The sequence below is a fragment of the Vibrio sp. 1401 genome (genome assembly GCF_033340295.1).
In genome coordinates, this window is the sequence record NZ_JAWOWF010000038.1 from 1 (window position 1) to 51754 (window position 51754).

A 51754-nucleotide genomic window follows, 5' to 3' on the forward strand; every position below is an offset into this window, starting at 1 on the left:
ATCGCACCAATCGCAATGGACGAAGGTCTACGTTTCGCGATCCGTGAAGGTGGCCGTACAGTAGGTGCTGGTGTTGTAGCTAAGATCTTCGACTAATTCATAACGAATTAAACGAAATCTTGCACTGTTCTTCTTTTTGAAGAAAGCGCATCGAAAAGGGAAGCTTAGGCTTCCCTTTTTCATTTCTAGATTACATTTAGTTATAAGTGTTGAAATAAAAGACGTCACTTTTTCGATTTAAAAACAGAGTTTTACCGGCTTTGTTTCTTAACGCTTTTACTCACCCCTCTTAACCCTTTGATCTTTTCCTGCAGCGGTAAAATCGTTATAACCAAATATTCTGAGCGGACACCATAATGCGACTGGTAACAAGAACTATTCTTGTTTATATTGTTTGTCACAGATTAGTTTTATAGGTTTTTTGAGTATGTACGTTTGTCTTTGCCATGGTGTCTCCGACAAAAAAATTAGGAAGTTGGCGATAGATGAAGGCGTAACAGATATTAAAGGAATCAAAAAGTGCACGGCATTGGGCAGCCAATGTGGTAAGTGCATCAGACAGGCCAAGGAAATTTTAGCGGAAACTAGTTACACGGAATTTAAACAAGCCAGCTAATTGCTGTAAGTATGCAGTAATTATTTGCCTTACATTTTGACACCTTCTCATTTGCTTCTACATTTAAATGAAGCCAAAGAGGAGGGTTTTGTCATGAAAGGCGATCCAATCATCATTCAACATCTCAATAAAGTGCTCGGTAACGAGCTCGTCGCTATTAATCAGTATTTTCTTCACGCCAGAATGTATAAAGACTGGGGCTTAAAGCACCTAGCAGACAAGGAATATCACGAATCTATCGATGAGATGAAGCATGCCGATCATCTAATTGAGCGTATTTTGTTCCTTGAAGGCCTACCGAACCTACAAGATTTAGGTAAGTTGATGATTGGTGAAGATACCAAGGAAATGCTCGAGTGTGACTTAAAGCTTGAAATGGCGGCTATTCCAGATTTAAAAGATGCGATTGCCTACGCTGAAGACATTCGAGATTATGTGTCTCGAGATCTCTTCCAAGATATTCTTGAAGATGAAGAAGAACATGTTGATTGGCTAGAGACGCAACTTGGCTTGATTGAAATGTCTGGTATTGAGAATTATCTCCAAGCGCAATACGTGGACGAAGAGTAACGATACTTTCTAATTTTGCATACTCCAATAATAGTAAGAAGAAAGAGCACCTGACTCGAAAATCGGGTGCTTAACCCCGTTATCTGGTCTAATCTCTTTTATTATCGGCTTTTTAAGGATATTGCTCGCAATCTTGCCTATGAAGTTTGATTTCTATCCGATAGAATTTATGCCCCCTTACCTAAAAATAAAAAAGAGAAACGTCCATGTCTGAAGACAACCACCAAGCAGCCACTCCAGAAGAAGAACATCGCCAAAAAGCATTGGATTACCATGCTTATCCAACTCCAGGAAAGATTGCTGTCGAACTGACAAAGCCTGCGGAAACGGCGGGTGATCTTGCCCTTGCATATAGCCCTGGTGTTGCAGAGCCAGTGCGTGAAATCGCACAAAACCCGGATAACGTGTACAAGTACACTGCAAAAGGGAACATGGTTGCTGTTATTTCTAACGGTACCGCTATTCTAGGTCTAGGTAACCTAGGTCCACTTGCATCTAAGCCAGTGATGGAAGGTAAAGCGTTACTGTTTAAGCGTTTTGCAGGTCTTGACTCTATTGATATTGAAGTTAAGCACCGCACGATCGATGAATTTGTTGATACTGTTGCGAGCATTGCAGACACTTTTGGCGGTATCAACCTTGAAGATATTAAAGCACCAGACTGTTTTGAGATTGAAAAGCGTCTGATTGAACGTTGTGATGTACCAGTATTCCACGATGATCAACATGGTACTGCTATTGTAACGGCAGCGGGTATGCTGAATGCAATCGAACTTCAAGGTAAGAAACTTGAAGATTCAACAATTGTTTGTCTTGGCGCTGGCGCTGCCGCTGTAGCGTGTATGGAGCTTCTGATCAAATGCGGCGCAATGCGCGAAAAAATCTACATGCTAGATCGCAAAGGTGTGATTCACACTCGTCGTGATGATCTTAATGAATATAAGCAGCTATTTGCGAACAATACAGATAAGCGCACACTAGAAGACGTGATTGAAGGTGCAGATCTGTTCCTAGGTGTATCTGGTCCAAACCTATTGCCAGCGGAAGCGTTGAAGTTGATGGCAGATAAGCCAATCGTATTCGCATGTTCTAACCCGGATCCTGAAATCAAGCCGGAACTTGCTCACGCAGTTCGTGATGACTTGATCATGGGTACTGGCCGTAGTGATTATCCTAACCAAGTTAACAACGTATTGTGTTTCCCATTCATTTTCCGCGGTGCTCTTGATGTGCGTGCAAGTGAAATCAATGATGAAATGAAACTTGCAGCCGTTGAGGCGATTCGTGAGCTAGCAAAAGAGCCTGTACCTGAAGCCGTATTGAAGGCTGCAGGTGTTGATAAGCTAGAGTTTGGTGCGGACTATATTATTCCAAAACCAATGGATTCACGTTTGCTACCACGTGTTGCAAAAGCGGTTGCTCAGGCGGCGGTTAATTCAGGTGTAGCTCGTATCGAGATGCCTGAAAGCTACATGGCAGAGTAATATATCTTTCAGATGTGATACACAAAAATGGGACGCTATTGCGTCCCATTTTTTATGTCATTCATTTGGCTCGAGGCAAGAGTTATTACCTGAAACCTCTTATCAGGCTTTTTTATTCTTCGTCGAATGACTCAAATTCGATGCCCATTTCCGTCATCAGCGCTTTTACTTCTGTTGGAATATCATCAGGACGGTCTTTACGAAGGTCTTCATCTGTCGGAAGTGGCTGACCTGTGTACGCGTGCAAAAATGCCTCGCATAGCAATTCGCTATTGGTTGCATGGCGTAAGTTATTGATCTGACGGCGAGTACGCTCATCAGTTAGCACCTTTAAAACTTTTAGCGGGATAGAGACGGTAATTTTTTTTACTTGTTCGCTTTTTTTGCCGTGCTCTGCATATGGGCTAATGTATTCGCCATTCCAGTCAGCCATTGCACACCTTCATTTATGTAATCGGTTAAAAATAATTTAGGTGCTGATTTTAGCTGCATTTACCGCCATAAGCAAAGACATATAGACGTCTAGAAGTGTTGACGTCTCATTTTTTGACGAGTAAAGTGAACATAACAGCAAAGGAAGCGTGTTGATCACTTTATGTTACTCATTAGATATAGCGCATTCCTATTTAGAAGTCATTACCCGTGAAAGGATACACCCATGAGCACTCGCAAACCTGCGACCATTGCAGTACGCACTGGTATTGAATCAGACAGCCAATATCATGCTGTCGTTCCACCTATTTATCTTTCCACTAACTATGGTTTTCCTGCTTTTGGTGAAGTGCCCAAGTATGATTACACACGATCTGGTAATCCAAACCGCGGACTGTTGGAAAGTGCGCTATCTGAACTCGAGTCTGGAAAAGGAGCGGTTGTTACTAACTGCGGTACGTCGGCATTAAATTTATGGGTTTCCGCTTTTCTCGGCCCAGATGATCTCATTATTGCTCCTCACGATTGTTATGGTGGTACCTATCGTCTTTTTAATACCCGAGCTAATAAAGGCGATTTTAAGGTTCAGTTTGTCGATCAATCAGACGAACAGGCTTTAGATGCTGCATTGGCACAAAAACCAAAACTCATTTTGCTAGAAACTCCGTCAAACCCTCTGGTTCGCGTAGTGGATATTGCAGCTACTTGTGAAAAAGCGAAACAAGTCGGCGCGTTAGTTGCGGTGGACAATACCTTTTTGACACCCGTGTACCAAAAACCTTTAGAGCTAGGTGCGGATTTTGTTATCCACTCCACAACAAAGTACATCAACGGTCATTCGGACGTAATTGGTGGGGTAATCATCACCAACACAGAAGCGCATGCAGAAGAGCTTGCATGGTGGGGCAATTGTATTGGTGCAACGGGCACACCTTTCGATAGTTACATGACACTGCGAGGTATTCGTACGCTTGGTGCTCGTATGAAAGTACATGAAGAGAGCTCACAGCAGGTACTGGCTTACCTACAGAAACAAGCGTTAGTTAAAACTATCTATCATCCAAGCCTGCCGGAACATCCAGGTCACGACATTGCTAAAAAGCAGCAAACGGGCTTTGGCTCTATGTTGAGTTTTGAGTTTGCTGGTTCGTTTGAGCAGTTAAAGGTGTTTGTGAAAGAGCTCCAACTGTTTTCATTAGCTGAATCATTAGGTGGTGTAGAAAGTTTGATTTGCCACCCGGCATCCATGACTCACCGTGCAATGGGTGAGGAGGCACTGGCGGAGGCTGGGGTCTCTCATCAACTATTGCGTTTGTCTGTCGGTTTGGAAGATGCACAAGACCTCATCACAGATTTAGAACAAGCGTTCGCTAAAGCTACCCAGTAATAGGAGACGATAACAATGACTGTACAACGTCAGCTGCATAAGTTTGGTGGCAGTAGCTTAGCAAACCCAGAATGCTACTTACGCGTTGTGGGTATTCTCAAAGAGTATTCGACAGAAAATGATCTTGTGGTCGTCTCTGCTGCAGGAAAAACCACTAATCGCTTGATTGAGTTTTTGGAAGGGTTAAATAAAGATGGCCGAATTGCGCATGAAGCGCTTCAAAGCTTAAGACAGTTCCAAACTGAGCTAATAGAAAGCTTGTTGGAGAGTGAAGCAAAAGAAGAGCTGTTAGCTTTATTACATGATGAGTTCAGTACTCTCTCGGAGCTGACTGCACCACTCACTAATGCGCAAAAAGCTGCGGTACTGGGACACGGAGAAGTATGGTCTGCTCGCCTATTGGCCGCGTTATTATCTCAACGTTCTATCCCTGCGGTTGCACAAGATGCACGAGCGTTTTTACGTGCAGAAGCGGGAACTCAACCAGAGGTTGATCGCGCTCGTTCATACCCTTTAATTAAAGAGATCCTCGCGCAGCATAACCATAAACGTGTGGTAATTACTGGCTTTATGGCTCAGAACGAGGCAGGAGAAACCATTCTACTTGGTCGTAACGGCTCTGACTATTCTGCAACGGTCATAGGCGCGCTTGCTGAAGTCAGTACTGTCACGATTTGGAGTGATGTTGCTGGTGTTTATAGTGCCGATCCACGTTTGGTGTCTGACGCTTGTTTATTACCGTTACTTCGATTGGATGAAGCCAGTGAACTTGCTCGCTTAGCTGCCCCAGTGCTACACAGTCGTACGCTTCAGCCTGTGGCGCAAAGTACCATGGACCTTAATCTCAAGTGTAGCTATCTGCCAGAGTCGGGTTCTACTCGTATTGAGCGTGTATTGGCATCTGGTCGTGGCGCTAAAATTATTACTTCACTGGATGATGTTTTATTGGTGCAGTTGTCTTTCATGCATGGGCACGACTTCGAAAAAACACAGAGTGATGTATTACAAGCGTTGCAGCGCGCGCAATTAGAGCCACTGGCATTTGAAGCTCAATCCGATCAGCACACGCTACGCTTGGCTTACACCGCAGAAATCGCCGGTGGTGCATTGAAACACTTGCAAGAGCTTGCGGTAGAGGCTGAAATTAAGCTAAAAGAAGGTTACTCGCTCTTAGCTGCGGTAGGTGCAGGCGTTACGAAAAACGCCAATCATTGCTTTGGCTTTTATCAGAAGCTAAAGCACTCTCCGGTAGAATTTATCTCTGAAACAGACTCAGGGCTGAGCCTAGTCGCTGTTTTGCGCCGTACTGATACTGAGGCGTTGGTTCAAACGATTCATAGCCAGTTGTTCCAAGCGCAAAAACGCGTGGCAGTGGCTTTATGTGGCAAGGGTAATATTGGTTCTAGTTGGTTAAATTTATTTGCGACGCAAAAAAGTGAGCTCGAAAAACGTCATGGTATGAGCTTTGATCTTGTCGCGGTTGTGGATAGCCAAACCTATTGGTTCGATGAGCAAGGTATTGAGGCGGCGAGTGTTGCTGAACGATTTGATGATGAAAGCATAGCAAACAATGGGGATTGGCTGGCACGTTTGGGAGCGCTTAAAAGCTACGATGAAGCCGTCGTGCTTGATGTTACCGCGAGTAAAGAGTTGGCTCAGCGCTACGTAGAAATCGCACAGCAAGGCATTCATTTGATTTCCGCTAACAAAGTTGCCGGTTCCGCAGATAGCCAGTACTACCATCAGGTTCAAGATGCATTCGCTAAAATTGGTCGTCATTGGCTATACAACGCAACGGTGGGTGCTGGGTTACCGATAAACCATACCGTGCGAGATCTTCGTGAAAGTGGGGATGAAATCGTCGCTCTATCGGGTATTTTCTCGGGGACGCTATCATGGCTGTTCCAACAGTTTGATGGTTCTGTGCCATTTAATGATTTAGTCGATCTTGCTTGGCAGCAAGGGTTAACCGAACCTGACCCTCGTTCTGATTTAGATGGCTCCGATGTAATGCGTAAGTTAGTCATCTTGGCTCGAGAGTCGGGCCTAGATATAGAACCAGACAGCGTTAAAGTTGAGTCTTTGGTTCCAGAAGAATTAAGAGAACTGAGCTTAGATGATTTCTTCGATAATGGAGCGTTGTTGAGTGAAATACTTCAAGAGCGTCTGACAAAAGCACAGAGAAACGATCAAGTGCTTCGCTATGTGGCGCGTTTAGAAAAAAATGGTAAAGCAACGGTGGGAGTCGAAGCGTTATCTCGTGAGCACGCGCTCGCCAACTTATTGCCATGCGATAACATTTTTGCCATAGAGAGCAAGTGGTACAAAGATAACCCTCTGGTCATTCGAGGACCAGGCGCAGGCAGAGAAGTGACAGCTGGCGCTATTCAATCCGACCTCAACCGATTGGCTGGTTTATTTTAAAGTTGCGATTGACCTAAAACCCTGGAATTAATCCAGGGTTTTTTATTCCCCTATCAGTGCCATACTGAAGTCATAACCCGTGCAAAATGGTGAGATGATGCTCAAGTAGAAACTTGAACTATCTTCATTATTAACGTGAGAAAAATTCATAATTACAAGGTTGACATTAAATCGTATTCAATACATTCTGTAGACATATAGACGTCTAAACGTCGATTTTAAGGATTTGTTTTCGTGGCGGAGTGCCGCAGGGAGAGTAAGATGGGATATACGCACGCAGGCCATATCGACGCCTTGAACCAGAATATTGCTGAGTTATCAGATAACATCAATGTATCGTTTGAGTTTTTTCCGCCAAGCAGCGCTAAGATGGAAGAAACACTTTGGAATTCAGTGCACCGTCTTAAAACGCTTCAACCTAAATTTGTTTCTGTGACTTACGGTGCGAACTCCGGCGAGCGTGACAGAACACACTCCATCATTAAAGAAATTAAAGCAACAACCGGATTGGTTGCCGCTCCCCATCTCACTTGTATTGATGCGACTCGTGAAGAGTTGATTAATATTGCCGATGATTATTGGAACAATGGTATTGAAAATATCGTCGCTTTGCGTGGTGATATTCCTCCAGGTGGCGGTGCGCCTGATATGTATGCCTCGGATTTGGTTGAGCTGCTGAAATCACGCCACGATTTCGATATCTCCGTTGCTGCATTCCCTGAGGTTCACCCTGAAGCTAAAAGCGCTCAGTCTGACTTATTGAACCTAAAACGTAAGGTAGATGCAGGTGCAAACCGTGCTATTACTCAGTTCTTTTTTGACGTTGAGTCTTACCTGCGATTCCGTGACCGTTGTGTCGCAGCAGGAATTGACGTAGAAATTGTGCCAGGAATTTTGCCTGTATCGAACTTTAAGCAAGCTTCTCGCTTTGCGGCACAGAACAATGTGAAAGTACCAGGATGGATGAGCAAACAATTCGATGGCTTGGATGATGATCCGGTGACTCGCCAGCTTGTAGGAGCTAGCCAAGCTATTGATATGGTGCGTGTACTGAGTCGTGAAGGGGTTAAGGATTTTCACTTCTACACACTAAACCGTGCAGAGATGACTTACGCGTTATGCCATACGTTGGGTGTTCGTCCTCGCGCAGTAGTCGGTGCGTAAACCTAGTTTCAAAAAGATAAAAGGCTTGCCAAGTGGCAAGCCTTTTTCGTTTTATCAAAGCAAAAGGAGTTTAACCAATCACTTCAAGTTCAGTTAGAACTTCTTCTGCCCAAGTGATCCAAGTTTCACGTAACAGTAGGTTACGGCGAAGCGTTAGACGTTCTAGGCGAGCTTGTTTATCTAAAGTTGACGGCGTTGCGTAGTAAGCCGCTTCAATTTCTTTGTAGTGAGAAACCAGTTTGCGAGACTCTTCAACTAGCTCGGCGAGTTGGTCACGGAATGGAGCCGCTGGTTGAACGGCACATGCCATCAATTTCGCTGAAAACTCATCACGAACTGTTGGGTGTGCAGTTGGTTGATCAAACCACTCTCCTAAAGCGCTGCGACCAGCGTCTGTAATGGAGTAAACCTTGCGGTCTGGTTTGCCTTCTTGGGGTTCTAATACGCAAGTAACCAGTTCTTTCTCAGCCATTTTGTTGAGTTCACGGTACACCTGTTGGTGGCTTGCTTTCCAGAAGTAACCGATGCTAGCAGAGAATTCTTTAGTGATATCGTAACCGGTTGCGTCGCGAGTGCTAAGAACAGTTAAGATTACGTGTGGTAATGACATGTCTTCAATCCAAATGGTCAATAAACTTGTAAACAAGCTACTTATACTTTCAGCTGCGCTCTTACTGGCACTTGAGTTTTTTAATGTATAAGTAGCACCAACAATGTTGGTCCTGTCACCTTAAAGCCGTTTATCACCTAGAGAGATGGGGAGTCCCATCAAGGCTGGAGCAGGTATGATTGGATTTATGAGCTCTCAGCAGGCAAGTAGTATATAAATAATAAGCATGAAGTGGAATAGTAGGACAAAATTACCCTAAAAAACTAACATAATAATCAATAGTGTTAACTTGTGGTTTTTTATTCTTTTATTTTGGTATTTTTTGGGTCTCTAGTGGTATATTTAACTGCCTTTGTTTTGGTGCGATTATCCTGTGATAAAAAAAAGCTGAGCATTTGCCCAGCTTTCTATTAAAAATGAAACGATTAGCCTGTGTTGCGCATACCTGCAGCAATACCAGCAATCGTCACCATCAACGCTTCTTCCAAGTTTGCAGAAGCTTCTTCGGTTTGACGCGTGCGGTATAGCAGCTCTGCTTGTAGCATATTCAATGGCTCAACGTAGATATTGCGTAAGCGAATAGACTCGAGTCCCCAAGGGTCATGCTGCATCAAGTTTTCATTGTTCTCTACATTCAGTACCGCTTTGATGTCTTCTTGAAGCTGAGCACGAAGCTTTTCACCGAGTGGACGGAGCGACTCATCCACCAATCGCTCATCGTAGTAGCGAGAGATATCAATATTACACTTAGAGTACACCATTTCCAGCATGCCGAGACGAGTTGAGAAAAATGGCCATTCGCGGCACATCTCTTCGAGCAATGCTTGGTGGCCTTTATCGATCGAGTATTGAATCGCTTCACCTGCGCCTAGCCATGCAGGAAGTACCAAACGGTTTTGACTCCATGAGAAGATCCACGGGATTGCACGTAAGCTTTCTACTCCGCCCTTAGGGTTGCGTTTTGCAGGACGAGAACCAAGTGGCAACTTGCCGAGTTCGAGTTCTGGTGTTGCTTGGCGGAAGTAAGGCACGAAATCTGGCTCGCCACGAACCACATTTCGGTAAGACTCACAGCTTACTTCTGATAGCACTTCCATCAAGTCGCGCCATTCTTGTTTTGGCTCCGGTGGCGGTAACAAGTTGGCTTCCAGAATCGCACTTGCATATAGGTTAAAGCTGTTTACTGCGACATCTGGGAGTCCCAGTTTAAAGCGGATCATTTCGCCTTGCTCTGTTACACGTAAACCGCCTTTCAAGCTTTTTGGTGGTTGCGACAAAAGCGCAGCATGCGCAGGTGCGCCACCGCGACCGACTGTGCCCCCACGACCATGGAATAGAGTTAGCTCAACGCCTTCTTCTTCAGCCACTTTAACTAACGATTCCATCGCATGATACTGAGCCCAACCAGCAGACATAACACCTGCATCTTTCGCTGAGTCAGAGTAACCAATCATGACCATCTGGTGGTTTTGGATAAAACCACGGTAAAGGTCAATCCCCATAAGCTGCTTGATGACCGATTCTGCGTTGTTCAAATCGTCTAGCGTTTCGAACAGAGGACACACATCCATGCGGTAAGGGCAACCTGCTTCTTGTAGCAGTAGATGAACGGCTAGTACATCAGAAGCGGTACGTGCCATTGAAATAACGTAAGCGCCAAACGCTTCACGCGGTTGTGCTGCAACAATCTTACAGGTATCCAAAACCTCTTTGACGGGTTCAGACGGTTCCCAATCACGAGGGAGAAGCGGACGTTTAGATGCCAGCTCGTTAGTTAGAAAAGCAATCTTATCTTGCTCACTCCATTGTTCGTAATCACCAATACCTAAGTAGCGAGTTAGTTCAGACAAGACGTTTGAGTGACGCGTGCTCTCTTGGCGGATATCAAGACGTACAAGATGGATACCAAATGCTTTTACGCGGCGTAGTGTATCCAGTAGTGAGCCGTTGGCTATTACACCCATGCCACATTCGTTTAGTGACTGGTAGCAGGCATATAGCGGTTCCCAAAGTTGCTCGACTTTTTGCAGTGGGGCTTTAACGGCCAGTTTTTGACCGTGGATCTTAGCATCGAGAATATCTTTGGTTTCATTGAGCAGAGTGCGTAATTGCTTCAGGATCGCACGGTATGGTTCGTGCTGATCTTCGCCAGCAAGTTCACGGACTTGATCGTTTGAAACTGTCATAGACAGCTCGCTGATCAACTCGTTGATGTCATTGAGATAAAGATCGGCGGCTTTCCAACGAGACAATAGTAAGACTTCACGCGTAACGTTGTGAGTAACAAACGGGTTACCGTCACGGTCACCGCCCATCCAAGAGGAGAAGTGCACTGGGCGAGCATCAATGGGTAAACCTTCTCCAAGGTAAGATTTTAGACGGTCATTCATCTCACGTAGGAAGTCCGGTACTGCTTCCCATAGCGAGTTTTCAACGACCGCAAAGCCCCATTTTGCTTCATCCAACGGAGTTGGGCGTTGTTGTCGAATCACGTCTGAATGCCAGCCTTGGGCAATCAGTTGCTCTAGGCGGCGTTCGGTTTTTCTGCGCTCTTTAGAAGAAAGATCGCTTAGCTCCAACTTTGATAAGCACTCGTTTATCTTGACCAGTTTGTTGATCATCGTGCGGCGCGTAATTTCTGTTGGGTGAGCCGTCAATACCAATTCAATATTTAGATCACGAACCGCTTGGGCAGTGTCCAGTTTGCTCACATCGTTTTGTACCAGTTTAGAAAACAGCGAGTTAATCGCGTCTGGTTCGCAAATGTGCTCTTCACAATGGCGTGAAATCGTGTGGTATTGCTCAGCGATATTGGTGAGGTTTAGAAATTGGTTAAACGCGCGAGTAACGGGCGTTAGCTGCTCATCAGGTAGATGTTTGATTTCTTCGATCAAGCTGTCCCTGTCTGCTTGATTCCCTGCTTGAGCTGATTTGGATAATTTACGAATGGTTTCCACTTTCTCGAAGATTTCTTCGCCATGGGCATCGCGAATGGTGTTACCCAATAAGTGGCCTAACATGCGCACATTACTTTTGAGTGCGGCGTATTTCTCGTTCATTGTCGTCCTGCCTCGTAAAAAAACTACATCCATTGTCCTTGTTAAGACTCCAATCTAGCGAAAAGCACCAGTTATAGTCAAATAAAGCAGACTAAGTTTGCAATTATTCCGCTGTCTCCTGATTTAGAGCAAATTTACGGCAGCCATAGAGTAAGAAGTGAAAATTAATTACAAAATAACAAGTTAAATAAGTGTTAAGACTAGCGCTAAATTGTGAAGATAAAAAGATGCAGCTCAATCGAGCTGCACAGACTTTCGAGCTTAAACGCGTATTAACAGCAGTACTTGACCATCGCCTTTGAAAGCACATCAATTGTGGGGTCGATAAAGTCGAAGGATAGAAACTCATCCGGTTGATGGGCTTGGTCGATTGACCCAGGGCCGAGCACCAAGGTTGGACACAACTGCTGTAGAAATGGTGCTTCAGTACAGTAGTTCACGGTTTCTGAACTAGTTTGGCAAATCTCTTCAACACCACCAATAAATGGGTGGTCATGTTGGCATTCGTAACCCGGAATAGGCTCATGCAATGGAATAATCTCCAGTCTCCCTGGCCATTTCGCTTCGACTTCTTTTAATGCTCCGCGCAACATGTTCTCTAAACCATCAAGGCTAATGCCAGGAAGAGGACGCACGTCGTAATGCAGCTCACAGCAACCACAAATACGGTTAGCGCTGTCACCACCGTGAATGTGTCCAAGGTTTAGGGTAGGGCTTGGAATGGCAAAACCCGGATGGTGATATTCTTTAATCAATTTGTCACGCAGTTGCATCATGGCGAACATGACTTCATGCATGATCTCAATAGCGTTAACGCCAAGCGCTGGGTCCGATGAGTGACCGGACTTGCCTGTTACGCGAATGGCATTTGCCACATGCCCTTTATGACCTCGAATTGGCACAAGGCTGGTGGGTTCACCAATGATGCAGTAATCCGGCTTAAATGGGGCGTTTGCTGTGAAATGTCGCGCGCCCAGCATGGTGGTCTCTTCGTCACAAGTGGCTAATACGTAAAGTGGTTTGCTCTGCTTGCTCCAATCGACTTTCTTCACTGCTTCATAAATAAAGGCGAAAAAGCCTTTCATGTCTGCTGTGCCTAAACCGTAGAAGCGGTTGTCTTTTTCCGTCAGTTTATGCGGATCAAAATTCCATCGCCCTTGATCGAATGGCACGGTATCGCTATGGCCAGCAAGTAAAAGGCCACCTTCACCCTCACCCATACGTGCGATCATATTGTGCTTGCCTGGCTCGACTTCGATCACTTCAACGCTAAAACCCAGATCTTTAAACCAAGATGCGAGTTTTTCGATGACTTTTGCATTGCCCTGATCCCAGCTCGGATCCGTGGAGCTGATAGAAGAGGTGCTGATGAGTCCTTCATAGACCTCTAGAAAAGTTGGTAATTGCATGGATTCTTCAAATCTCCTGTTGACAGACAGACCACAAAAATGTAAAACACATATTAAATCATATTTAATGAATAAAGAATCAAAATAAAGCAAAAATTAAATATGAATAGTCATTTGAGCCTTTAAGTATATGGATGTTACACAATGCTAAAAACCACGATTATTGGAGCCAGCGGTTACACCGGCGCAGAGTTAGCGTTAATGGTTAATAAACACCCACAACTCACGCTATCAGGTTTATACGTTTCCGCCAACAGTGTTGATGCGGGAAAGAGCATCGCGCAGCTGCACGGTAAGCTAGCGGGCATCATTGATATGCCAGTTTTACCACTAACGGATCCACTGCAAATCGCTCAAGAATCGGACGTGGTGTTTTTGGCAACGGCTCACGAAGTCAGCCATGATTTAGCCCCAACTTTCTTGGAGGCAGGCTGTCAGGTATTCGATTTATCGGGTGCATTCCGTGTGAAAAGTGAAGGCTTTTACGACACTTTTTATGGCTTCGAACATCAACATAACAACTGGCTAGATAAAGCAGCATACGGCTTAGCAGAGTGGAACCAAGAATCAATAAAAACCACTCCTTTGATTGCAGTAGCAGGTTGCTACCCAACCGCTTCTCAGCTTGCAATCAAACCTTTATTAGAACATGCGTTGCTCGATACCAACCAATGGCCAGTGATCAACGCAACCAGTGGTGTATCAGGTGCAGGGCGTAAAGCCTCCATGGTTAACAGCTTCTGTGAAGTGAGCTTGCAACCTTATGGTGTATTTAACCATCGTCACCAGCCAGAGATTGCTCAGCACTTGGGTTGCGATGTGATTTTTACTCCGCACCTCGGTAACTTTAAACGCGGCATTCTTGCCACTATCACCATGAAGCTTGCGCAAGGTGTGACAGAAGCACAAGTGGCACAGGCGTTTGAACAAGCTTATCAAGGCAAGCCTGCGGTGCGTCTTAAAGGCGACGGTATTCCACGTATTCAGGATGTCGAAAATACCCCTTTCTGTGATATCGGCTGGAAGGTACAAGGCGAACACATCATTGTGATTTCAGCTATCGACAACCTACTTAAAGGTGCATCGAGTCAAGCGATGCAATGTCTCAATATTCATTACGGTTACCCAGAACTGACAGCGTTGCTGTAGTCGTTGAAAGAGGGAAATGCGATGACGCAAACCAATCAAGCTCCTTTAGTCATTAAGCTAGGTGGTGCAGCTCTATCATGCACTCAAACCTTAAGCCAACTTTTTGGTGCCATTGCGGCTTACCAAAAATCGGCACAGCGACAAATCGCCATCGTTCATGGCGGTGGCTACCTAGTTGATGAGTTGATGGCAAAGCTTCAGCTTGAAACCGTTAAGAAAAACGGTTTACGCGTAACGCCTTACGATCAAATTCCTGTGATTGCAGGCGCGCTTGCAGGCACTGCGAATAAGTTACTTCAAGGTCAAGCGATTGCGGACGGTCTTAACGCTGTGGGCCTTAGCCTTGCGGATGGTGGTTTGTGTCTTGTTGAAGAACTTGACCCAGAACTCGGCGCGGTAGGCAAAGCATCACCGGGTGACTCAGCACTATTACAAGCGGTGCTAAACACAGGTGCACTGCCGATCATCAGTTCAATTGGTTTAACCAAAGATGGCCAGATGATGAATGTGAATGCTGATCAAGCAGCAGTCGCGGTTGCGGGCGCATTAGATGCGGAGTTAGTCCTGTTATCAGACGTGAGTGGTGTATTAGATGGAAAAGGCCATTTGATCAAAACCCTGTCAGAGCAGCAAGCTAACTCGTTGATCGATGGACATGTGATCACCGATGGCATGATCGTCAAAGTTAAAGCTGCTTTGGAGGCCGCCAATGATCTTGGCCGTCCAATTGAAGTCGCGACCTGGCGTTACCCAGAAAAATTAGCACAGTTATTCGCTGGTGAAAGTATTGGTACTCAATTCTTGCCTCAATAAGCATCAGCAAAAGAATTCAATATTAGGAAGTCGCAGTTGGCACTGACCGCCGAGCGCAGCGCCAGTTAAGTTTGGAGAAAAAACATGAGCAAAGTGAACGTAAATAAAGTGGTAGTCGCATACTCAGGCGGTCTAGATACTTCAGTAATTATCCCGTGGCTAAAAGAGAACTACGACTGTGAAGTAGTGGCTTTCGTTGCCGATGTTGGTCAAGGTGCCGAAGAGCTAGAAGGCATTGAAGCTAAAGCAAAAGCCTCTGGTGCTTCTGAGTGCTACATCGCTGACTTGAAAGAAGAAATGGTCGCAGACTACATTTACCCAACGCTAAAAACCGGCGCGTACTACGAAGGTAAGTACCTGCTAGGTACATCAATGGCGCGTCCAATCATTGCCAAAGCGCAGGTTGAAGTGGCACGTAAAGTGGGCGCGGACGCTCTGTGTCATGGCTGTACAGGTAAAGGTAACGACCAAGTACGTTTTGAAGGCGCATTCGCAGCACTAGCACCGGACTTACAAGTGATTGCACCTTGGCGTGAGTGGGACCTAGTGAGCCGTGAAGAGTGTTTGGATTACCTAGCTGAGCGTAATATTCCTTGCTCTGCGTCTCTTACTAAGATCTATTCACGTGATGCAAACGCATGGCACATTTCGACGGAAGGCGGCGTTTTAGAAGATACGTGGAACGCACCAAACGAAGACTGCTGGGTGTGGACTGTCGACCCAGAGCAAGCGCCAAATGAAGCGGAATACGTCACGCTGAAAGTAGAAAAAGGTGAAGTGGTCGAAGTTGATGGTGAAGTGATGACACCATACAACGCACTGGTTTACCTAAACGAGAAGGGCGCTAAGCACGGTGTTGGCCGTATCGATATCGTGGAAAACCGTCTTGTTGGGATGAAGTCTCGTGGTTGTTATGAAACACCGGGAGGCACCATCATGATGGAAGCGCTGCGTGCTGTAGAGCAGCTTGTGCTAGACAAATCATCATTCGAATTCCGTGAGGAGCTAGGTCTAAAAGCGTCTCACCTTGTATACGATGGCCGTTGGTTTACGCCACTATGTAAATCGATCCTTGCCGCTTCAGAAGAGCTAGCGCAAGACGTTAACGGTGAAGTGGTTGTTAAGCTCTACAAAGGTCAAGCGACAGTGACGCAAAAACGTTCTGACAACAGCTTGTATTCAGAAGAGTTCGCGACTTTTGGTGAAGATGAAGTTTACGACCAAAGCCATGCAGGTGGGTTTATCCGTCTTTACTCGCTATCAAGCCGTATTCGTGCATTGAACAGCCAGAAGAAATAATCCCTTAACATCCATCTCGGATTGAATAAAGACCCGCCATTTATAGGCGGGTCTTTTGGTTTCTAAAAGCGGGTATCTAAATTTGGCTTGAATATATATGTAAAAATATTGAATTTATACTTTATTTTTTATCGAAATTGCCGTAACGTTGACCCATAAGAAAAAGTGAGCAAATGACCATCAAATTGGTTACTACTCATTCGAGAACGTTAGAGTAAGCAATAGTCATCAGGAGAGACGCAATGGCATTATGGGGCGGAAGATTTACCCAAGCGGCAGACACCAGATTTAAAGAGTTCAATGATTCGTTGCGTTTTGACTACCGATTGGCTGAGCAAGACATCGTAGGTTCAATCGCATGGTCTAAAGCTCTGCTTTCTGTTGATGTGCTATCGGCAGAAGAACAGCAAAAACTGGAACTTGCTTTAAATGAGCTGAAGTTAGAAGTGATGGAAGACCCTCACCAAATTCTTCGCTCTGATGCAGAAGATATCCACTCTTGGGTTGAACAGCAGCTAATCAGTAAAGTGGGAGATTTAGGTAAAAAACTCCACACTGGGCGTTCTCGGAATGACCAAGTCGCCACAGACTTGAAACTTTGGTGTCGTCAGCAAGGTCAGCAATTATTGATTGCTTTAGATCGCCTACAAGCACAAATGGTCCACGTTGCTAAACAGCACCAAGGCACCGTATTGCCAGGCTATACTCATCTTCAGCGTGCTCAACCTGTAACCTTTGCTCACTGGTGCTTGGCTTATGTTGAAATGTTCGAGCGTGACTACTCTCGTCTGAATGATGCCTTACAGCGTCTCGACACTTGTCCACTTGGCTCGGGTGCTTTAGCGGGAACGGCTTATCCGATTGATCGCGAACAATTAGCACATAATCTCGGTTTCCACCGTGCTACGCGTAATTCACTCGATTCGGTTTCAGATCGTGATCATGTGATGGAACTGATGTCGGTGGCGTCGATTTCTATGCTTCACCTTTCTCGTCTTGCAGAAGATATGATCTTCTACAATTCAGGCGAGTCAAACTTCATTGAGTTAGCGGATACGGTGACATCTGGTTCGTCATTAATGCCACAGAAGAAAAACCCAGATGCACTTGAGTTGATCCGTGGTAAGACAGGGCGTGTCTATGGCGCATTATCGAGCATGATGATGACAGTTAAAGCCTTGCCATTGGCGTACAACAAAGACATGCAGGAAGATAAAGAAGGGTTGTTTGACGCTTTAGATACATGGAACGACTGCATGGAAATGGCAGCTCTGTGTTTTGACGGTATTAAAGTGAATGGCGAGCGCACACTAGAAGCGGCGAAACAAGGTTACGCAAACTCGACGGAGTTAGCTGATTACCTAGTGGCGAAAGGCATCCCATTCCGTGAAGCTCACCACATCGTCGGTGTCGCGGTCGTTGGTGCTATTGCTAAAGGTTGTGCGCTAGAAGAACTGTCTATCGAAGAGTTAAAAGCCTTCTCAGAGGTCATTGAAGCGGATGTGTATGACATCCTGACTATCGATTCGTGTTTGGAAAAGCGTTGTGCTTTGGGTGGTGTTTCGCCTCACCAGGTCGCTTACGCGGTAGAACAAGCGGATAAGCGCCTGAGCCAGCGTGACAGCTCGGCGGTGAAAGTGCGTCCTGCACGTTTGACGGACATTGAAACGTTGGAAGGTATGGTTGCTTACTGGGCGAACCTTGGTGAGAATCTTCCGCGCTCTCGTAATGAGCTCGTGAGAGATATTGGCTCTTTCGCGGTGGCTGAGCATCATGGTGAAGTGACGGGTTGCGCTTCTCTATATGTGTATGACTCAGGGTTGGCTGAAATACGCTCTCTTGGTATCGAAGCGGGCTGGCAAGGCCAAGGGCAGGGCAGTGCGATTGTGAACTATTTGGTTGAGAAAGCGCGCCAGATGGCGATCAAGAAAGTCTTTGTTCTAACGCGAACGCCTGAGTTCTTTATGAAGCAAAGCTTTTTACCGACATCGAAGTCATTACTGCCGGAGAAAGTTCTGAAAGATTGCGATCAGTGCCCACGTCAACATGCATGTGATGAGGTAGCGCTTGAGATCAATTTAATGGAGCAAGTGATCCAAAAAACGCATGTGGCATGAACTGAAGTTGTGGAGTGATTTTATTAGCATTCAATGACATAGTCATTTTCCTGCTTACTTACATCAGTATTCGCTAAAAAAATCGAAAAAATTTGGAACCTTTGAGAGGAAGCCCGGTCTATTAAAGTACCACTGCTTTTTCTTAGAAGAATCTAAGAGAGCCCCAGAACTGACATTGGTTTTGGGGCTTTTTTCTATCTGTCACTTTTCTCTTTTTTATTCGTCTTTTTTTGTCCCCGTCGACGCTGCCAAGGCAAGATGACAAAACGCATCCATAAGTGTAAAAACAACAAAACGTTGAAAGCGAAGCCGGCAAAGATCAAAGCGATCGACTCGATGCTTTGTGGATCATCTTTGAGCGTAAACCACCATACAATCCAACACAGTACAGAAAGTACCGTCAATTGATCCAAGCATCGTTGGCAACGTCCAAGTTTTTTCCAAAACCAATGTTCTTCGCAGCGGCGACAAGTCATAGTGTTTTCCAAACCATTAGTGTTGCTTCAGATTATATATCTAACTATATGGTGGAAAGCGTTTCTTGTACCGGACTTAGAGCGCTATGACACAACCAAAAATGGAAAGTTAGCTTTGTAAAAGCTTTGTGGCACGTAATTGATGTATGGTGCTCTGTCAGTCTTTAACAGGAAATATAATGATGTCGACAGAGTTGAAACTTGCGCTGAGTATCGCTGGTGGGTTCTTTATGATCGGTGTTGTCGCGATTTGTATGGTCAGCCGCTATGCAATGATGGCAGCGTAAGAGAGATTTCATTGCGCCGAAGTAGTAAAGCAAAGCCTCGTTGATGACGAGGCTTTGCTTTATATTTAGATAGAAGCCTGAAAGCGTTAGCAGCCAGGGCCGCAGTCAAGACAATGTTTCACCATTTCTGGCCCTAAGTGTAGTTTTGCATTCAAATCACGTAGAGCGGTGCGGACGCCTTCTTCAATCACTGGGTGATAGAAGGGCATATCTAACATCTCAGAAATCGTCATCCTATTTTGGTGCGCCCATGCTAAAAGGTGAGCAAGATGCTCTGCATTCGGGCCCATCATTTCTGCACCTAAAAAACGTCCAGTGCCTTGCTCTCCGTAGACATGCAGAATGCCTTTATTACGAAGCATGACGCGCGAACGTCCTTGATTTTCAAACGAGACTTCACCGGTTGCGAAACATCCACATGTGCCTAGACGTGTTTCTAGTTGTTTATATGTTTCGCCAACCATAGCAATTTGAGGGTCGGAGAACACGGCTGAAATTGGTGAGCGACGCAGACCCGCACGAATATCTGGGAAACGGCCTGCGTTGTCTCCAGCAATACGGCCTTGGTCAGCGGCTTCGTGCAGCAGTGGAATTTGGTTACTTGCATCACCTGCGATGAAGATGCTCTCTACCGAAGTTTGCAATGTATAGTGATCCGCCGTTGGTACGCCACGTTCATCGAGCGCCACATTGGTGTTCTCGATCGTCAGCTTATCTACGTTTGGACGACGACCCGTTGCAGCCAATACGTAATCGACAACGAAAGTTTCTAATTCGCCATCATGGTTGATGAATTGGATTTCGACCTTGTCTTCGCCGTCATTGTCTGACGAAGCAATGCGTTTCATGCTTTCGACTTTTACATCTGCATCAAGGTAGAACTCTTCCTTAAAGGCTTTATCTGCATACGCCATCACCTCTGGGTCTGTCAGTGGGCCCACTTGTCCTCCAATGCCAAAGAGCTTCACGTTTACTCCTAGGCGGTGTAAAGCCTGACCCAATTCAAGGCCGATGACTCCTGGGCCAAATACTGCCACGGACTCTGGTAAGTCATCCCAGTCAAATACATCATCGTTAATCACTAGGCGATCACCCAGTTCATTCCAAGCTGCCGGATATGCTGGACGAGATCCTGTCGCAATAACAATGCGCTGTGCGGTGACCTGAGTATGATCATCTATGATGAGAGTGTGGTCATCGGCAAACTTCGCGTAGCCCGATAGTTTGTCTTCAGCGGGAATATCATCGACACTTTCAAGCACAAAGCCAACAAAACGATCGCGTTCGCGCTTTACACGATCCATCACTTCTCGTCCGTTAATTCGTACTTCACCTTGCGGGTGTATCCCAAATCCAGGTGCTTTTTCGATTTGATGAACACTTTCTGCTGCCGCAATTAACAGCTTAGACGGCATGCATCCGACACGAGCACAGGTTGTTCCGTAGGGACCGCCCTCAATCATTACCACGCTGTTGGTATGAGCTTTTGCTGCTCGATAAGCACCAAGACCAGCCGTCCCGCCACCAATAACCGCTACGTCGACATTAACTTGTTTCATCGTGAACTCTCGCTTTTGTTTTAAGCCAAGCTAGCTACATTGAGCTTGGAGAGTGAATTGGATAGTTGAATCTGGATAAGTAGTCACCTTATTGGTAGATGACTACTTATCTAGACTAGTAGAAGAAGTGGTTTAGGGTTGGCCTCCGAGCCAAAAGGCACCGGAGACCGAGGGTGTAGGCTATGGACAGCTTAGCCTAGATACGCTTCTAGCTCTTCGCTACCGCCGATGTGCTTGCCACCGATAAAGACTTGTGGAACAGTCGTGCGACCAGATATAGCTCGTAGACTAACTGTTGTTGCGTCTTTACCCAGAATCACTTCTTCATATTGAAGACCGTGGTCAATCAGATTTTGTTTCGCTTTCATACAGAAAGGGCAGCCTGGTTTAGTGAACACAGTGATGGATTCTTGCGTTTTGTAGTCAGGCGCTATGTAGTTCAGCATCGTATCTGCGTCTGACACCTTGAATGGGTCGCCTGGTTCGTTTGGCTCAATGAACATTTTTTCCACTACGCCATCTTTTACTAGCATACTGTAACGCCATGAACGTTTGCCAAAGCCGATGTCGTTTTTATCCACTAACATACCCATGCCATCGGTGAATTCACCATTACCATCCGGGATGAAGGTAATGTTTTCTGCTTCTTGGTCTTGTTTCCATGCATTCATCACGAACGTATCATTGACCGAGACACAAATAATCTCATCCACTCCGTGCTCTTTAAATACAGGGAACAATTCGTTGTAACGAGGTAGATGGCTTGATGAACAGGTTGGAGTAAATGCACCCGGTAAGCTAAATACGATAACGGTCTTACCTTTAAATAGCTCATCGGTCGTTACATTCACCCAAGAGTCACCTTGACGAACTGGAAAAGTAACTTGAGGGACTTGTTGACCTTCTTTAGATACAAACATAATGATTTCCTTTAACTATTTTAAATTATGCGTATAGAGCTTAGCGTTTTTCGTCGCTCTGTTTCGTTTTGTTGAGCCCATTATTGTAAAAATCCTTTGATAGCTCTAATCGTTTGGTGTTATGGTTTTGATAGGTATTAGCTATTGTTAAAGAAGCGAAGCGTGAATTATGAATATTCGAGATTTTGAGTACTTAGTTGCACTTGCGGAACATAAGCACTTTCGCAAAGCGGCAGAGGCATGTTTTGTTAGTCAGCCAACACTGAGTGGGCAAATTCGTAAACTAGAGGATGAACTCGGGACCACGCTTTTAGAGCGAAGCAGCCGACGTGTTTTGTTTACCGATTCAGGGTTACAGCTGGTGGAGCAGGCTAAACGCATCTTAAGTGAAGTGAAAACCTTCAGAGATATGGCAAGCGGTCAAAGCGGAGCCATGACTGGACCGATGCATATTGGTTTCATCCCGACGGTTGGGCCTTATCTATTACCCAAAATTCTGCCGCAGATAAAAGAAGCATTTCCTGAGCTGGAGCTATTTCTGCACGAAGCTCAGACACATCAATTAGTGCGTCAATTGGAAGAAGGTAAACTAGATTGCTTAGTTTTAGCTTCGGTTGATGAAACTGCGCCATTTAAAGAGATCGAAGTGTATCAAGAGCCATTAAGTGTCGCAGTGCCATGTGACCACGAGTGGGCCTCTCTCGACCATGTTGATATGTTGGAGCTGAATGGTAAAACCGTTTTAGCGTTGGGAGACGGCCACTGTCTGCGAGATCAAGCGTTAGGTTTTTGTTTTGCCGCTGGTGCAAAAGACGATGAGCGTTTTAAAGCCACCAGCTTGGAGACGTTACGCAACATGGTTGCTGCCGGTGCGGGGATTACGTTATTGCCTCAGCTTTCTATCCCTAATGAGAAGCAAAAAGATGGCGTATGCTACGTACCAGCTGTTAACCCAACCCCCTCGCGTAATATCGTTCTCGTATACCGTCCGGGCTCACCATTACGAGCTAGGTTTGAAGCTTTAGCAGCGAAGATTAAAGAGGTGTTGGCTTCTTATCCATCATTGAATGCTGCAGCATAAGAAGCAGACATAAAAAAGGGAGAGCTTGATGCTCTCCCTTGTGCTTTTGTGATTTAGAACAGTTCTTCTGCGCCAGAGCCTGAAGAATAAATACTATCTTCTAAACGGTCGCCAGCGTATTCGGTAGGCTCCGTGCCTTTTTCAAAGTATTCGAACATTGATGTGCTATCTACCTTGTGCGTTAGCATACCGCTGTTGCGATCAATACGAACTCGAATAATATCCTCTGGAATATTTTTACCTTGCTCCGGCGTCCCTTCTAGCGCAACACGCATGAAGTCAATCCAAGCAGGCTCTGCGGTTTTCGCACCCGACTCGGCACCAGAAATTTGGCCTTGCCCTAGGTTGCTGTTAACAGTGGTGCGGCCAAGTGCACGTGAGTGATCATCAAAGCCAACCCAAGCTATCGCAACGACACCAGGTCCATAGCCATTGTACCAAGCATCCTTGGAATCATTCGTTGTACCCGTTTTACCCCCGATATCACGACGACCAAGTTTTTGCGCGCGCCAGCCTGTACCATTCCAACCTGTGCCTTCACGCCAGTTACCGCCACCCCAAATGTTGCTGTACATCATCTCACGCATTAAGAATGCATTCTGTTCAGAGATAACTTGCGGTGCATATTGAGGTTCATCATTTTCAAGGGCATTGTCTGTTGCAAGGCCGTCAATTGCGACGTCTTGTTCGCCAAATTCATCAGCGTAGCGATTTTCTGGCTGCTCGCTCATTTGTGGACAATCCTTATGACAAACACTCTTTGGATTGGCTTTAAACAGTACTTCACCGAATGCATCTTCCACGCGTTCTACATAGAATGGTTCAACGTAATAACCACCGTTCGCAAACACAGAGTAACCTTGTGCCACTTTCATTGGTGTTAAGCTGCCAGCTCCGAGTGCGATGGTCTCTGAGCGCGGTACTTGGTTAATATCAAAACCGAAACGAGTAAGGTACTGACGTGTCTCCTCGAGGCCAACTTCACGGAGTGTACGCACTGCCATGACGTTTTTTGATTGAGCTAAGCCGAGGCGAAGACGCGTTGGACCACCATAAGTCGGTGGTGAGTTTTTTGGTCGCCAAGCTGAACCAGAACCTGCATCCCACTTGTTGATCGGCGCATCGTTAATCAAAGTGGCTAGAGTCAGCCCTTTGTCAATTGCTGCCGAGTAGATGAAAGGCTTGATACTTGAACCAACCTGACGCACTGACATGGTTGCACGGTTAAACTTGCTGTGAACAAAGTTGAAACCACCAACCAGCGACAATATCGCGCCATTTTCTGGGTTCATCGCAACAAACGCGGTGTTTGCTGTCGGCACTTGGCTCAGTTTCCAGCTCAGTGTTGTGTTGTCATTTTCATCGGTTTCACTTACTTCGCGAACCCAAACTTGTTGACCTGTCGCTAGCACATCATGCGCTGACTTTGGTGTTGAGCCTTGGCGGTTATCAGTAATGTACTTACGCGCCCAGTGCATTCCAGTCCAAGGGATGGTTTGCTCTTCATGGTTCTTAACCCATACTTGTGCCGTCTTATCATCGACTTTCGTCACAACCGCAGGGTAAAGGTCACCATAAGTTGGCTGTTTCTTCAGGTGCTTTTCTATTTGCTCATTGTCCCAGGCCGCTTCCCCTTCTTTCCAAAGCACACTTTCTGCACCACGGTAGCCATGACGTTCATCGTATGACAAGAGGTTATTTACCGCAGACGTATTTGCAGCATCTTGCAGTTTAGAATCCACAGTCATGTAGATATTCAAGCCAGAGGTATAAGCTTCTTCTTCACCGTATTCTTTTACTGCCCATGCACGAGCCAACTCTGCTACGTAAGGTGCGGAAAGCTCAATCTCAGCGCTATGATAACGCGCCACAATAGGCTCATTGCGTGCTTCGTCATACTGCTCTTGTGTAATGTATTTCTCATCAAGCATTCGCATTAATACAACGTTACGGCGTTTTGTTGCGCGCTCAAGAGAGTAAATTGGGTTCATGGTTGATGGCGCTTTTGGCATACCAGCGAGTGTTGCAATCTCACTTAACGTCAATTCATCAAGGCTCTTGCCAAAATACACTTGAGCGGCAGCACCAAAGCCATATGAGCGGTAACCAAGGAAGATTTTATTGACATAAAGCTCCATGATTTCTTGCTTACTTAAAAGCTGCTCAATATGGATAGCAATAAAAATCTCTTTAATCTTACGCATGATCTTCTTCTCATTAGATAAGAAGAAGTTACGAGCTAGCTGTTGCGTAATCGTACTTGCACCCTGTTTAGCCGAGCCTGAAACCGCAACAACAACCGCTGCACGAGTGATGCCGATAGGGTCGATACCAGGATGCTCATAGAAACGACTATCTTCGGTTGCGATGAGCGCGTGAATTAAGTCTTGAGGAATTTCGTCATAAGTAACAGGAATACGACGCTTTTCACCGAACTGTGCGATCAGCTTCCCGTCTTGACTAAACACCTTCATAGGTGTTTGTAATTCAACGTCTTTTAGAGTTGCAACATCTGGCAATTCAGGCTTCACGTACTGATAGAAGCCAAATATTGTGGTGACTCCAAGAATTATGCAAATCAATGTTAAAAATAATAAACGCTTTATGAACTTCACCGGAGAATCCCTGATTGGTTGAGGCTGTGTAACGGCAAACCCTTGTACTCTTAGGTCAAAAATTTAGCACATAAGAGATATTAACTCTTATTTGGATGCTAATAACAACCTTTGCACGAAGAAATTTCGGAGCGAGAGTAAGAGATGGATAAGCTAATCGTTACCGGCATCGATATAGGCCATAACAGCCTCAAAGCCGTAGTACTTAAACCCACAGGCAACAATTACGCTCTGTTGGGTTACAAAGAAATATTACTAAAGGAAGGTATTGTCGCTGAAAATAACACCATAAATCATCAAGAAATTGTAAAGACCCTCAAGCAGATAAAAAAAGAACTGCCTTTTGGCGCTAAAAAAGTTGCGATCTCAGTTCCTGATAACTCGGTAATTAGCAAGAAACTGCAAATAGAACAAAATCTTGAAGAGAGTGAAGTTGAGTTTGCAGTGATACAAGCCTTTTCTCATCAATCGCCATTCCCTGTCGAAGAGCTGAGTTTAGACTTCGTTCGTCTTCGCGCTGAGGGCGGGCAGAGTGGCAGTGATAGCTATCAAGTGTTTGCGACAAGAAAAGATGTGGTAGAAGGCCGAGTCGATGCATTACAAAAGTCCGGACTAAAACCTGTTTTAGTGGACGTGCATTCGCAAAGCCTTGGTCATATCTGGAAGCTCACCGCCGATCGCTTTCCTGACAAAAACAAATACTGCTTACTCGATATTGGCACCTTATCGAGCTCCTTCACCATGTTTACCGAACAAGGTGAACTGTTTCACAAAGAGTTTGCTTACGGCACACGCGGAGTAAACTGCGCTTCTCCAGTCGATTTTCTGTCCGATGATGCTCAGGAGAAAACAGAGCTGTTTAACCGTCAAATCGTAGAGCGAGTAAAGCGCCAGATGCAGCTCTATACCTCAATCAATGGCTCACAAAACATCAAGGGTATCTGGTTATCAGGGGAAGGGGCCTCCACTCCCATGCTCGCAGAGGGGTTGTCTCAACAATTGTCGTTAGAGTGTGAATTGCTAAATCCGCTAGGGCTATTTGAGATGAAGGTGTCTAAGCGTAAGCGTCGTGCTGTGGATTGGCAGCATTTCTCAACAGCAGCCGGACTGGCCGTTCGTGGCATTCATTGGCTGGGAGGCGCCCGTGCTTTATCGCATTAATTTACTTCCTTGGCGAGAGAGTCAAAGAGAAGAGCACCGACGTCGTTTCATCAGTTTGGTCGCATTAGGCATGTTGGTCGCTGTTGGCATCCAGTGGGGTATTGGAAAGTTTTTTGAGTACCAACAAGATCAACAACAGGAGCGGCTCGATTACCTCACTCACTACATTGCCGAACTCGACCTGCGTATTGAAGCAATGAAAATTGCAGAGCAAGAGCATAGCAAAATCCTCGAACGCCTAAAGGTAGTTGAAGGTTTACAAAACGGACGAAACAAAACGACCGAGTTCATGAACTTAATGCCTGCCGTTATCCCTGAAGGTGTATATGTCGACAAGATCAAAATGAATGATCTGGAAATTGAGATCTCTGGGATCTCAGATAGCACTCCAAAACTTGCCACGATGCTGGACAACATGGAGCGCTCGGCCAAGTTGAACGACGTAGAAATGCATTCCATCGTTCACGGCAAAGCCCGTTTTGGGAAAGAGTTTCAAACATTCAAAGTGTCTTTCATGTTCAAAGTAACGGAGAAGAAATTGGAGGCTCAACGTGGTTGATTGGCAGGATCTCGAAATCGATGAAATGGCCGAGTGGCCATTGTTGCCCCAGATTATAGTAATCGCGCTTCTGATCATGGTGATTCAAGGCTTAGGTTATTGGTTTTACCTTAAACCGAAAGACGAACAGTTGAATCACTTGATCCAGCAGGAGCAGACACTCAAGGTGGCATTGAAGATCAAAGCGAACAAAGTGGCAGCGTTGCCTCAGCTTCAATCTCAATTGGATGAACTTACCACCCGTTACGAGTTATTACTGCAGCAACTGCCTGCGCAAAAAGAGCTGGCTACAATGCTCGCTTCAGTGAATGAACTTGGCATCGACAATAAGCTGACTTTCACCCGAATCGACTGGGGCGAAAAACAATCAGAGCACTTCCTTTATCGTCTCCCTTTAAACATAGAGTTAACGGGCGACTTTCATGACATCGGCCATTTTTCTCAGGCGATAGCGACGCTACCTCGAATCATCACGTTTAAAGATGTGACTTGGCAACGTGTCAGCCAAGAGAGCGAAACCCTGCACTTTCGGGTGCGCGCTAACACCTATCAGTTTAAGCCGGAGGAGACGAAAAATGACAAGTAAGTCTTTGTTGCTGGTACTGATGGGTTCTCTATTGATGGGTTGCCAGGCGAATGATGAATCATTGACGGATTTTATTCGAGGAGTGGAAACACAGGCGCGTCGAGAGGTCGAGAAGCTTAAGCCCGTAGACAAGTATGTTGCAGTCACGTACGCACCGGAAGTACAGCGTGCACCCTTTGAATTACCCAAAGAAGCCACCATCGCGACTCAGCCAGTTGCAAGAAAAGATTGTTGGCAACCGCCCTCAAGAAGGCGAACTGGAAAATTAGAAAGATTCCCATTAAGCCAATTACGTTTGAAAGGGGTCATGGGCATGGATAACACGGTTTCTGGCCTCGTTCAGGCTCCCAATGGCACCGTCTATAAAGTTAAGCCGGGTCAATACCTTGGACGCAATAATGGCAAAGTGACCCATGTCAGCCACTCCTATTTGTTGATTAATGAAACGTTGCCCGACGGCTTAGGATGTTGGCAAAAACGTAAAGTTAAGTTGGCTTTGAGATAGCCCCATTTATTTTTGATATTGAGTAATGAAAATGAGACAAGGATTAACACGTACACCAAGGATACTTACTGGGCTCTTCTCCTTATGGTTGTTTGTATTTTTAGCCCCTTTAGCTGCAGCAGAAGAAGTTTCGTCCAATGCCCTAAAAAGTATCGACTTTCGAACTAATAAAGATAAAGACGCCGTGATTGTCGTCGAATTGGCGTCACCGGCCGCGATTGTAGATATCAAGCGTGTACAGGAAGGGTTAAGTATCGATTTGCTTAACACTTCAGTAAAAGACGAGCAATTGTATCTCCTAGACGTGAAAGACTTTTCGACTGTGGTTGAGAGCGTAGAAGTGTTTCGCGACACCTCGACGACGCGCTTGGTTGCGCACATCAATGAAGAATACATGCATGATTACCGTTTAACGGGGCGTTTTTTGGAAATCAAAGTAGCGAAGATCAAACCCAATGAGAAAGCCCCAGATAAAAGCATTTTAGAAAGAGAAGGTAAGCTTATTTCGATTAACTTCCAAGATATTCCTGTGCGAAACGTCTTGCAGCTTATTGCTGATTACAACCAATTCAATTTGGTTGTCTCCGACTCTGTAGAAGGCAACCTCACGCTTCGTCTTGATGGTGTCCCTTGGCAGCAAGTGCTGGATATTATTTTGCAAGTTAAGGGGTTAGATAAGCGTGTTGATGGCAACGTGATTTTAGTTGCTCCGACTGATGAGCTGGACTTGCGTGAGAAGCAGCAGTTAGAAAAACAAAAACTGACGGAAGAAATGGGAGAGCTTTCATCTGAAATCATCAAAGTTAATTTTGCTAAAGCATCAGACATTGCGGAGATGATCAATGGAGAAGGAAATATCAGCATGCTGTCAGAGCGCGGCAGTATGACCATTGATGAGCGAACTAACTCGTTATTGATTAGAGAGTTACCTGAAAACATCGAGGTGATTCGAGAAATTATTGAGTCTTTGGATATTCCAGTTAAACAGGTTCAAATTGAGGCGCGTATTGTGACCATCAATGAAGGTAACATGGACGAGCTAGGTATTCGTTGGGGTTTTACGTCTATTAATGGCAGTAATACAGTGGGCGGTTCTATTGAGAACAACCTTGCCACGATCGGTCTCTATAATGGAGAAGGGGGTGATGACGGTGGTGACGGTGATGGAGTAGGGATCGATGACTTCCTAAATGTAAACTTAGCTGCAACCAGTCCGAATGCGACCAGTCTTGCTTTCCAAGTTGCGAAGTTAGGTTCAGACACCTTGTTGGATCTTGAGCTTTCTGCTCTGCAACAAGAGTCTAAAGCTGAGATTATCTCGAGCCCACGTTTGATCACTACCAATAAGAAGCCTGCCTATATTGAACAAGGTACAGAGATTCCTTATCTTGAGTCATCATCAAGTGGTGCAACGACGGTGACGTTCAAAAAGGCGGTATTAAGTTTGAAAGTGACCCCGCAAATCACACCGGATAACCGCTTAGTGTTGGATTTAAGTGTCACGCAAGATAGACCTGGACAAGTCGTGAAGACAGGCACTGGTGAAGCTGTTGCGATTGATACTCAACGTATCGGGACGCAAGTGTTAGTGAATAACGGTGAAACGGTCGTTCTTGGTGGTATTTTTCAGCACAGCATTACTAACTCGGTGGACAAAGTACCTTTGTTGGGCGACCTGCCGCTATTAGGTGCTCTTTTTCGTCGAAGTTATGAGAATGTTGGCAAAAGTGAGCTGTTAATTTTCGTCACGCCTAAGGTGGTGATTCAGTAGTTCTGTCTCGGGAAAAACTGATTAAATCAAAAATAAAGTTGCAATAGTGGCACCATGCTTGGATAATTTCGGGTCTTATCACGAATTATCTGTGAGGAACTGGTGCCACAAGCCTTGTAGAACAGCAGTTTAGCTGTGTTTTCTTGTGGCGATCTTATTGAATCAATGTTGTAAATTACTGCTAAACATGGCTGAGAAACGTAATATTTTCCTTGTTGGCCCAATGGGCGCCGGCAAAAGTACAATTGGTAGACATCTAGCACAGCAACTGCATATGGAGTTTGTTGACTCCGATACAGTGATCGAAGAACGCACTGGTGCAGACATCTCTTGGGTTTTTGATGTAGAAGGTGAAGAAGGCTTCCGCAAGCGTGAAGAAGCGGTACTTGAAGACCTAACACAAGAGCAAGGCATCGTGCTTGCGACTGGCGGTGGCTCTGTTAAGAGCAAAGAAAACCGCAATCGTCTTTCGGCACGTGGTGTTGTTGTTTACTTAGAAACGACGATTGAAAAGCAACTTGCGCGTACAAACCGCGACAAGAAGCGTCCTTTACTTCAAACGGATAACCCTCGCGAAGTACTGGAGCAATTAGCTGAAGAACGTAATCCTTTATATGAAGAAGTAGCGGATTACACTGTTCGCACTGACGATCAAAGTGCAAAAGTGGTAGCCAACCAGATCGTAAAAATGCTAGAAGAGAGATAAGTCTTTATCTTTTTTTTAATTGGAGCAAACCGATGGAACGGATTACGGTCAACCTAGCTGAGCGTAGCTACCCAATCTCTATTGGCGCCGGGTTATTTGAGGACCCGGCGTACCTCTCTCAAGTTCTCTCAAACAAAAATGCAAAACAAAAAGTTGTTGTGATCAGTAATGTCACAGTGGCGCCTTTGTATGCAGACAAAATTTTAAAGCAACTCGAGCAGCTCGGTTGTAGTGCATCCTTGTTAGAATTGCCTGACGGTGAACAGTACAAAAACTTGGATGTATTTAATCAAGTAATGAACTTCTTACTGGAAGGGAGTTATGCTCGTGATGTTGTGATCATCGCGTTAGGTGGTGGTGTTATTGGCGACCTTGTGGGTTTTGCGTCTGCCTGTTACCAGCGTGGGGTCGATTTTATTCAAATACCGACCACATTACTATCCCAAGTGGACTCTTCGGTTGGTGGAAAAACCGCGGTTAACCATCCGTTGGGTAAGAACATGATAGGTGCGTTTTACCAACCTAAAGCCGTGATCATTGATACCAACTGCCTGTCGACGTTGCCTGAACGTGAGTTCGCTGCGGGTATCGCCGAAGTCATTAAGTACGGCATTATTTACGATGCAGATTTTTTTGTATGGTTAGAAGACAATCTTGAGCGCTTGTATGCGTTGGATGAAGAAGCACTAACTTATGCGATCGCACGTTGCTGTGAAATAAAAGCGGAAGTGGTGGCTCAGGATGAGAAAGAATCGGGCATCCGTGCTTTGCTTAACTTAGGTCACACCTTTGGTCATGCGATTGAAGCGGAACTTGGCTATGGCAATTGGCTGCATGGTGAAGCGGTATCTTCCGGCACTGTTATGGCGGCCAAAACGTCGCATCTACGCGGTCTGATCTCGGAAGAGCAATTTGAGCGTATTGTTGCGATTTTGCGTCGTGCAAAACTGCCTGTGCATACTCCAGACAGTATGAATTTCGATGACTTCATCAAGCACATGATGCGAGATAAGAAAGTCCTCTCTGGTCAATTACGATTGGTTTTGCCTACAGGCATTGGCACTGCCGAGGTAATTGCTGATACGACGCAAGACGTACTCAAGCAGGCAATAGACTTCGGTCGCGATATTTAACCTTGTAATGGCGCCTTTGGGCGTCATTCTTGTAGTGTATTAAGGTTATTAGATGAGTGTTGCTCACGTACTGGAATTAGATTCTCAAATCGAGTTGCTTGATAGATTAGGTCTACTGACTAACTTTGGTTCCAATCTCATTGCGATTAATGGTCATGATGGGTACGGGAAATCTTGGTTAGCGCAGCGATACCTTGAAGTGGGTGCCAGTAACAAGAATCAATGTTTGTTACTTTGTCATTCTAATCAAGACGATGTGCAGCATCGCGTCCTTATTTTGAGTCAACTAGTTTCGGACGCATTGTTTAATCAGCAAGAGCCTTTACTTGATAGCCTTGAAAGGCTTTTAGGTGATGAGCCGTGTGACATTGCAATTGTTGTAGATGATGCGCATTTATTGAGTGAGACACTTATCTCTGAGCTTTGGATGCTGGTCTTAGAGGCGCACCATAAGCCAAATTGGACCATCAATGTCTTATTGTTTACACAGTCTGGACGTTTAGAAGGTTTGCTAGCACGTCTCAGTTATGGACAAGAGATAAAGCCTGTTGAGCTTGATATTGATATGTTGTCCGAAGTGGAAGCTCGTCGTTTCTTTGAGTCACTTGTTGCGCGCTACGTCGATGATGAGTCTGAGAAATGGGTTCGAGATGCATTTAAAAAAGTCGACCCAGTACCGGGTGACATCATGGCGTTAGGAGAGATGAAAGTGGAAAAAAGGATCATTATCCGCTCGATTGTCGGTTCACCCCTGAATATTGCGTTGGTGGTATTAGTATTACTGTTGCTTGCTGCTGGTGGCTATTGGTGGATGCTTAGTCAACCAAGTCCTGATGATAAGGCGCAGCAAATTGCTGGCAGTTTAGAGCAAACGGCTATTCCAACTTTTGAAGAGTCAGGAATCAGTGCAGCGCAGTCTTCACTGCAACCTGTAACCGATGGTTCTAGCAGTCCTGATAAGTCTGGTGCGGTTGATGATTCTGATTCATTACCGCCAGCAGTGACAGAAGAAGTAGCGAGCGTAGGCAGTGATGACAATCAACAAAGAGTGGTGATTGAGTCGAATGTGGTCGATGCATTGCTTGAAGGTAAAACTGATTCAGCAGACACAAAAGCGATTGATGACGTCGTAAGTATAGAGAAGACAGAAACCGCCGATGAAACTAGCTCTCCTTTGATTAAAGTCGTAAAACCGAATCAAGATATGGCGCAAGCACCTGCTCAGTCAGAAGAGGGTGACGTAAACCAACCTGTTGTGAAGTTTTCATTTGCCCGTGAAGAACTAAAAGCGCTATCGCCAAGAGCTTATACTTTACAACTCGCAGCTATGACCTCAATGGAAGATGTACAATCCTTTCTCAATGAGCATCAACTGAATAATCAAGTGCGAATTTATCCTACCGTTCGTAATGACACCGAGTGGTATATCATCACATATCAAGATTATCCGACAATTCAAATGGCTCGTGATGCCGTCGCAAGCTTGCCAGATTCGGTTAAGTCGGTGAGTCCTTGGGCAAAATCACTCCGTCAGGTTCACCGTGAAATTGAACGAGTGAAATAAACCTGAGCTTCCCTGAAAAATATGTTACATTCCGCAGCCTTAATTTTTGGTCGATAGATAGAGCAGTAGATGAAAAAGCAACGAGCCTTTCTTAAATGGGCAGGAGGAAAATACGGACTGGTTGAAGACATCCAACGTCATTTGCCGCCGGCTCGAAAGCTAGTTGAACCTTTTGTTGGTGCGGGCTCAGTGTTTCTGAATACCGATTATGACCATTATCTACTTGCAGATATCAATCCAGATTTGATCAATCTGTACAACCTGCTGAAAGAACGCCCTGAAGAGTATATCTCTGAAGCGAAGCGTTGGTTTGTCGCTGAGAACAACCGCAAAGAAGCCTACCTACACATTCGCGCTGAATTTAATAAAACCGATGACGTGATGTACCGCTCTTTAGCGTTTTTGTATATGAACCGCTTTGGTTTTAATGGCCTATGCCGTTACAACAAAAAAGGTGGCTTCAATGTACCGTTTGGCTCTTACAAAAAGCCGTATTTCCCTGAGGCGGAACTGGAGTTTTTTGCAGAAAAAGCCAAAAAAGCTACGTTCGTTTGTGAAGGTTATCCTGAAACATTTCGTCGTGCGCGCAAAGGGAGCGTCGTGTATTGCGATCCACCTTATGCGCCGCTTTCAAATACGGCAAATTTCACCTCATACGCAGGTAATGGTTTCACGTTGGACGACCAAGCTGCATTAGCCGACATTGCTGAAAGAACAGCGACTGAACGTGGCATTCCTGTGTTGATTTCTAACCACGACACTACCTTGACACGTCGGTTGTATCACGGCGCGGATCTTAATGTGGTAAAAGTAAAGCGTACCATTAGCCGTAATGGTAACGGTCGTAATAAAGTTGATGAGCTACTTGCGCTTTTTCATGCCCCAGACATGGATAAATCAAACTCTTAATTCTCACACTATTATATCTAAATAGTGGATCTCCCCACTGGCTTCGGTAGAATTGCGCGCAGATTGTTTGCTCATTACTACTGAGGTCAGGTATGAAAGATTTTCTTATTGCTCCATCCATTTTATCGGCAGATTTTGCTCGTCTCGGTGAAGATGTAGAAAAAGTACTCGCAGCGGGTGCGGATGTGGTGCATTTCGACGTTATGGATAACCACTATGTACCAAACCTGACTTTTGGTGCGCCTGTGTGTAAAGCACTACGCGATTATGGCATCACAGCGCCAATCGATGTTCACCTAATGGTGAAACCCGTTGACCGTATTATTCCTGATTTCGCAAAAGCGGGTGCGTCGATGATTACGTTCCATGTAGAAGCTTCTGATCATGTAGACCGTACACTGCAGTTAATTAAAGAGCACGGCTGTCAGGCTGGTGTGGTACTAAACCCAGCAACGCCACTTGCAAGTCTTGAATTTATTATGGATAAAGTCGACATGATTCTACTGATGTCGGTAAACCCTGGTTTTGGTGGTCAATCATTCATTCCTCATACACTAGATAAACTGCGTGCCGTTCGTAAGATGATTGACGAGTCTGGTCGTGATATCCGCTTAGAAATCGATGGCGGTGTGAAGGTTGACAACATTCGTGAAATTGCAGAAGCGGGCGCAGACATGTTTGTTGCAGGCTCGGCGATTTTCGGTGAGCCAGATTACAAACAAGTGATCGATCAAATGCGCGCTGAACTGGCTGAAGTTAACTAAGCACCGATAAGCCAGCGCAATAACACACTGATTTTAAAGGCTGCCATGTTGTTGGCAGCCTTTGTGTTTTCTAGTATTAGACGAAATTAAATATCCGCTGCGATGAGCAAATAATCACTTGCCTATTTTACGCCCTTTCTGTACTATTCGTGCTCCTTAAACTCAGTCAATTATCTTTAGTTCCTTGCTTCCTCTGGACGACTGAGCCATTTGTGGAAGCTGAATAATCCGTAAGGAGCAACCAATGCGTCATTACGAAATCGTATTCATGGTGCACCCAGATCAAAGCGAGCAAGTTGCTGGCATGATCGAGCGTTACACTGGTTCAATCACTGAAGCTGGCGGTAAAATCCACCGTCTAGAAGACTGGGGCCGTCGTCAACTGGCTTACCCAATCAACAAGCTTCACAAAGCTCACTACGTTCTTATGAACGTTGAAGCTGACCAAGCTGTAATTGATGAGCTAGAAACTGCTTTCCGTTTCAACGATGCAGTTCTACGTAACATGATCATGCGTACTAAAGCAGCGATCACTGAGCAATCTATCATGCTTAAGCAAAAAGAAGAGCGTGCTCCACGTCGTGAAGAGCGTTCTGAAGCTAAGCCTGAAGCTAAGTCAGAAGCTGCTGAGTAAGTTTTCTTATGGCCAATCGAATGGAGCTGAGCGGCACCATTGCCAAACCGCCCATTCGTAGTAAAAGCCCTGGTGGCATTGAACACTGTCGGTTTTGGCTGGAGCATCGCTCTACTATTATCGAAGCTGACTTACCTCGACAAGTTTATTGTCGTATGCCGGTAGTCGTCAGCGGGCTTGGGTCACAAGCACTAACTCAGAATTTAGTTCAAGGCAGTAACATTAAGGTAAGTGGTTTTGTCACTTATCAAACCGGCCGAAATGGCGTGGGAAAATTAGTGTTACACGCCGACAACATTACTCAAATTTAAGATCAGGAGATAGCCCATGGCTCGTTTCTTCCGTCGTCGTAAATTCTGCCGTTTCACTGCAGAAGGCGTACAAGAGATTGATTACAAAGACGTAGCAACTCTTAAAAACTACATCACTGAAGCTGGTAAAATCGTACCTAGCCGTATCACTGGTACAAGCGCTAAGTACCAGCGTCAACTAGCACGTGCTATCAAGCGTTCACGCTACCTAGCTCTACTACCGTACACTGACAAGCATCAGTAATCGGTTCATTTTATTAAGAAAGAGGATTAAGCAATGCAAGTTATTCTACTTGATAAAATTGGTAACCTAGGTGGTCTTGGCGATACTGCAAACGTTAAATCTGGCTACGCTCGTAACTTCCTTATCCCACAAGGTAAAGCAGTTATGGCAACTAAAGCTAACGTTGAAATGTTTGAAGCTCGTCGTGCTGAACTAGAAGCTAAAGTTGCTGAGCAACTAGCTGCTGCAGAAGCTCGCGCAGAGAAAGTTAACGCTCTAGAAGCGGTAGTTATCGCTTCTAAAGCTGGTGACGAAGGCAAACTATTCGGTTCTATCGGTACTCGTGACATCGCTGACGCTATCACAGCTGCAGGCGTTGAAGTTGCTAAGAGCGAAGTTCGCCTTCCTGAAGGTGCTCTACGTAACACTGGTGAGTTCGAGATCAGCGTTCAACTTCACTCTGAAGTTTTCGCGACAGTTAACCTACAAGTTGTTGCTGCTGAGTAATTCAGTATCAAGACGAAATACTAAAAAGCACCTCCTCGGAGGTGCTTTTTTTATTTCTAAAACTGAGAGAAAAAGGGTTAAAAAGCGAAAAGTAAATTAACGGAAAATACGCTGTCCGCTTTGCTTAAGCCTTCAGGCACTTTATCGTGATACTGACGAGAGTGCGCCAGTTTCAGTGCGATATCTTCAGTAATATCATTGGTTACACTGAGTTCACTATCAGTACGTGTGTTACTTCTACCTGTTACCAACGTAATATCAGCTGCGAAACTTAAATTATCCAACGCATGCCAAGTTGTGTTGATATTTCCTCGAAAAATGCCTTCTCTAACGATATCGGGAAAGACAATATCGTCATCATCTATTTCGTCTAAGTTTGGCTCTTGATAGCGAAAACCAGGGCCTACTTCTACCTCTAAAATGAAGTTCTCAGTGTAGGAGAACTGGTAACCCAAACCACCTGACAACGTATAGTCTTTAAAATAAGCACTGTAGCGAGAATCCACTCCTTTAAAGCTGCCATACAAATACGTCTTAGGGCCTAACTTGTAGTCACTCTGTAGGGAGTAGGTGGATGAGCGTTTGTCTTCTTCACCGTCTTTGTACAAGTTGTAGTACTTCCATTCACCATTAGAACGGTGTCGACCTGACGTATATTCAGCACTCAAACGAGCATTCAGGGAACGAGAGTCCGTGTTACCTGTGTGAGCTTGATAGCCGAACTCCACCTCGGTTTTTAGTGGGTCGGGTACATCAATATTTTGCTCTGGCTGTACTGATTCGTCAGCATACGATGCACTAGCGCACAGTAGGCTAAAGCTAAGTAACCAGTATCGGGACACATCAACCTCGAACGTAATCAAAAAGGAGGGGCATGATACTGATACAGATATTTGGTTGGGTCAATGGTAGGTTAATTTTTATTAGAGCTAGGCGGAAGAACCAGGCTATTACCCGGGTGGTTCACATGATGATTTCTTAACAAGTAATTGTCGCTTCGGGGAAGCATCTCAGTTAGGTTAAGGTTATAATCGTGGGTCAATAGTAGTTATCGAGCAAAGTCATGGCGGAAAACAGAAATCGCAAACCTTCAGACAGTCAGGTCGACGCAATCAAAGTGCCACCTCACTCACTAGAAGCCGAGCAATCAGTAATTGGTGGTCTTTTACTGGATAATGAACGTTGGGACACCGTTGCCGAACGTGTTGTGAGCAGTGATTTCTATAGTCGTCCACACCGCCTGATTTTTGAAGGTGTAAAAACCATTCTTGAAGCGGGTAAACCTCTCGATCTTATTACTTTATCGGAATATCTAGAGCGTCATGAGTTGTTAGAAGATGTAGGCGGTTTTGCTTACCTCGCTGACTTGGCGAAGAATACGCCAAGTGCAGCTAACATCAATGCGTATGCTGATATTGTCGCTGAGCGTGCGATTGTTCGTGGCCTTATTGGTGTCGCGAATGAAATTGCGGACGCGGGCTATGACCCTCAAGGTCGTAGTTCTGAAGATTTAATAGACATGGCGGAGAGTAAAGTTTTTGCTATCGCCGAGTCTCGAACTAGTGAAAACGAAGGACCACAAAACGTCGACAACATCCTCGAAAAGACGTTAGAACGTATCGAGTTGTTGTATAAAACGCCACAAGATGGTGTTACCGGGGTCGATACCGGTTTCACCGATCTCAATAAGAAAACCGCAGGTTTGCAAGGCTCTGATTTGGTGATTGTCGCAGCGCGTCCATCGATGGGTAAAACGACCTTTGCAATGAACTTGTGTGAAAATGCGGCCATGCAACAAGAAAAGCCCGTACTTATTTTCTCGTTAGAGATGCCAGCTGAACAGTTGATGATGCGTATGTTGGCCTCTTTGTCTCGTGTTGACCAAACCAAGATCCGTACGGGTCAGCTAGATGACGAAGATTGGGCGCGTATTTCTTCTACTATGGGTATCCTGATACAGAAGAAAAATATGTACATTGATGATAGCTCTGGTCTAACTCCGACCGAAGTGCGTTCGCGCGCTCGCCGTATCGCTCGTGAACATGGCGGTCTATCTATGATCATGGTCGACTACCTTCAGTTGATGCGCGTGCCTTCGTTAACCGATAACCGTACTCTTGAGATTGCTGAGATCTCTCGCTCTCTTAAGGCGCTGGCAAAAGAGCTAAATGTGCCTGTTGTGGCACTGTCGCAGCTAAACCGTTCCCTAGAGCAACGTGCGGATAAACGACCAGTAAACTCGGACTTACGTGAATCCGGTTCCATCGAGCAGGATGCCGACTTGATCATGTTCATCTACCGTGATGAGGTTTATCACCCAGATAGTCCGTACAAAGGTACGGCCGAAATCATTATTGGTAAACAGCGTAACGGTCCTATCGGCTCTGTTCGCCTCACTTTCCAAGGTCAACATTCGCGTTTCGACAACTACGCGGGTCCTGCATTCGATATTGATGATGAGTAATCCCATGAGCTATATGAAAGCGGCCAAGGCGTGCATTGATTTGTCTGCGTTGCAGCACAACTTACAGCGCGTAAAAGCTCAAGCGCCACAAAGTAAAGTGATGGCTGTCGTCAAGGCCAATGGTTATGGTCACGGATTACGTCATGTCGCAAAACATGCTAACCATGCGGATGCGTTTGGTGTGGCTCGTATTGAAGAAGCATTGCAACTGCGCGCTTGTGGAGTAGTAAAGCCGATTCTATTGCTAGAAGGTTTTTACTCTCCTGGTGACTTACCTGTTCTTGTGACGAACAACATCCAAACCGTGGTGCACTGTGAAGAGCAGCTTATCGCCTTGGAGCAAGCAGACCTTGAAACTCCGGTTGTCGTGTGGCTGAAGATTGACAGTGGCATGCACCGCCTTGGGGTTCGTCCTGAACAATATGACGAGTTTGTAACGCGGCTGAAGGAGTGTCCAAATGTAGCGAAACCGTTGCGTTACATGAGCCACTTTGGCTGTGCAGATGAGCTGGATAGCGATATTACCCCACAACAGATTGAGCTGTTTAAATCGTTGACTTCTGGTTGCCAAGGGGAACGTTCACTGGCGGCATCTGCTGGGTTATTGGCATGGCCTCAAAGCCATTTAGATTGGGTTCGTCCGGGTATTATCATGTATGGTGTGTCGCCATTCGATGACAAAACGGCGCAAGATCTTGGGTATCAGCCTGTCATGACACTTAAATCCCACCTTATTGCGGTACGTGAAGTGAAGAAGGGCGAAAGTGTTGGCTATGGTGGTATTTGGACCAGTGAGCGAGATACAAAAGTTGGGGTCATCGCTGTAGGGTATGGCGACGGTTACCCAAGAAGTGCTCCAAACGGTACGCCGGTGTGGGTTAATGGCCGTAAAGTACCTATTGCAGGTCGAGTTTCCATGGATATGCTGACGGTCGATTTGGGACCAGACGCAACGGATAAAGTCAGCGACGAAGCGATTCTTTGGGGGAAAGAGCTCCCAGTAGAAGAAGTGGCGGGTCACATTGGTACGATTGCGTATGAACTCGTGACTAAGCTAACGCCTCGCGTCGAGATGGAATACTCCAAATAAACAACGAAAGGCTAACCCAAGGTTAGCCTTTGTTTTATCTACTCACCGTTAATCGTAGCAATAACGCGGCGGCCGCCACCAAAGTCTCGATGCTCACCCAAGTAAATACCTTGCCATGTTCCTAAAGCTAATCGACCATTTTGGATTGGTACCGTCACACTACTGCCAAGTAGTGATGCTTTAATATGTGCCGGCATGTCGTCGTCACCTTCATAGGTGTGCTGATAATAAGGAGCACGCTCTGGCACAAACTTATTGAAGTGCGCTTCCATGTCCATACGCACGGTTGGATCAGCATTCTCATTTAAGGTCAAACTGGCGGAGGTGTGCTGAATAAATAAGTGTAATAAACCTACTGAAAGTTCGTTTATTTGTGGTAATTGTTGTTCAATTTCATCAGTTATCAGGTGAAAACCGCGGCTTCTCGCTTTTAATTGCAGTGTTTTTTGTGCCCACATACGTGTTCCTTTGGAAATTTATAAATTGGCGTCTATCCTATTCCAATTAGAGCCTGTCATTAGTAAATGATATGATTCTTGTCATCGTAAATGAATTGTTCAATTTCAGGGCAGGGAACGTGACCTAACTCAATGTGAGTGTAAAAGCTCTCGGTCATAATTGGCGCCTGAAAAAAAATTACAAAGACTTGTTTTGTGGCAATTTGCCCAAACATCTAATTTATATTCTATTTGCTAAATCGGGGATTCCACAGTTTTCGCTAGACTGTAAGGAATGGAACCTACTGTAACATCGGGATAAAGACCATGTTGAAAAATATCAATCCAACGCAAACACAAGCTTGGAAAGCGCTAACTGCGCATTTCGAATCTGCACAAGATATGGATCTTAAAGAGCTGTTTGCTCAAGACGCAGCGCGTTTCGACAAATACTCTGCACGTTTCGGCTCAGACATCCTAGTCGATTACTCAAAGAACCTCATCAATGAGGAAACTCTGAAGCACCTGTTTGCTCTTGCGAAAGAGACCGAGCTGAAATCTGCAATTGAAGCGATGTTCAGTGGTGAAGCGATCAACCAAACAGAAGGTCGCGCTGTTCTTCACACTGCACTACGTAACCGCGCTAATACTCCAGTTATGGTAGACGGCGAAGACGTAATGCCAGCAGTGAACGCGGTTCTAGAAAAAATGAAATCATTCACTGAGCGCGTTATCGGCGGTGAATGGAAAGGTTACACAGGCAAAGCAATTACTGATATTGTGAACATCGGTATCGGCGGTTCTGACCTTGGCCCTTACATGGTGACGGAAGCTCTAGCGCCATACAAAAATCATCTAAACCTTCACTTCGTATCTAACGTTGATGGTACACACATCGTTGAAACGTTGAAGAAAGTTAACCCAGAAACGACGTTATTCTTGATCGCGTCTAAGACGTTTACAACGCAAGAAACCATGACTAACGCGCACACTGCTCGTGATTGGTTCCTAGAATCTGCGGGTGATCAGGCTCATGTGGCTAAACACTTTGCTGCGCTTTCAACAAACGCGACAGCCGTGTCTGAATTTGGTATCGATACAGCGAACATGTTTGAATTCTGGGACTGGGTTGGTGGCCGTTACTCACTATGGTCTGCGATCGGTCTATCAATTGCACTAGCAGTAGGTTTCGACAACTTTGTTGAGTTGCTTGATGGTGCTCACGAGATGGACAAGCACTTCGTATCAACAGATCTAGAAAGCAATATTCCAGTGATTCTTGCTTTGATTGGTATTTGGTACAACAACTTCCACGGTGCGGAGTCAGAAGCTATCCTACCTTACGATCAATACATGCACCGTTTTGCAGCATATTTCCAGCAAGGCAACATGGAATCAAACGGTAAATACGTTGACCGTGACGGCAATGCTGTAACTTACCAAACAGGCCCAATCATTTGGGGTGAACCAGGTACCAACGGTCAGCACGCGTTCTACCAGCTAATTCACCAAGGTACTAAGCTTATCCCATGTGACTTCATTGCACCTGCAATTAGCCACAACCCAGCTAGCGATCATCACCAAAAACTGATGTCTAACTTCTTCGCGCAAACTGAAGCTCTAGCGTTTGGTAAAAATGAAGAAACCGTGAAAGAAGAGTTGGTGAAAGTAGGTAAGAATGCTGAAGAAGTGGCAGCGATTGCGCCATTCAAAGTGTTTGAAGGTAACCGTCCAACAAACTCTATTCTAGTGAAGCAAATCACGCCTCGTACGCTAGGTAACTTGATCGCAATGTACGAACACAAAATTTTCGTACAAGGTGTTATCTGGAATATCTTCAGCTTTGACCAGTGGGGCGTGGAGCTAGGTAAACAACTGGCTAACCAAATCCTACCTGAGCTTGCAGACGAGTCTCAAATCAGCTCGCATGACAGCTCAACAAATGGTCTAATCAACGCATTTAAAGCGTTCAAAGCTTAATGTTTGAATAGATAAAGAAAAGGTCAGCAAATGCTGACCTTTTTATTGCCTGAGGCAAAAACAAAATAGGTTGGCCAGTGCCAACCTATTTTTTCTCTTTTATTCGAAGCAAATTTCGATAAAGGCATTTCCCCATTGGGAAGAGAAAGGCATGATAATAATTGAGCCTTCACACTTGTGGCGAATCGTATGACCTCGGCCCGAAACCACAACCGGTGTTGCCATATCAAAGTCAAAACCACTTTCCGCCAGAATGCGTTTCGCACCACCAGTAACCATGTTGGTGATCTCACCCACCATATCGGTCACTTCTTCATTGAGCCCATTTGGACGTTCACCAAGCATGTTCTGCATGATTTCTAGGGCGAGTGCTTCATCAAAGGTGATCGACATTGAACCACGAGTTTGTGGGCCTACCATACCAATCAGACCAGAAACGTCACCTCGTGCGATCTCATCTTTTTTGATTCGCGGTTTTTGTGGCTTCAGCTCAAGAGAAGCCATAGTTTTTAGCACGTTCATTAAAGAAGCTAAAAACGGGTTTACAAATTCAGCGCGCATAACGTTCTTCTATACTTTTTCTTTCGTCTCGGAGGAACAGGCCTGGCATTCACCATGAGTTTCAATAACTTGGTTGGTCAGTTTGAATCCATGCTTCTCGGCGTTTTCGGCTAACAAGGATATCAGCGTCTCATCTTCGAGTTCAACGACATCACCACATTTATCGCAAATTAGTAATTGGAAAAAGTGCTGCTGAGTATTGAAAGAACAACAAGTAATAAAGCTATTTGTCGATTCCACTCGGTGGATGAAGCCTTGCTCTAGGAGAAAATCTAATGCTCGATAAACAGTGGGCGGCTTAGCCTGAGGCTCACTCTCTTTTAGTTGCTCCAATAGCTCATACGCACTTGAGGCGCGGCGATTAGAACAAATGAGTTCAAATACGCGTCGGCGTTGCGGAGTCAGTCGTACTCCACGCTCTGCGCAGATACTTTCAATTTGTTCAATGATTGTTGGGTTCAAACCTTTCACCATAACTATCGGACGTGCTCTATGATAAATCATTTCTATACGAAGTTCGTTTAGAAATGCTTCATTTTACCCACTATCAAAACGAAAATCATGAATTAAAGCAAGTCGGTGGTGGTGTGAAGGCGGAATAATCATCACAGAATGAATCAACGAATGACAGATTCGTATTACTTCTGCGTATTCCTAAGCACTTGGCTAGTCAGCCAACCAAATCATTCTCGCTGAAACTAGCACCCAGAGGTGCTTGGGTATACAATACCCGACTTATTTTTTGAGCGTACTGCTGCGCTCGACCTTGGCAACATAAAAACGGGTGTTTATATCATGACTCATTCTTGCAGGCTCTCCGTAGCACCAATGTTAGATTGGACTGATCGTCATTGTCGCTACTTCCATCGCTTAATGACCAAAGAAACCCTGTTGTACACTGAAATGGTGACGACAGGTGCGATCATTCATGGAAAAGGAGATTTCCTGGCTTATAACGAAGAAGAGCATCCGTTAGCCCTTCAACTTGGTGGTTCAAACCCAGCAGATTTGGCTACGTGTGCCAAGCTAGCGCAAGAGCGTGGCTACGATGAGATTAACCTAAATGTGGGGTGTCCATCTGACCGCGTACAAAACGGTCGATTTGGTGCTTGCCTAATGGCTGAACCGCAGTTAGTTGCGGATTGTGTCGCAGCAATGAAAGACGTGGTCGATATCCCTGTAACAGTCAAGACTCGCATTGGTATTGATGATCAAGACTCTTACGAATTCCTAACGGATTTCGTTTCTATTGTTTCAGAAAAGGGTGGCTGTGAGCAGTTCACTATCCACGCACGTAAAGCATGGTTAAGTGGTCTAAGCCCAAAAGAAAACCGTGAGATCCCACCATTGGATTACCCACGCGCTTACCAATTGAAGCAAGACTTCTCACACCTAACGATTGCGATTAACGGTGGCGTGAAATCATTAGAAGAAGCAAAAGCACATCTTCAGCATCTTGACGGTGTGATGATTGGTCGTGAAGCATACCAAAGCCCATATTTACTGGCATCGGTAGATCAAGAGTTGTTTGGCTCTAATGCTCCAGTGAAGAAACGCAGCGAAATTGTTGAAGAGATGTATCCATACATTGAAGCGCAATTAGCGAAAGGTGCGTACCTTGGTCATATTACCCGCCACATGTTAGGTTTGTTCCAAAGCATGCCCGGTGCTCGTCAATGGCGTCGTCATATCAGTGAAAATGCGCACAAACCAGGTTCTGGTCTAGAAGTATTGCAAGACGCGCTAGCTAAGATTCCAAAAGAATTGAATGTGTAAAATTCGCCAGTGAATGGCTAAAATTACCAACTAAAGAATGATAAAGCCAGAGTGCAGAAATGCCTCTGGCTTTGTTTTTTTATTAAAAATCATAATCTTAACTTCGTTTCTGTAAGTTGGTATGGAAACTGCTCTGTTTATTGAAAACAAATGGAGAAGTGATTATGTTGGAGCTAATCTTTATTTTAGTCTTTGCGGCGACCTTGTTGGTTACGGGTATCACAATGATGACCGTATTCGCAGCAACTGGTATTGCGTTAGTTGTGATGTTTTTACTGGGAATGGTTGGAGCGGTACTTAAACTATTACCATGGTTAATCGTGATTGCATTGGGTATTTGGTTCTTCAAGAATTACGTCGCTCAGCCCCGCTATAAATAATGAGTAACATCATTTAGTTGATGGAGAGGCGTGAGAATATGGTATATTTCCTCTCACGTCCTCTACGTGAATATCAGCTATCTCGGAGTAAATACTACATGACAAATAAAGCGAACATCGCTTTAACGGCATTATCGTTGGCAGTATCTTTTCCTGTTTTTGCAGAGTACTCTGTATCGACAAAAGTCGGCGCAGAGGTATGGGCTGCCGACACTAAAGTTAATGAAGTGAGACGAGATAGCAGTACCGCAGGCACTTTTTACGCGGCGATTGAACATGATGTTAAATACGTCCCTAATGCGCGCCTTCGTTACTCAAGTGTTGATGCGGATTACATGGGGTTCGATAAGCTCGATTTAACCTTGTATTACCACGTTCTAGAGCATGATTTATTGCACTTTGATGCGGGTCTCACGTTTAGTAATTTAAGTGACACTAAATACATTGATGCTGGCTCAAGCAGGCGTGTAGAAGAATTTGATGAGCTGATTTGGGCTTGGTATGGTTACGCAGAAATTCAAGTTCCGGATACAAACTTTGATGTGATTGGTGAGATAAACTTTGGTGACAACAAAGGTATCAAAAGCACCGATTTCATGGCAGGTGTTCAATACAATGTACCGCTCGAAAAAGCTCGACTGGCTTTTCGTGGAGGTTACCGTGTGATTGATTTAGAGTCCGATAAATTCATGTCGGATCTAGGGAAAGAGTTTATTTTTGCTAACGGCTTCTTTGTGAGTGCGGAATACGCGTTCTAAACTCAGCCATGTTAGATATTCGATTTACTTAAAACGTCGCTTTATAAGCGGCGTTTTTTTATATCACTTCATTATATCTAATCGAAATTTCTCCCTATTTGGCTGACTTAGACCATGCTTACCTAGGAGCAATGTGAAAGTTAAAACAGGGATAGCGATGACAATAAATGAACTAAGACATCTATTCCGTGAAAATCAGCTTATCGAAGCGATTATTGAGCCTGCAATCCAAGAGGGTGGTTGGGTTGTAGAGTTCAGACATGCGCGCGGTGGTTTTGTTTTTCTAACGGACAGTCACGGCGAAGAATGTCTTTATGAAGATTTGGATACTGCGTCAAAATCGGCAATGGCAGTAGGCTTTCAACAAGTCCGCATTGAAGATCGATGAGCAAAAAGTAAGCCGTTCTTACTTCCAAAAAGTTATAAAACATTCACTTCTATTCTTTCTTGTTATTAAGGAGAGTGGGTACTCTATCGTCACGCAATGAATAGGGATGTCGTGATAATGTCTTTTCAAAAGAATGAGTATTCTCACAAGAATGTGTCTGAAGATAATAATGGGCAAGGAGGAAATCCTCCAATCGCAAGCCCTCTGAATGACCAACAAATTAGCTCACTCCAACAAACTGTCTCTGAGTTGTCTTCACAGCAACTTGCTTGGGTCAGTGGGTATTTTTGGGGATTAGCTCAAAATCAACCAAACACAGCGGTAACGCCAATTGCACAAGCAACGGCAGCCGTATCAGCGAAGCCAGCAGGTAAGTTGAGTATTATTTTTGCTTCCCAAACGGGCAATGCTAAAGGTGTTGCTGAAGCTCTGGAACAGGAAGCAAAAGCAGAAGGAATTGCAGTCGAACTTTTTGATGCAAGCGATTACAAAGGTAAAAACTTAGCCAAAGAAACGCATGTCATTATTGTGGCATCGACTAACGGCGAAGGCGAAGCGCCAGACAATGCCATTGAGCTACATGAGTTTTTGCAATCGAAGAAGGCTCCTAAGCTGCCAAACCTGCAATATGGTGTTATTGCATTGGGAGATTCTAGCTACGAGTTCTTCTGTCAGACCGGTAAAGACTTCGACACTTACCTATCAAAGCTAGGCGCGACTCCATTTATCGAGCGTCTTGATTGCGATGTGGATTATGAAGCCCCCGCAACTGAATGGCGTAAGAATGCGTTAGACAAGGTAAAAGATACACTTTCTTCTGGCTCTGAAGCGGATGTGGTTCAACTTCCTGTGGGTCAAGCTGCGACTGCGCACTCTCCTTACAATAAACAAAATCCGTACACTGCGACGTTACTGACCAGTCAAAAAATCACGGGCCGTGACTCTGGAAAAGACGTTCGTCATATAGAAATCGACTTAGAAGGCTCGGGCTTAACGTATCAGCCAGGTGATGCACTAGGTGTGTGGTTTGAAAATAGCTCGGAACTTGCAAATGCCATTCTTGGTAAGGTCGGTTTGTCTGGGGTTGAGACTGTTGACGTTGATGGTGAAAGCTTGTCAATCCACAGTGCTCTCGTGAGTAAATATGAAATCACAACATCTAACCCGCAGCTCATCACAAAGTTTGCCGAGTTATCCGGTAGCAAGAAGCTACAAAAGTTAGTTGAAGATAAAGATAAGCTTCGCGAGTACTCTGCAAATACTCAAATCGTTGATGTACTGGCAGAAAAGAAAACCAAGTTAACCGCAGATGAGTTGATTGGTTTGCTTCGTCGTCTTACTCCACGCCTTTACTCTATTGCATCAAGCCAAGAAGAGGTCGATGAAGAAGTACACCTAACGGTTGCTTTGGTTGAGTACGAACAAAACGACGAAAAACGATATGGTGGTGCGTCTAGTTTCTTAGCTCAGCGTCTCGAAGAGGGAGATGAAGTTAAAGTATTTGTTGAGCATAACAACAACTTTAAACTGCCGGAAGATGATAGTACTCCAATTATCATGGTTGGTCCTGGCACAGGGATCGCACCATTCCGTAGCTTTATTCAGGAACGTGAAAACCGCGATGCTGAAGGCAAAAACTGGTTGTTCTTTGGTGATCGCACGTTCACTCAAGACTTCTTGTACCAAGTGGAATGGCAAAAGTATCTCAAGTCAGGAGTACTAAGCCGATTGGATGTTGCCTTTAGTCGTGACCAAGTAGAAAAGGTTTACGTACAACATCGCATCTTAGAAAACGCAGCTCAAGTGTGGCAGTGGATCCAAGAAGGCGCTTATATCTATGTCTGCGGTGATGCAACGCGTATGGCAAAAGATGTGCACGACGCATTGGTTATCGTTGCTGAACAAGAAGGCAAGATGCCGCGTGACGATGCAGAACAATTTATTAATGACCTACGTAAAGCGAAACGTTATCAGAGGGATGTTTACTAATGACTTTTTCTACGGACAATAATAAGCAGGTTGTATTAGGTGAAGAGTTAGGGCCGCTATCTGATAACGAGCGCCTGAAGCGAGAAAGCAACTTATTACGTGGCACTATTGAGCAAGATTTACAGGACCCTATTACAGGTGGCTTTACTGCCGACAACTTCCAGTTAATTCGTTTCCACGGTATGTATCAACAAGACGATCGTGATATCCGTAATGAACGCACAAAGCAAAAACTGGAACCATTACATAATGTGATGCTTCGTGCTCGTATGCCTGGAGGCATCATCACGCCAACGCAATGGTTAGCGATCGACAAGTTCGCAACGGAGCACTCTTTATATGGAAGTATTCGTCTGACGACTCGCCAAACGTTCCAGTTTCATGGGGTATTAAAACCGAATATTAAGTTGATGCATCAAACGCTCAACAGTATTGGCATTGATTCGATTGCAACCGCGGGTGATGTAAACCGTAACGTGTTGTGTACCACTAACCCAGTGGAGTCAGAGTTACACCAAGAAGCTTACGAATGGGCGAAGAAGATCAGTGAGCATCTATTACCAAAGACGCGCGCTTATGCAGAGATTTGGCTAGACGGTGAAAAAGTAGAAAGCACGGAAGAAGACGAACCGATTCTAGGCAAGAACTACTTACCACGTAAGTTTAAAACTACAGTGGTTATCCCACCGCAAAATGACGTAGATGTACACGCTAACGATCTCAACTTCGTAGCGATTGCAGATAACGGTAAGCTGGTAGGCTTTAACGTCCTGGTCGGCGGCGGCTTAGCGATGACGCATGGCGATACATCAACTTATCCGCGCCGCGCTGACGACTTTGGCTTTATTCCGCTGGACAAGACACTTGATGTTGCCGCAGCTGTAGTAACAACTCAGCGCGACTGGGGTAACCGTTCAAACCGTAAGAACGCAAAAACCAAATACACATTGGATCGTGTAGGTAGCGATGTCTTTAAAGCGGAAGTCGAGAAACGTGCTGGTGTTAAGTTTGAGCAAAGCCGTCCATATGAATTCACAGAACGTGGTGACCGTATTGGCTGGGTAGAAGGAATTGATGGTAAATATCATTTAGCGCTTTTCATCGAAAATGGTCGCTTATTAGACTTTCCAGGTAAACCACTTAAGACGGGTGTTGCTGAAATTGCCAAAATCCACAAAGGCGATTTCCGCATGACAGCAAACCAAAACCTAATTGTTGCGGGTGTACCTAAAAACGAAAAAGCGAAGATTGAAAAGATCGCTCGTGAACATGGCTTAATGGACGACGGCGTAAGTGAACAGCGTAAGAACTCAATGGCTTGTGTTGCTTTTCCAACTTGTCCGCTAGCGATGGCAGAAGCTGAACGTTTCCTTCCTCAGTTTGTTACTGATGTTGAGGGGATTCTGGATAAGCACAACCTACCAGAAAATGACAACATCATTTTGCGTGTAACTGGGTGTCCAAATGGTTGTGGTCGCGCAATGTTGGCTGAAATTGGTCTAGTTGGCAAAGCGCCGGGTCGTTACAACTTGCACCTAGGTGGTAACCGTGCCGGTACTCGAGTACCAAAAATGTATAAAGAGAACATCACGGATAAGCAAATCTTAGAAGAGATTGATCTGCTGGTGGCTCGATGGTCGAAAGAGCGTGAAGAAGGCGAAGCCTTTGGCGATTTCACTATTCGTGCTGGCATTATCCAAGAAGTGCTCGTATCAAAGAGGGACTTTCATGCTTGATTCTGTAGCATCCAAGCTGGAGCTCACAGAGTTACTGACATTAACAAAGACGGAGCAAATCCTCCGTCTTGCTCAAATTAATGTCGAGCTCGAAAAGCTTTCAGCACAAGAGAGAGTAGCGTGGGCTTTAGATAATCTAGAAGGCGAGTTCGCGGTTTCTTCTAGTTTTGGTATTCAAGCCGCGGTTATGCTTCATTTAGTTACTCGCGCCAAAGCGGACATCCCCGTCATTCTAACCGATACTGGTTACCTGTTTGCTGAGACGTACCGATTTATCGATGAGCTGACAGATGCTCTCAACCTAAATTTAAAAGTTTATCGAGCCAAGGAAAGTGCGAATTGGCAAGAAGCTCGATATGGAAAATTATGGGAGCAAGGCGTAGAGGGAATTGAAAAATACAACAAGCTCAATAAAGTTGAGCCGATGCGTCGAGCGTTAAAAGAGCTTAATGTTGGAACGTGGTTCTCTGGACTGCGTCGAGAGCAAAGTAAATCTCGTGCAGGTTTACCGATTCTATCAATTCAGAACGGTGTGTTTAAATTTCTACCAGTAATTGATTGGACTAATAAAGACGTTCATTACTACTTAGAACAACACGGCCTTAAATACCACCCATTGTGGGATGAAGGTTACCTTTCAGTTGGTGATACACATACTACTCGTAAATGGGAGCCGGGAATGTCAGAGGAAGAAACTCGATTCTTTGGCTTAAAGCGAGAATGTGGCCTACACGAAGATGATGGCTCTGAACAAGATGGGTCTGGCATATAGCCATAATGCTCTTTAAATAGAGTTTAGGTTAAGTTTAATAAAGATAGCTGCAATAAAGCAGCTTTCTTTATTTATGGTACTTGAAAAACACGTCTCAAAGAACAATTCTGTGGATAAGTTGTGTGAGAGTTTGGGGTAAAGTTGAATAAATAAAGGTTTGATCGAAAACTCATCGTTTAACCATTGTTTTTGCAATTTTTGAAAAATAACACTTGCCAATGTGAGCGCGATCTCTATAATGCCTCCTCGTCGACAGGGCAAGGCCTCACAAGGGGTTAAGCGAAGTTGATAAGGCTGAAAAGAAAAACGAAATAATTTGAAGAAAGTGTTTGACACAATAAATTATCTCGCTAGAATGGCCGCCTCTTCCCAAGTGATGTCAATCACAAAGAAGAGTTGCTCTTTAACAATATAGACCTATCAATCTGTGTGGGCACTCGTTGATGATAATCCAATTAGATACCTCGGTATAAAATTAGGTTTCAATGAAACGAAGTGACCATTGAATCTTCGGATTCAGCACAGTCAATTCAAACATTACGTTATGTAATGTTCAGTATTCATTGAGCCGAACAAAATCTTAAATTGAAGAGTTTGATCATGGCTCAGATTGAACGCT

The 51754-nt window shown here is 45.0% G+C and carries 47 protein-coding genes and 1 pseudogene; 36 read left to right on the top strand and 12 right to left on the bottom strand.

The features are described from left to right. The 4 genes and pseudogenes from R7Z77_RS17435 to R7Z77_RS17450 all read left to right on the top strand — a co-directional run. Positions 1 to 96, top strand: a pseudogene (locus R7Z77_RS17435) (elongation factor Tu); the annotation flags it as partial. Positions 97 to 427: 331 nt separating this feature from the next. Continuing rightward, positions 428 to 616, top strand: coding sequence for a (2Fe-2S)-binding protein (locus R7Z77_RS17440; RefSeq protein WP_005381360.1), 189 nt, complete (start codon positions 428 to 430; stop codon positions 614 to 616). A gap of 93 nt (positions 617 to 709) precedes the next feature. Next, a complete protein-coding gene (gene bfr, locus R7Z77_RS17445) occupies positions 710 to 1186 on the top strand; it encodes a bacterioferritin (protein ID WP_005381359.1) in 477 nt (158 codons plus the stop codon). Between the two features lie 206 nt (positions 1187 to 1392). Next, positions 1393 to 2670 carry a malic enzyme-like NAD(P)-binding protein gene (locus tag R7Z77_RS17450; protein ID WP_213896543.1) on the top strand — a complete coding sequence of 426 codons (1278 nt, stop codon included), beginning with the start codon at positions 1393 to 1395 and terminating at the stop codon, positions 2668 to 2670. Positions 2671 to 2782: 112 nt separating this feature from the next. Here the strand turns inward: R7Z77_RS17450 and metJ are convergent, their stop codons facing one another. Continuing rightward, positions 2783 to 3103, bottom strand: coding sequence for a met regulon transcriptional regulator MetJ (metJ, locus tag R7Z77_RS17455; RefSeq protein WP_005381353.1), 321 nt, complete (start codon positions 3101 to 3103; stop codon positions 2783 to 2785). Positions 3104 to 3328: 225 nt separating this feature from the next. Here metJ and R7Z77_RS17460 point away from each other — a divergent pair, with 225 nt between their 5' ends. The 3 genes from R7Z77_RS17460 (at position 3329) to metF (ending at position 8077) form a co-directional block, all read left to right on the top strand. Further along, positions 3329 to 4489: an O-succinylhomoserine (thiol)-lyase gene (locus tag R7Z77_RS17460; RefSeq protein WP_005381350.1), complete on the top strand. Its 1161-nt coding sequence runs from the start codon at positions 3329 to 3331 to the stop codon at positions 4487 to 4489. A 15-nt stretch (positions 4490 to 4504) separates the two neighbouring features. Next, positions 4505 to 6913 (top strand): bifunctional aspartate kinase/homoserine dehydrogenase II, encoded by a 2409-nt coding sequence (locus R7Z77_RS17465; RefSeq protein ID WP_017633523.1) that lies wholly within the window; start codon positions 4505 to 4507, stop codon positions 6911 to 6913. 261 nt (positions 6914 to 7174) lie between these two features. Continuing rightward, complete coding sequence (gene metF / locus R7Z77_RS17470) at positions 7175 to 8077, top strand: methylenetetrahydrofolate reductase (protein ID WP_005381345.1); 903 nt, start codon at positions 7175 to 7177, stop codon at positions 8075 to 8077. A 70-nt stretch (positions 8078 to 8147) separates the two neighbouring features. Here the strand turns inward: metF and R7Z77_RS17475 are convergent, their stop codons facing one another. From R7Z77_RS17475 to argE, 3 genes are all read right to left on the bottom strand, one after another. Continuing rightward, on the bottom strand, positions 8148 to 8687 hold the full coding sequence (locus tag R7Z77_RS17475; RefSeq protein ID WP_005382791.1) for a PadR family transcriptional regulator: 540 nt from the start codon (positions 8685 to 8687) through the stop codon (positions 8148 to 8150). A 425-nt stretch (positions 8688 to 9112) separates the two neighbouring features. Further along, positions 9113 to 11746 carry a phosphoenolpyruvate carboxylase gene (gene ppc, locus R7Z77_RS17480; protein WP_053307549.1) on the bottom strand — a complete coding sequence of 878 codons (2634 nt, stop codon included), beginning with the start codon at positions 11744 to 11746 and terminating at the stop codon, positions 9113 to 9115. Positions 11747 to 12018: 272 nt separating this feature from the next. Beyond that, complete coding sequence (gene argE / locus R7Z77_RS17485; protein WP_005381335.1) at positions 12019 to 13155, bottom strand: acetylornithine deacetylase; 1137 nt, start codon at positions 13153 to 13155, stop codon at positions 12019 to 12021. Between the two features lie 144 nt (positions 13156 to 13299). Here argE and argC point away from each other — a divergent pair, with 144 nt between their 5' ends. The 4 genes from argC (at position 13300) to argH (ending at position 18533) form a co-directional block, all read left to right on the top strand. Then, positions 13300 to 14304: an N-acetyl-gamma-glutamyl-phosphate reductase gene (gene argC, locus R7Z77_RS17490; protein WP_005382790.1), complete on the top strand. Its 1005-nt coding sequence runs from the start codon at positions 13300 to 13302 to the stop codon at positions 14302 to 14304. 21 nt (positions 14305 to 14325) lie between these two features. Continuing rightward, entirely contained in the window at positions 14326 to 15117 is a 792-nt protein-coding gene (argB, locus tag R7Z77_RS17495) for an acetylglutamate kinase (protein WP_005381333.1), read from the top strand. 84 nt (positions 15118 to 15201) lie between these two features. Next, complete coding sequence (locus R7Z77_RS17500) at positions 15202 to 16416, top strand: argininosuccinate synthase (protein ID WP_005381332.1); 1215 nt, start codon at positions 15202 to 15204, stop codon at positions 16414 to 16416. Between the two features lie 242 nt (positions 16417 to 16658). Further along, on the top strand, positions 16659 to 18533 hold the full coding sequence (gene argH, locus R7Z77_RS17505; RefSeq protein WP_005381331.1) for an argininosuccinate lyase: 1875 nt from the start codon (positions 16659 to 16661) through the stop codon (positions 18531 to 18533). 194 nt (positions 18534 to 18727) lie between these two features. On the opposite strand, the gene R7Z77_RS17510 is transcribed toward argH, so the two are convergent. The 3 genes from R7Z77_RS17510 to R7Z77_RS17520 all read right to left on the bottom strand — a co-directional run bounded on the left by R7Z77_RS17510 (position 18728) and on the right by R7Z77_RS17520 (position 21775). After that, complete coding sequence (locus R7Z77_RS17510) at positions 18728 to 19009, bottom strand: DUF3624 domain-containing protein (RefSeq protein WP_017821737.1); 282 nt, start codon at positions 19007 to 19009, stop codon at positions 18728 to 18730. A 373-nt stretch (positions 19010 to 19382) separates the two neighbouring features. Next, positions 19383 to 20855 (bottom strand): dihydrolipoyl dehydrogenase, encoded by a 1473-nt coding sequence (locus tag R7Z77_RS17515; protein ID WP_005382783.1) that lies wholly within the window; start codon positions 20853 to 20855, stop codon positions 19383 to 19385. A 191-nt stretch (positions 20856 to 21046) separates the two neighbouring features. Next, the gene (locus tag R7Z77_RS17520) at positions 21047 to 21775 is read right to left on the bottom strand and encodes a redoxin family protein (RefSeq protein ID WP_005382781.1); all 729 of its coding nucleotides are present in this window, start codon (positions 21773 to 21775) and stop codon (positions 21047 to 21049) included. Positions 21776 to 21944: 169 nt separating this feature from the next. Between R7Z77_RS17520 and oxyR the strand changes: the two genes are divergently transcribed. After that, positions 21945 to 22856 carry a DNA-binding transcriptional regulator OxyR gene (oxyR, locus tag R7Z77_RS17525; protein WP_005381326.1) on the top strand — a complete coding sequence of 304 codons (912 nt, stop codon included), beginning with the start codon at positions 21945 to 21947 and terminating at the stop codon, positions 22854 to 22856. A 53-nt stretch (positions 22857 to 22909) separates the two neighbouring features. Here the strand turns inward: oxyR and R7Z77_RS17530 are convergent, their stop codons facing one another. Continuing rightward, positions 22910 to 25471: a penicillin-binding protein 1A gene (locus tag R7Z77_RS17530; RefSeq protein WP_213896545.1), complete on the bottom strand. Its 2562-nt coding sequence runs from the start codon at positions 25469 to 25471 to the stop codon at positions 22910 to 22912. A 144-nt stretch (positions 25472 to 25615) separates the two neighbouring features. Between R7Z77_RS17530 and pilM the strand changes: the two genes are divergently transcribed. The 14 genes from pilM (at position 25616) to rplI (ending at position 36804) form a co-directional block, all read left to right on the top strand. Continuing rightward, complete coding sequence (gene pilM / locus R7Z77_RS17535) at positions 25616 to 26632, top strand: type IV pilus biogenesis protein PilM (RefSeq protein WP_064354359.1); 1017 nt, start codon at positions 25616 to 25618, stop codon at positions 26630 to 26632. Next, positions 26616 to 27191: a PilN domain-containing protein gene (locus R7Z77_RS17540; protein ID WP_064354358.1), complete on the top strand. Its 576-nt coding sequence runs from the start codon at positions 26616 to 26618 to the stop codon at positions 27189 to 27191. Before pilM ends, R7Z77_RS17540 begins: the two co-directional genes overlap by 17 nt. Continuing rightward, on the top strand, positions 27184 to 27777 hold the full coding sequence (locus R7Z77_RS17545) for a type 4a pilus biogenesis protein PilO (RefSeq protein ID WP_064354357.1): 594 nt from the start codon (positions 27184 to 27186) through the stop codon (positions 27775 to 27777). Before R7Z77_RS17540 ends, R7Z77_RS17545 begins: the two co-directional genes overlap by 8 nt. Then, positions 27767 to 28282: a pilus assembly protein PilP gene (locus tag R7Z77_RS17550; RefSeq protein ID WP_005381321.1), complete on the top strand. Its 516-nt coding sequence runs from the start codon at positions 27767 to 27769 to the stop codon at positions 28280 to 28282. Before R7Z77_RS17545 ends, R7Z77_RS17550 begins: the two co-directional genes overlap by 11 nt. 25 nt (positions 28283 to 28307) lie before the next feature. Next, a complete protein-coding gene (locus R7Z77_RS17555; protein WP_031779065.1) occupies positions 28308 to 30053 on the top strand; it encodes a type IV pilus secretin PilQ in 1746 nt (581 codons plus the stop codon). A gap of 187 nt (positions 30054 to 30240) precedes the next feature. After that, a complete protein-coding gene (aroK, locus tag R7Z77_RS17560; protein WP_005381319.1) occupies positions 30241 to 30759 on the top strand; it encodes a shikimate kinase AroK in 519 nt (172 codons plus the stop codon). Between the two features lie 32 nt (positions 30760 to 30791). Beyond that, positions 30792 to 31892 carry a 3-dehydroquinate synthase gene (gene aroB / locus R7Z77_RS17565; RefSeq protein ID WP_005381318.1) on the top strand — a complete coding sequence of 367 codons (1101 nt, stop codon included), beginning with the start codon at positions 30792 to 30794 and terminating at the stop codon, positions 31890 to 31892. 52 nt (positions 31893 to 31944) lie between these two features. Continuing rightward, positions 31945 to 33456 (top strand): SPOR domain-containing protein, encoded by a 1512-nt coding sequence (locus R7Z77_RS17570; protein WP_318136775.1) that lies wholly within the window; start codon positions 31945 to 31947, stop codon positions 33454 to 33456. Between the two features lie 69 nt (positions 33457 to 33525). Then, positions 33526 to 34365 carry a Dam family site-specific DNA-(adenine-N6)-methyltransferase gene (locus R7Z77_RS17575; protein ID WP_005381301.1) on the top strand — a complete coding sequence of 280 codons (840 nt, stop codon included), beginning with the start codon at positions 33526 to 33528 and terminating at the stop codon, positions 34363 to 34365. 92 nt (positions 34366 to 34457) lie between these two features. Further along, positions 34458 to 35129, top strand: coding sequence for a ribulose-phosphate 3-epimerase (rpe, locus tag R7Z77_RS17580; RefSeq protein ID WP_042523676.1), 672 nt, complete (start codon positions 34458 to 34460; stop codon positions 35127 to 35129). 244 nt (positions 35130 to 35373) lie between these two features. Continuing rightward, complete coding sequence (gene rpsF / locus R7Z77_RS17585) at positions 35374 to 35763, top strand: 30S ribosomal protein S6 (RefSeq protein WP_005381299.1); 390 nt, start codon at positions 35374 to 35376, stop codon at positions 35761 to 35763. Positions 35764 to 35771: 8 nt separating this feature from the next. Further along, positions 35772 to 36074, top strand: coding sequence for a primosomal replication protein N (gene priB / locus R7Z77_RS17590; protein ID WP_005381298.1), 303 nt, complete (start codon positions 35772 to 35774; stop codon positions 36072 to 36074). Positions 36075 to 36090: 16 nt separating this feature from the next. Beyond that, positions 36091 to 36318 carry a 30S ribosomal protein S18 gene (gene rpsR, locus R7Z77_RS17595; protein WP_000090472.1) on the top strand — a complete coding sequence of 76 codons (228 nt, stop codon included), beginning with the start codon at positions 36091 to 36093 and terminating at the stop codon, positions 36316 to 36318. Positions 36319 to 36351: 33 nt separating this feature from the next. Further along, on the top strand, positions 36352 to 36804 hold the full coding sequence (gene rplI / locus R7Z77_RS17600) for a 50S ribosomal protein L9 (RefSeq protein WP_005382760.1): 453 nt from the start codon (positions 36352 to 36354) through the stop codon (positions 36802 to 36804). A gap of 77 nt (positions 36805 to 36881) precedes the next feature. Here the strand turns inward: rplI and R7Z77_RS17605 are convergent, their stop codons facing one another. Next, positions 36882 to 37646 (bottom strand): DUF481 domain-containing protein, encoded by a 765-nt coding sequence (locus R7Z77_RS17605; RefSeq protein ID WP_005381276.1) that lies wholly within the window; start codon positions 37644 to 37646, stop codon positions 36882 to 36884. Positions 37647 to 37867: 221 nt separating this feature from the next. Here R7Z77_RS17605 and R7Z77_RS17610 point away from each other — a divergent pair, with 221 nt between their 5' ends. Together R7Z77_RS17610 and alr are read left to right on the top strand one after the other, a co-directional pair. Beyond that, the gene (locus R7Z77_RS17610; RefSeq protein ID WP_318136776.1) at positions 37868 to 39268 is read left to right on the top strand and encodes a replicative DNA helicase; all 1401 of its coding nucleotides are present in this window, start codon (positions 37868 to 37870) and stop codon (positions 39266 to 39268) included. A gap of 13 nt (positions 39269 to 39281) precedes the next feature. Beyond that, positions 39282 to 40358: an alanine racemase gene (gene alr / locus R7Z77_RS17615; RefSeq protein WP_031777284.1), complete on the top strand. Its 1077-nt coding sequence runs from the start codon at positions 39282 to 39284 to the stop codon at positions 40356 to 40358. Positions 40359 to 40396: 38 nt separating this feature from the next. Here the strand turns inward: alr and R7Z77_RS17620 are convergent, their stop codons facing one another. Next, entirely contained in the window at positions 40397 to 40816 is a 420-nt protein-coding gene (locus R7Z77_RS17620) for a secondary thiamine-phosphate synthase enzyme YjbQ (RefSeq protein ID WP_005381271.1), read from the bottom strand. Positions 40817 to 41122: 306 nt separating this feature from the next. Here R7Z77_RS17620 and pgi point away from each other — a divergent pair, with 306 nt between their 5' ends. Then, positions 41123 to 42775: a glucose-6-phosphate isomerase gene (gene pgi / locus R7Z77_RS17625; RefSeq protein WP_005381270.1), complete on the top strand. Its 1653-nt coding sequence runs from the start codon at positions 41123 to 41125 to the stop codon at positions 42773 to 42775. Between the two features lie 99 nt (positions 42776 to 42874). Here pgi and R7Z77_RS17630 read toward each other — a convergent pair whose 3' ends face one another. Next, the gene (locus R7Z77_RS17630; RefSeq protein WP_005381269.1) at positions 42875 to 43336 is read right to left on the bottom strand and encodes a chemotaxis protein CheX; all 462 of its coding nucleotides are present in this window, start codon (positions 43334 to 43336) and stop codon (positions 42875 to 42877) included. Between the two features lie 9 nt (positions 43337 to 43345). Beyond that, the gene (gene zur / locus R7Z77_RS17635) at positions 43346 to 43810 is read right to left on the bottom strand and encodes a zinc uptake transcriptional repressor Zur (RefSeq protein WP_005381268.1); all 465 of its coding nucleotides are present in this window, start codon (positions 43808 to 43810) and stop codon (positions 43346 to 43348) included. 321 nt (positions 43811 to 44131) lie between these two features. Between zur and dusA the strand changes: the two genes are divergently transcribed. The 7 genes from dusA to R7Z77_RS17670 all read left to right on the top strand — a co-directional run bounded on the left by dusA (position 44132) and on the right by R7Z77_RS17670 (position 51135). Continuing rightward, on the top strand, positions 44132 to 45112 hold the full coding sequence (gene dusA / locus R7Z77_RS17640; RefSeq protein ID WP_017821727.1) for a tRNA dihydrouridine(20/20a) synthase DusA: 981 nt from the start codon (positions 44132 to 44134) through the stop codon (positions 45110 to 45112). Between the two features lie 164 nt (positions 45113 to 45276). Then, positions 45277 to 45492, top strand: coding sequence for an envelope stress response protein PspG (gene pspG, locus R7Z77_RS17645; protein WP_005381266.1), 216 nt, complete (start codon positions 45277 to 45279; stop codon positions 45490 to 45492). A 98-nt stretch (positions 45493 to 45590) separates the two neighbouring features. Then, entirely contained in the window at positions 45591 to 46250 is a 660-nt protein-coding gene (locus tag R7Z77_RS17650) for a TIGR04219 family outer membrane beta-barrel protein (RefSeq protein WP_005381265.1), read from the top strand. A gap of 157 nt (positions 46251 to 46407) precedes the next feature. Further along, complete coding sequence (locus tag R7Z77_RS17655) at positions 46408 to 46638, top strand: hypothetical protein (RefSeq protein ID WP_005381264.1); 231 nt, start codon at positions 46408 to 46410, stop codon at positions 46636 to 46638. Between the two features lie 117 nt (positions 46639 to 46755). Beyond that, complete coding sequence (locus R7Z77_RS17660; RefSeq protein ID WP_005381262.1) at positions 46756 to 48627, top strand: assimilatory sulfite reductase (NADPH) flavoprotein subunit; 1872 nt, start codon at positions 46756 to 46758, stop codon at positions 48625 to 48627. Beyond that, entirely contained in the window at positions 48627 to 50363 is a 1737-nt protein-coding gene (cysI, locus tag R7Z77_RS17665) for an assimilatory sulfite reductase (NADPH) hemoprotein subunit (protein ID WP_005381260.1), read from the top strand. Before R7Z77_RS17660 ends, cysI begins: the two co-directional genes overlap by 1 nt. Next, the gene (locus R7Z77_RS17670; RefSeq protein WP_005382748.1) at positions 50356 to 51135 is read left to right on the top strand and encodes a phosphoadenylyl-sulfate reductase; all 780 of its coding nucleotides are present in this window, start codon (positions 50356 to 50358) and stop codon (positions 51133 to 51135) included. Before cysI ends, R7Z77_RS17670 begins: the two co-directional genes overlap by 8 nt. Positions 51136 to 51754: the final 619 nt, after the last annotated feature.

Coding starts and splice junctions, on each gene's coding strand:
- R7Z77_RS17440 (WP_005381360.1), top strand. CDS start 428: ATGTACGTTTGTCTTTGCCATGGTGTCTCCGACAAAAAAATTAGGAAG.
- bfr (WP_005381359.1), top strand. CDS start 710: ATGAAAGGCGATCCAATCATCATTCAACATCTCAATAAAGTGCTCGGT.
- R7Z77_RS17450 (WP_213896543.1), top strand. CDS start 1,393: ATGTCTGAAGACAACCACCAAGCAGCCACTCCAGAAGAAGAACATCGC.
- metJ (WP_005381353.1), bottom strand. CDS start 3,103: ATGGCTGACTGGAATGGCGAATACATTAGCCCATATGCAGAGCACGGC.
- R7Z77_RS17460 (WP_005381350.1), top strand. CDS start 3,329: ATGAGCACTCGCAAACCTGCGACCATTGCAGTACGCACTGGTATTGAA.
- R7Z77_RS17465 (WP_017633523.1), top strand. CDS start 4,505: ATGACTGTACAACGTCAGCTGCATAAGTTTGGTGGCAGTAGCTTAGCA.
- metF (WP_005381345.1), top strand. CDS start 7,175: ATGGGATATACGCACGCAGGCCATATCGACGCCTTGAACCAGAATATT.
- R7Z77_RS17475 (WP_005382791.1), bottom strand. CDS start 8,687: ATGTCATTACCACACGTAATCTTAACTGTTCTTAGCACTCGCGACGCA.
- ppc (WP_053307549.1), bottom strand. CDS start 11,746: ATGAACGAGAAATACGCCGCACTCAAAAGTAATGTGCGCATGTTAGGC.
- argE (WP_005381335.1), bottom strand. CDS start 13,155: ATGCAATTACCAACTTTTCTAGAGGTCTATGAAGGACTCATCAGCACC.
- argC (WP_005382790.1), top strand. CDS start 13,300: ATGCTAAAAACCACGATTATTGGAGCCAGCGGTTACACCGGCGCAGAG.
- argB (WP_005381333.1), top strand. CDS start 14,326: ATGACGCAAACCAATCAAGCTCCTTTAGTCATTAAGCTAGGTGGTGCA.
- R7Z77_RS17500 (WP_005381332.1), top strand. CDS start 15,202: ATGAGCAAAGTGAACGTAAATAAAGTGGTAGTCGCATACTCAGGCGGT.
- argH (WP_005381331.1), top strand. CDS start 16,659: ATGGCATTATGGGGCGGAAGATTTACCCAAGCGGCAGACACCAGATTT.
- R7Z77_RS17510 (WP_017821737.1), bottom strand. CDS start 19,009: ATGACTTGTCGCCGCTGCGAAGAACATTGGTTTTGGAAAAAACTTGGA.
- R7Z77_RS17515 (WP_005382783.1), bottom strand. CDS start 20,855: ATGAAACAAGTTAATGTCGACGTAGCGGTTATTGGTGGCGGGACGGCT.
- R7Z77_RS17520 (WP_005382781.1), bottom strand. CDS start 21,775: ATGTTTGTATCTAAAGAAGGTCAACAAGTCCCTCAAGTTACTTTTCCA.
- oxyR (WP_005381326.1), top strand. CDS start 21,945: ATGAATATTCGAGATTTTGAGTACTTAGTTGCACTTGCGGAACATAAG.
- pilM (WP_064354359.1), top strand. CDS start 25,616: ATGGATAAGCTAATCGTTACCGGCATCGATATAGGCCATAACAGCCTC.
- R7Z77_RS17550 (WP_005381321.1), top strand. CDS start 27,767: ATGACAAGTAAGTCTTTGTTGCTGGTACTGATGGGTTCTCTATTGATG.
- R7Z77_RS17555 (WP_031779065.1), top strand. CDS start 28,308: ATGAAAATGAGACAAGGATTAACACGTACACCAAGGATACTTACTGGG.
- aroK (WP_005381319.1), top strand. CDS start 30,241: ATGGCTGAGAAACGTAATATTTTCCTTGTTGGCCCAATGGGCGCCGGC.
- aroB (WP_005381318.1), top strand. CDS start 30,792: ATGGAACGGATTACGGTCAACCTAGCTGAGCGTAGCTACCCAATCTCT.
- R7Z77_RS17570 (WP_318136775.1), top strand. CDS start 31,945: ATGAGTGTTGCTCACGTACTGGAATTAGATTCTCAAATCGAGTTGCTT.
- R7Z77_RS17575 (WP_005381301.1), top strand. CDS start 33,526: ATGAAAAAGCAACGAGCCTTTCTTAAATGGGCAGGAGGAAAATACGGA.
- rpe (WP_042523676.1), top strand. CDS start 34,458: ATGAAAGATTTTCTTATTGCTCCATCCATTTTATCGGCAGATTTTGCT.
- rpsF (WP_005381299.1), top strand. CDS start 35,374: ATGCGTCATTACGAAATCGTATTCATGGTGCACCCAGATCAAAGCGAG.
- priB (WP_005381298.1), top strand. CDS start 35,772: ATGGCCAATCGAATGGAGCTGAGCGGCACCATTGCCAAACCGCCCATT.
- rpsR (WP_000090472.1), top strand. CDS start 36,091: ATGGCTCGTTTCTTCCGTCGTCGTAAATTCTGCCGTTTCACTGCAGAA.
- rplI (WP_005382760.1), top strand. CDS start 36,352: ATGCAAGTTATTCTACTTGATAAAATTGGTAACCTAGGTGGTCTTGGC.
- R7Z77_RS17610 (WP_318136776.1), top strand. CDS start 37,868: ATGGCGGAAAACAGAAATCGCAAACCTTCAGACAGTCAGGTCGACGCA.
- alr (WP_031777284.1), top strand. CDS start 39,282: ATGAAAGCGGCCAAGGCGTGCATTGATTTGTCTGCGTTGCAGCACAAC.
- R7Z77_RS17620 (WP_005381271.1), bottom strand. CDS start 40,816: ATGTGGGCACAAAAAACACTGCAATTAAAAGCGAGAAGCCGCGGTTTT.
- pgi (WP_005381270.1), top strand. CDS start 41,123: ATGTTGAAAAATATCAATCCAACGCAAACACAAGCTTGGAAAGCGCTA.
- R7Z77_RS17630 (WP_005381269.1), bottom strand. CDS start 43,336: ATGCGCGCTGAATTTGTAAACCCGTTTTTAGCTTCTTTAATGAACGTG.
- zur (WP_005381268.1), bottom strand. CDS start 43,810: ATGGTGAAAGGTTTGAACCCAACAATCATTGAACAAATTGAAAGTATC.
- dusA (WP_017821727.1), top strand. CDS start 44,132: ATGACTCATTCTTGCAGGCTCTCCGTAGCACCAATGTTAGATTGGACT.
- pspG (WP_005381266.1), top strand. CDS start 45,277: ATGTTGGAGCTAATCTTTATTTTAGTCTTTGCGGCGACCTTGTTGGTT.
- R7Z77_RS17650 (WP_005381265.1), top strand. CDS start 45,591: ATGACAAATAAAGCGAACATCGCTTTAACGGCATTATCGTTGGCAGTA.
- R7Z77_RS17655 (WP_005381264.1), top strand. CDS start 46,408: ATGACAATAAATGAACTAAGACATCTATTCCGTGAAAATCAGCTTATC.
- R7Z77_RS17660 (WP_005381262.1), top strand. CDS start 46,756: ATGTCTTTTCAAAAGAATGAGTATTCTCACAAGAATGTGTCTGAAGAT.
- cysI (WP_005381260.1), top strand. CDS start 48,627: ATGACTTTTTCTACGGACAATAATAAGCAGGTTGTATTAGGTGAAGAG.
- R7Z77_RS17670 (WP_005382748.1), top strand. CDS start 50,356: ATGCTTGATTCTGTAGCATCCAAGCTGGAGCTCACAGAGTTACTGACA.